The 55989-nt window shown below is 74.6% G+C and carries 48 protein-coding genes and 1 pseudogene (2 of these 49 only partly in view); 16 read left to right on the top strand and 33 right to left on the bottom strand.

What is annotated here, in order from left to right; translation table 11 throughout:
* The 3 genes in view from ACZ4UX_RS07010 to ACZ4UX_RS07000 are tightly spaced (at most 53 nt apart) and all read right to left on the bottom strand, a layout consistent with a single transcriptional unit that may run on beyond the window.
* Nucleotides 1-381, bottom strand: the 5' portion of a protein-coding gene (locus tag ACZ4UX_RS07010; protein WP_465705895.1) for a cytochrome b/b6 domain-containing protein. Its footprint begins 273 nt before the window's first position; the window shows 381 of its 654 coding nt (coding positions 1-381); the start codon lies at nucleotides 379-381; the stop codon falls past the left edge of the window.
* Nucleotides 365-1078, bottom strand: a complete 714-nt coding sequence (locus ACZ4UX_RS07005; protein WP_329485856.1) for a molybdopterin-dependent oxidoreductase — start codon at nucleotides 1076-1078, stop codon at nucleotides 365-367. The genes ACZ4UX_RS07010 and ACZ4UX_RS07005 overlap by 17 nt, the downstream gene beginning before the upstream one ends.
* 53 nt (nucleotides 1079-1131) lie before the next feature.
* A complete protein-coding gene (locus ACZ4UX_RS07000) occupies nucleotides 1132-2520 on the bottom strand; it encodes a hypothetical protein (protein WP_465705894.1) in 1389 nt (462 codons plus the stop codon).
* 112 nt (nucleotides 2521-2632) lie between these two features.
* On the opposite strand from ACZ4UX_RS07000, the gene ACZ4UX_RS06995 reads away from it, so the two are divergent.
* Nucleotides 2633-3811, top strand: a complete 1179-nt coding sequence (locus ACZ4UX_RS06995) for a molybdopterin-dependent oxidoreductase (protein ID WP_465705893.1) — start codon at nucleotides 2633-2635, stop codon at nucleotides 3809-3811.
* Nucleotides 3808-4239, top strand: coding sequence for a hypothetical protein (locus ACZ4UX_RS06990; protein WP_465705892.1), 432 nt, complete (start codon nucleotides 3808-3810; stop codon nucleotides 4237-4239). The genes ACZ4UX_RS06995 and ACZ4UX_RS06990 overlap by 4 nt, the downstream gene beginning before the upstream one ends.
* Here ACZ4UX_RS06990 and ACZ4UX_RS06985 read toward each other — a convergent pair.
* Nucleotides 4205-5062: an S-methyl-5'-thioadenosine phosphorylase gene (locus ACZ4UX_RS06985; protein WP_465705891.1), complete on the bottom strand. Its 858-nt coding sequence runs from the start codon at nucleotides 5060-5062 to the stop codon at nucleotides 4205-4207. The genes ACZ4UX_RS06990 and ACZ4UX_RS06985 overlap by 35 nt on opposite strands.
* A 293-nt stretch (nucleotides 5063-5355) precedes the next feature.
* Between ACZ4UX_RS06985 and ACZ4UX_RS06980 the strand changes: the two genes are divergently transcribed.
* Complete coding sequence (locus ACZ4UX_RS06980) at nucleotides 5356-5961, top strand: SGNH/GDSL hydrolase family protein (protein WP_465705890.1); 606 nt, start codon at nucleotides 5356-5358, stop codon at nucleotides 5959-5961.
* Nucleotides 5962-5986: 25 nt separating this feature from the next.
* Here ACZ4UX_RS06980 and ACZ4UX_RS06975 read toward each other — a convergent pair whose 3' ends face one another.
* The 3 genes from ACZ4UX_RS06975 to ACZ4UX_RS06965 form a co-directional block, all read right to left on the bottom strand.
* On the bottom strand, nucleotides 5987-6415 hold the full coding sequence (locus ACZ4UX_RS06975; protein ID WP_465705889.1) for a DoxX family protein: 429 nt from the start codon (nucleotides 6413-6415) through the stop codon (nucleotides 5987-5989).
* 197 nt (nucleotides 6416-6612) lie between these two features.
* Complete coding sequence (locus ACZ4UX_RS06970; RefSeq protein ID WP_380382812.1) at nucleotides 6613-7374, bottom strand: bestrophin-like domain; 762 nt, start codon at nucleotides 7372-7374, stop codon at nucleotides 6613-6615.
* A gap of 16 nt (nucleotides 7375-7390) precedes the next feature.
* On the bottom strand, nucleotides 7391-8800 hold the full coding sequence (locus ACZ4UX_RS06965; protein WP_465705888.1) for a hypothetical protein: 1410 nt from the start codon (nucleotides 8798-8800) through the stop codon (nucleotides 7391-7393).
* Between the two features lie 371 nt (nucleotides 8801-9171).
* On the opposite strand from ACZ4UX_RS06965, the gene ACZ4UX_RS06960 reads away from it, so the two are divergent.
* Together ACZ4UX_RS06960 and ACZ4UX_RS06955 are read left to right on the top strand one after the other, a co-directional pair.
* Nucleotides 9172-9810, top strand: a complete 639-nt coding sequence (locus tag ACZ4UX_RS06960) for a ClpP family protease (protein WP_352294006.1) — start codon at nucleotides 9172-9174, stop codon at nucleotides 9808-9810.
* A gap of 1 nt (nucleotide 9811) precedes the next feature.
* Nucleotides 9812-10414, top strand: a complete 603-nt coding sequence (locus ACZ4UX_RS06955; RefSeq protein WP_352294008.1) for a ClpP family protease — start codon at nucleotides 9812-9814, stop codon at nucleotides 10412-10414.
* Nucleotides 10415-10512: 98 nt separating this feature from the next.
* Here ACZ4UX_RS06955 and ACZ4UX_RS06950 read toward each other — a convergent pair whose 3' ends face one another.
* From ACZ4UX_RS06950 to ACZ4UX_RS06940, 3 genes are all read right to left on the bottom strand, one after another.
* Entirely contained in the window at nucleotides 10513-11016 is a 504-nt protein-coding gene (locus ACZ4UX_RS06950; RefSeq protein WP_465705887.1) for a helix-turn-helix domain-containing protein, read from the bottom strand.
* A 251-nt stretch (nucleotides 11017-11267) separates the two neighbouring features.
* The gene (locus ACZ4UX_RS06945; protein WP_352294012.1) at nucleotides 11268-12248 is read right to left on the bottom strand and encodes a zinc-binding dehydrogenase; all 981 of its coding nucleotides are present in this window, start codon (nucleotides 12246-12248) and stop codon (nucleotides 11268-11270) included.
* Between the two features lie 86 nt (nucleotides 12249-12334).
* Entirely contained in the window at nucleotides 12335-12919 is a 585-nt protein-coding gene (locus tag ACZ4UX_RS06940; protein ID WP_352294014.1) for a TetR/AcrR family transcriptional regulator, read from the bottom strand.
* A gap of 312 nt (nucleotides 12920-13231) precedes the next feature.
* On the opposite strand from ACZ4UX_RS06940, the gene ACZ4UX_RS06935 reads away from it, so the two are divergent.
* The gene (locus ACZ4UX_RS06935) at nucleotides 13232-14380 is read left to right on the top strand and encodes a lactonase family protein (RefSeq protein WP_465705886.1); all 1149 of its coding nucleotides are present in this window, start codon (nucleotides 13232-13234) and stop codon (nucleotides 14378-14380) included.
* Nucleotides 14381-14469: 89 nt separating this feature from the next.
* On the opposite strand, the gene ACZ4UX_RS06930 is transcribed toward ACZ4UX_RS06935, so the two are convergent.
* The 3 genes from ACZ4UX_RS06930 to ACZ4UX_RS06920 form a co-directional block, all read right to left on the bottom strand.
* The gene (locus tag ACZ4UX_RS06930; protein WP_465705980.1) at nucleotides 14470-16239 is read right to left on the bottom strand and encodes a S8 family peptidase; all 1770 of its coding nucleotides are present in this window, start codon (nucleotides 16237-16239) and stop codon (nucleotides 14470-14472) included.
* A gap of 305 nt (nucleotides 16240-16544) precedes the next feature.
* Entirely contained in the window at nucleotides 16545-17297 is a 753-nt protein-coding gene (locus tag ACZ4UX_RS06925) for a thioesterase II family protein (protein ID WP_465705885.1), read from the bottom strand.
* 123 nt (nucleotides 17298-17420) lie between these two features.
* Nucleotides 17421-18044: an AAA family ATPase gene (locus ACZ4UX_RS06920; protein ID WP_465705884.1), complete on the bottom strand. Its 624-nt coding sequence runs from the start codon at nucleotides 18042-18044 to the stop codon at nucleotides 17421-17423.
* A 254-nt stretch (nucleotides 18045-18298) separates the two neighbouring features.
* Here ACZ4UX_RS06920 and ACZ4UX_RS06915 point away from each other — a divergent pair, with 254 nt between their 5' ends.
* From ACZ4UX_RS06915 to ACZ4UX_RS06900, 4 genes are all read left to right on the top strand, one after another.
* On the top strand, nucleotides 18299-19909 hold the full coding sequence (locus ACZ4UX_RS06915; protein ID WP_465705883.1) for an AMP-binding protein: 1611 nt from the start codon (nucleotides 18299-18301) through the stop codon (nucleotides 19907-19909).
* Nucleotides 19910-20163: 254 nt separating this feature from the next.
* Nucleotides 20164-20349 carry a hypothetical protein gene (locus ACZ4UX_RS06910; RefSeq protein WP_352294024.1) on the top strand — a complete coding sequence of 62 codons (186 nt, stop codon included), beginning with the start codon at nucleotides 20164-20166 and terminating at the stop codon, nucleotides 20347-20349.
* Between the two features lie 251 nt (nucleotides 20350-20600).
* On the top strand, nucleotides 20601-21410 hold the full coding sequence (locus ACZ4UX_RS06905) for an aldolase (protein ID WP_380387103.1): 810 nt from the start codon (nucleotides 20601-20603) through the stop codon (nucleotides 21408-21410).
* A 1-nt stretch (nucleotide 21411) separates the two neighbouring features.
* Entirely contained in the window at nucleotides 21412-22299 is an 888-nt protein-coding gene (locus tag ACZ4UX_RS06900) for a dihydrodipicolinate synthase family protein (RefSeq protein WP_465705882.1), read from the top strand.
* Between the two features lie 7 nt (nucleotides 22300-22306).
* On the opposite strand, the gene ACZ4UX_RS06895 is transcribed toward ACZ4UX_RS06900, so the two are convergent.
* The 4 genes from ACZ4UX_RS06895 to ACZ4UX_RS06880 all read right to left on the bottom strand — a co-directional run bounded on the left by ACZ4UX_RS06895 (nucleotide 22307) and on the right by ACZ4UX_RS06880 (nucleotide 30285).
* The gene (locus ACZ4UX_RS06895; protein ID WP_465705881.1) at nucleotides 22307-22882 is read right to left on the bottom strand and encodes a helix-turn-helix domain-containing protein; all 576 of its coding nucleotides are present in this window, start codon (nucleotides 22880-22882) and stop codon (nucleotides 22307-22309) included.
* 122 nt (nucleotides 22883-23004) lie between these two features.
* Nucleotides 23005-23994 carry an ABC transporter ATP-binding protein gene (locus ACZ4UX_RS06890; RefSeq protein WP_396486262.1) on the bottom strand — a complete coding sequence of 330 codons (990 nt, stop codon included), beginning with the start codon at nucleotides 23992-23994 and terminating at the stop codon, nucleotides 23005-23007.
* Between the two features lie 160 nt (nucleotides 23995-24154).
* Nucleotides 24155-27028, bottom strand: a complete 2874-nt coding sequence (locus ACZ4UX_RS06885; protein WP_465705880.1) for a hypothetical protein — start codon at nucleotides 27026-27028, stop codon at nucleotides 24155-24157.
* Nucleotides 27025-30285, bottom strand: coding sequence for an FtsX-like permease family protein (locus ACZ4UX_RS06880; protein WP_465705879.1), 3261 nt, complete (start codon nucleotides 30283-30285; stop codon nucleotides 27025-27027). Before ACZ4UX_RS06880 ends, ACZ4UX_RS06885 begins: the two co-directional genes overlap by 4 nt.
* A gap of 356 nt (nucleotides 30286-30641) precedes the next feature.
* On the opposite strand from ACZ4UX_RS06880, the gene ACZ4UX_RS06875 reads away from it, so the two are divergent.
* Nucleotides 30642-31352 (top strand): ABC transporter ATP-binding protein, encoded by a 711-nt coding sequence (locus ACZ4UX_RS06875; RefSeq protein WP_465705878.1) that lies wholly within the window; start codon nucleotides 30642-30644, stop codon nucleotides 31350-31352.
* A gap of 114 nt (nucleotides 31353-31466) precedes the next feature.
* Here the strand turns inward: ACZ4UX_RS06875 and ACZ4UX_RS06870 are convergent, their stop codons facing one another.
* From ACZ4UX_RS06870 to ACZ4UX_RS06860, 3 genes are all read right to left on the bottom strand, one after another.
* The gene (locus ACZ4UX_RS06870; protein ID WP_329485884.1) at nucleotides 31467-31742 is read right to left on the bottom strand and encodes a hypothetical protein; all 276 of its coding nucleotides are present in this window, start codon (nucleotides 31740-31742) and stop codon (nucleotides 31467-31469) included.
* 329 nt (nucleotides 31743-32071) lie between these two features.
* Nucleotides 32072-33343: an ABC transporter substrate-binding protein gene (locus ACZ4UX_RS06865; RefSeq protein WP_465705877.1), complete on the bottom strand. Its 1272-nt coding sequence runs from the start codon at nucleotides 33341-33343 to the stop codon at nucleotides 32072-32074.
* Nucleotides 33344-33703: 360 nt separating this feature from the next.
* Nucleotides 33704-34246 (bottom strand): EF-hand domain-containing protein, encoded by a 543-nt coding sequence (locus ACZ4UX_RS06860; protein ID WP_465705876.1) that lies wholly within the window; start codon nucleotides 34244-34246, stop codon nucleotides 33704-33706.
* Nucleotides 34247-34506: 260 nt separating this feature from the next.
* Between ACZ4UX_RS06860 and ACZ4UX_RS06855 the strand changes: the two genes are divergently transcribed.
* Nucleotides 34507-35856 carry a serine/threonine-protein kinase gene (locus ACZ4UX_RS06855; protein WP_465705875.1) on the top strand — a complete coding sequence of 450 codons (1350 nt, stop codon included), beginning with the start codon at nucleotides 34507-34509 and terminating at the stop codon, nucleotides 35854-35856.
* Between the two features lie 106 nt (nucleotides 35857-35962).
* Here ACZ4UX_RS06855 and ACZ4UX_RS06850 read toward each other — a convergent pair whose 3' ends face one another.
* From ACZ4UX_RS06850 to ACZ4UX_RS06840, 3 genes and pseudogenes are all read right to left on the bottom strand, one after another.
* Nucleotides 35963-36355 (bottom strand): terpene synthase family protein, encoded by a 393-nt coding sequence (locus ACZ4UX_RS06850; RefSeq protein ID WP_465705979.1) that lies wholly within the window; start codon nucleotides 36353-36355, stop codon nucleotides 35963-35965.
* The gene (gene rho, locus ACZ4UX_RS06845) at nucleotides 36352-37629 is read right to left on the bottom strand and encodes a transcription termination factor Rho (protein ID WP_465705978.1); all 1278 of its coding nucleotides are present in this window, start codon (nucleotides 37627-37629) and stop codon (nucleotides 36352-36354) included. The genes ACZ4UX_RS06850 and rho overlap by 4 nt, the downstream gene beginning before the upstream one ends.
* 3 nt (nucleotides 37630-37632) lie before the next feature.
* Nucleotides 37633-38142, bottom strand: a pseudogene (locus tag ACZ4UX_RS06840) (hypothetical protein); the annotation flags it as partial.
* A 223-nt stretch (nucleotides 38143-38365) separates the two neighbouring features.
* Between ACZ4UX_RS06840 and ACZ4UX_RS06835 the strand changes: the two are divergent.
* The 3 genes from ACZ4UX_RS06835 to ACZ4UX_RS06825 all read left to right on the top strand — a co-directional run bounded on the left by ACZ4UX_RS06835 (nucleotide 38366) and on the right by ACZ4UX_RS06825 (nucleotide 45486).
* Nucleotides 38366-39625 (top strand): phospholipase D-like domain-containing protein, encoded by a 1260-nt coding sequence (locus ACZ4UX_RS06835; RefSeq protein ID WP_465705874.1) that lies wholly within the window; start codon nucleotides 38366-38368, stop codon nucleotides 39623-39625.
* Between the two features lie 318 nt (nucleotides 39626-39943).
* On the top strand, nucleotides 39944-40444 hold the full coding sequence (locus ACZ4UX_RS06830; protein WP_465705873.1) for a hypothetical protein: 501 nt from the start codon (nucleotides 39944-39946) through the stop codon (nucleotides 40442-40444).
* 62 nt (nucleotides 40445-40506) lie between these two features.
* Nucleotides 40507-45486: a tetratricopeptide repeat protein gene (locus tag ACZ4UX_RS06825; RefSeq protein WP_465705872.1), complete on the top strand. Its 4980-nt coding sequence runs from the start codon at nucleotides 40507-40509 to the stop codon at nucleotides 45484-45486.
* 158 nt (nucleotides 45487-45644) lie between these two features.
* Here ACZ4UX_RS06825 and ACZ4UX_RS06820 read toward each other — a convergent pair whose 3' ends face one another.
* The 3 genes from ACZ4UX_RS06820 to ACZ4UX_RS06810 form a co-directional block, all read right to left on the bottom strand.
* Nucleotides 45645-46622 (bottom strand): ATP-grasp domain-containing protein, encoded by a 978-nt coding sequence (locus tag ACZ4UX_RS06820; RefSeq protein WP_465705871.1) that lies wholly within the window; start codon nucleotides 46620-46622, stop codon nucleotides 45645-45647.
* A 268-nt stretch (nucleotides 46623-46890) separates the two neighbouring features.
* Nucleotides 46891-48768, bottom strand: coding sequence for an asparagine synthase (glutamine-hydrolyzing) (gene asnB, locus ACZ4UX_RS06815; protein WP_465705870.1), 1878 nt, complete (start codon nucleotides 48766-48768; stop codon nucleotides 46891-46893).
* 36 nt (nucleotides 48769-48804) lie between these two features.
* A complete protein-coding gene (locus tag ACZ4UX_RS06810) occupies nucleotides 48805-50064 on the bottom strand; it encodes an MFS transporter (protein WP_465705869.1) in 1260 nt (419 codons plus the stop codon).
* A 91-nt stretch (nucleotides 50065-50155) separates the two neighbouring features.
* Between ACZ4UX_RS06810 and ACZ4UX_RS06805 the strand changes: the two genes are divergently transcribed.
* On the top strand, nucleotides 50156-50695 hold the full coding sequence (locus tag ACZ4UX_RS06805; protein WP_465705868.1) for a TetR/AcrR family transcriptional regulator: 540 nt from the start codon (nucleotides 50156-50158) through the stop codon (nucleotides 50693-50695).
* Between the two features lie 144 nt (nucleotides 50696-50839).
* On the opposite strand, the gene ACZ4UX_RS06800 is transcribed toward ACZ4UX_RS06805, so the two are convergent.
* The 7 genes from ACZ4UX_RS06800 to ACZ4UX_RS06770 all read right to left on the bottom strand — a co-directional run.
* Entirely contained in the window at nucleotides 50840-51262 is a 423-nt protein-coding gene (locus ACZ4UX_RS06800; protein ID WP_465705867.1) for a holo-ACP synthase, read from the bottom strand.
* Nucleotides 51263-51347: 85 nt separating this feature from the next.
* Entirely contained in the window at nucleotides 51348-52508 is a 1161-nt protein-coding gene (locus ACZ4UX_RS06795; RefSeq protein ID WP_329485897.1) for an acyl-CoA dehydrogenase family protein, read from the bottom strand.
* Nucleotides 52501-53142 (bottom strand): hypothetical protein, encoded by a 642-nt coding sequence (locus tag ACZ4UX_RS06790; RefSeq protein WP_465705866.1) that lies wholly within the window; start codon nucleotides 53140-53142, stop codon nucleotides 52501-52503. The genes ACZ4UX_RS06795 and ACZ4UX_RS06790 overlap by 8 nt, the downstream gene beginning before the upstream one ends.
* Nucleotides 53142-53987, bottom strand: coding sequence for a hypothetical protein (locus ACZ4UX_RS06785; RefSeq protein WP_352294068.1), 846 nt, complete (start codon nucleotides 53985-53987; stop codon nucleotides 53142-53144). The genes ACZ4UX_RS06790 and ACZ4UX_RS06785 overlap by 1 nt, the downstream gene beginning before the upstream one ends.
* A gap of 11 nt (nucleotides 53988-53998) precedes the next feature.
* Nucleotides 53999-54253, bottom strand: a complete 255-nt coding sequence (locus ACZ4UX_RS06780; protein WP_329485900.1) for an acyl carrier protein — start codon at nucleotides 54251-54253, stop codon at nucleotides 53999-54001.
* An 89-nt stretch (nucleotides 54254-54342) separates the two neighbouring features.
* The gene (locus tag ACZ4UX_RS06775; protein WP_465705865.1) at nucleotides 54343-55617 is read right to left on the bottom strand and encodes a type III PLP-dependent enzyme; all 1275 of its coding nucleotides are present in this window, start codon (nucleotides 55615-55617) and stop codon (nucleotides 54343-54345) included.
* On the bottom strand, nucleotides 55614-55989 hold the 3' end of the coding sequence (locus tag ACZ4UX_RS06770) for a preATP grasp domain-containing protein (RefSeq protein WP_465705864.1). The gene runs 992 nt beyond the window's last position; 376 of the gene's 1368 nt are visible here — the last part of the coding sequence; its start codon lies off the right edge, out of view — the gene reads right to left on this strand; the stop codon is at nucleotides 55614-55616. The genes ACZ4UX_RS06775 and ACZ4UX_RS06770 overlap by 4 nt, the downstream gene beginning before the upstream one ends.

The raw sequence follows: 55989 nt of genomic DNA, 5'->3' as shown, positions 1-55989 counted from the left end.
GAGGATCACCAGCATCGCGCCCAGCGTCCACTGGGCGTAGAGCTTCTGCCCGGCGTTGAACTTCCCCGCCGGGCGGTACGAGGCGCGGGCCCGGGTCGCCCGGAGCCAGACCCAGTCCGCCGGGTGGAAACGGCTCAGCCTCGACACGTCCGCCCGCACCGCCCGGAAGGCGAGCCCGAGCAGCAGCGGTACCGGCAGGGCCAGTCCGCACCAGACGTGCACGGTGACCACCAGGCGTCGGCGGCCGACCAGTTCGGCCAACGGCGTCAGGTAGAGGCAGGCCGCGGTGGCCAGGCAGACCAGCATCAGGGCCGCGGTGGTGCGGTGCACCCAGCGCTCGGCGCGGGCGAAGCGGAGCAGGAGGTCAGGCGGTCGGGGCATCGTCACGTCCGTTCGAGCGGCCGACCCAGGCGTCGACGTCGTAGCCGTTGCGCTCCCAGTACCCGGGCTCCACGGTGTCGGTCACGGTGATGCCCGACAGCCACTTCGCCGACTTGTAGAAGTACATCGGCGCCACGTACAGGCGCACCGGTCCGCCGTGGGAGTGGGAGATCGGGGCGTCCTGGAGCTTGAGCGCGACCACCACGTCGTCCCGCCGGGCCTGCTCCAGGGTGAGGCTCTCGGTGTACTCGCCGTCGAAGCAGCTGAACCGGACCGCCCGGGCGCCAGCCGAGACGCCGGCGGCGTCCAGCAGGTGTGCCAGCGGCACGCCCTCGAACGGGGTGTTCGGCACCCGCCAGCCGGTCACGCACTGCACGTCGCGCACGATCCGGCGCTGCGGCATCGCCTGGAGGTCGGCCAGCCGGTAACTGCCGGGGCGCTCCACCAGGCCGTCCACCGTGAGGCTGTAGGTGTCGGGGCCCCGGGAGGGCACCGAGGCCACCACGGAGTAGTACCGGAAGCCGCCGCCGCCCGGCAGCAGGCCGGTGAGCCCGGTCGGGTCCTGGCCCGCCAGGGCGTCCTGGGCGCGTTGGAGAAAGGGTCCGGCCGCCACGCCGGCGGCGCCGAGGCCGACCAGGCCGAGCACCACCCGCCGGCCCACCGGGGTGCCCCGGGATCGCTTCGCTCTACTGTCCACGGCTCGATTGGAACAGCCGGCCCGTACCCGCGACCAGCCCCGACGCCGAGCCGTCAGGCTTTCGTCATCTCCCGCGCGCCCGCCGAGGCCCGTTCCCCGGCCCCGCCCCGCCGGGCGCGCAGGAGCCCGCGCACCGCCGGCACCCCGAGCACGCAGGCCAGCGCGGCCCCGTACGCGGCCTGCTGCGCCGGCCCGCCGCCGACCAGGTAGAGCACCTGCCCGGCGGCCGGGACGGCCAGCCACTCCCAGCCGCCGTCGAGCGCGACCAGGGCCACCACCAGCAGGCCGTACCAGGGGTAGGCCGGCGCGACGAGCAGCAGGGCCGTCCCGGTCACCAGCAGCGCGCCCCGCCACGGGCGGCGGGGGTCGCCGTGCCGCAGCACCCGCCACACCACCGCCGCCAGCACCAGGGCCGCCGCCCACGGCGCCCAGCGGTCGGGCACCGCCAGCCGCAGCAGCCCGAACCGGTCCAGGTGCCCCTGCTCGTAGCCCTCCTCCCGCAGGTAGCCCGGCAGGTACCCGAGCACCGCCGGGCCCGAGACGGCGACATGGGGCAGGTACGCCAGCCCGAACGCCCCGAGCGCCGCACCGAGGACGGCGACGTCCCGGCGGGTCGGCCGGCGGGCGAGCGCCCCCGACAGCGCCCCCGACAGCGCCCCGGGCAGGGCGAGGGCCGGCAGCAGCTTGGTGGCGACCGCGGCGCCGAGCAGCACGCCCCCGGTGCCGGGCCGGCGGCCGGCCACGCAGCCCAGTCCGACGGTCATCAGCAGCGCGCCGAGGGTGTCGACGTGCGCGTCGTTGACCGCCCACAAGGTGATGCCGGGGCACCACCCCCAGAGCGCCGCCCGCCGGCTGCCCCGCCCGACCACCAGCAGCGCGCCCGTGGTCGCGACCGCCAGCAGCGCGCCGCCCACCTGCACCCCGCGCACCCCGCCCCCGAAGGGGTGCACGGCGAGGAACCAGGCCTGCGCGACCGGCGGGTAGATGGTGCGCACGGCGGGCCGGTTGATCCGGGTGCAGTCGCCCGCCGCCGTCCGCCGCTCGTCCCACCCCGTGCAGCCGTCCGTCACCGGGAACAGACCCGGGTCGCGCAGCCGGGCCAGCGCCGGGTCGTCCGGGGCGTGCGCGTAGGGGGAGATGCCGGCCGCCTGCACCCGGCCGTCCCAGACGTACCGGTAGGCGTCGTCGCTGGTCCGGGGCGGTGCGAGCAGTCCGACGGCGGCGACCGCCACGCTCCCGGCCAGCACCAGCGGCGCCACCCGGCGGGCCGGCACCCGCCGCAGGAGCAGCAGCGCCAGCACGAACAGGCCCGCGTCGAGGGCGTACCAGCCGTGGAGCGAGCCGCGGTCGGCGAGCGTGCCGCCGCCGGTCACGGTCGTCGCCAGGGCCGCCACCAGGGCGGCGAGGGCGAGCGTGCAGGGCAGAAGGGTCCGAGTGGCCACCCGCTCACCCTGCCACCGCGGCGGCGGCGCGAACGGCCGCGGCGGCCCCCGTTCGACTTCCGTAAGCACGTCGTACCCGCCGCGCGGGGCCCGGTGGCGCTTCGATGAGGGGGTGGATTCCAAGCACCCCGGCGCCCGGCGCCGCCCCCGCCTCGCCCTCCCGCCGCCGCCCGCGTCCCTGCGCCGCGGCCCGTTCCGGGACGGCGTCTTCCGCTCGGCCCTGCACGAGCCGCGCACCGCCGTCGTCCTCGGCCGGTGGCTGGGCACCGCGCTGGTGGTCTGCTTCCTGACCGGTCTCCTCAGCCATCTGCTCCAGGACCCGACGGGCCGGCTCGCCGGCCTGCTGCCCGCGCGCCCGGTGAACGGCTACCGCGTCACCCAGGGGCTGCACGTCGTCAGCGGGATCGCCGCCGTCCCGCTGCTCGGGGCCAAGCTCTGGACGGTGTACCCGCGGCTGTTCGAGTGGCCGCCGGCCCGGAGCGTGGCGCACGCGCTGGAGCGGCTGGGCATCGCCGTCCTGGTGGCCGCCCTGCTGCTGGAACTGTTCACCGGCCTGCTGAACACCCTCCAGTGGTACCCGTGGCCGTTCCCGTTCCGGCAGACCCACTTCTGGGTCGGCTGGCTGGCCACCGGCGGCCTGCTGGTCCACCTCGCGGCCAAGGCACCGCTGATCGCCCGGAACTGGCGCCGGCCCCGGCTCACCGTCCCCGGGCGGCGCGCCTTCCTGACCTCGGTCGCCGCGGCGGTCGGCGCGGTGACGCTCACCACGGCCGGGCAGAGCGTGCCCTGGCTGCGCCCGCTGAACCTGCTGGCGCCGCGCCGGCCCGACCTGGGCCCGCAGGGGCTCCCGGTGAACCGCACCGCCGCGCAGGCCGGGACGGTGGAGGTGCCCGCCGGCTGGCGGTTGCGGGTGGACGGCCCCCGGCCGTACGAGATCGGTCTCGACGAACTGGCCCGGCTCCCCCAGCACGAGGCGGTCCTGCCGATCGCCTGTGTGGAGGGCTGGAGCGCGAGCGCCCGCTGGAGCGGCGTCCGGGTCGCCGAGCTGATGGCCCGGGCCGGTGCGCCGGCCGGCTCCGCCGTGCGGGTCACCTCGCTGGAGGAGGAGGGCCCCTACCGGGTGATGGAGATGCCCGCGCAGTACGTCGACGACCCGCTCACCCTGCTCGCCCTCCGGGTCGACGGCGAGACGCTGGACGCCGACCACGGCTTCCCGGCGCGCATCATCGCGCCGAACCGCCCCGGCGTGCTGCAGACCAAGTGGGTCGCCCGGCTGGAGGTGTCCCGATGACCGGCTGGCTCCGCGGCACCGCCCTCGCCGCCGGTCTCGCACTGATCGGCTACGGCCTCTACGGCCTCCTGAACGACGTCTACCTCACCGACCCGGCGCAGGTCCTGGTCTGGGGGATCGGGGCGCTGGTCCTGCACGACGGGGTGTGGCTCCCGCTGCTCTGCCTGGTCGGCGCCCACCTGGCCCGCGGACCGGTGCTGCGCGGCTGGCTGGTCGTGGCCGCCGCCGTGACCGCCGTCGGACTCCCGGCCGTGCTGCGCGCCGACGACGACCACGGCAACTCCTCGCTGCTGCCGTTGCCCTACCTGCGCAACTGGCTCGCCGTCCTGGCCGCCACCGCCGCACTCGCCCTGCTGATCGGGCTCGTCCGGCGGTGGCGCCGGCCCCGGCCGGTCAGTCGCCCGGCACGCCGGGAAGACCGGTCGTGAGGCCGTCCAGGGCGTGACCGCACGGGCAGGCGCGCTCGGTGGGCAGCAGGCCGATCGTCTTGAACAGCACCGTGCGCAGCCGCTCGACGTTGCGCGCGAAGACGGCGAGCACCTCCGCGTGGGTGACCCCCTCGCCGCTCTCCACCCCCGCGTCGAGGTCGGTGACCAGGGCCACCGAGGTGTAGCAGAGGCCGAGTTCGCGCGCCAGGACGGCCTCCGGGTGGCCGGTCATCCCGACCACCGACCAGCCGTTGGCGGTGAACCACCGGGACTCGGCGCGGGTCGAGAAGCGGGGGCCCTCGATCACCACCAGGGTGCCGCCGTCCACGGGCTCCCAGGCGGCGCCGGCCGCCGCCGAGAGCGTGGCCCGGCGCCCCTGCGGGCAGTACGGGTCCGCCATCGACACGTGCACCACCTCGGGCACCGAGCCGTCCGGCAGCGGCAGTCCGTCGTAGTAGGTCTGCGCCCGGCCGCTGGTCCGGTCCACGAACTGGTCCGGCACCAGCAGCGTCCCCGGTCCGTACTCGGGCCGCAGCCCGCCCACCGCGCAGGGCCCGAGCACCTGGCGGACGCCGAGCGAGCGCAGCGCCCAGAGGTTGGCCCGGTAGTTGATCCGGTGCGGCGGGAGGCGGTGGCCGCGGCCGTGCCGGGGCAGGAAGGCGACCCGGCGGCCGGCCACCTCGCCGACGAACAGCGCGTCGCTCGGCTCGCCGTACGGGGTCCGGATCCGCACCTCGACCATGTCGTCCAGCAGCTCGTAGAGCCCGGAGCCGCCGATCACCCCCACATCCGCGCGGGGCAGGATGATCTGATCGTCCGTCACTGAATACACCTCTCTCACCTGACTGTGCCGCCACTGTAGGAGCCGACGCCGGGAGATCCCGCGCGTACGGCCTTACGATCCGCGAACGGCTGCCGGGCGGACCGCGTGAGTGGCGTCGCCGCCCGGAAAGGGCGCGCCTCCTCGGGCCCGCGACGGGCGGCTACCGCTCCCTCCCGTCCTGCGCCCTCCTGCCCTGGCACCGCGCCCCCAGGAAACGTCAGCCCATATGATCAACTTCTCGGGGCGCCGGTCGAGGGCCGCCGCCCCCGCATCGAGCACAGGGGGATGATCACATGGTCGAACTGTCCACCAGACCGATGACCTGGGTGATGGTCGGCGACAGCATCACCCAGGCCGTCCTGCACACGCACGGCGCCCGCGGCTGGGTGGAGCACGTGCACGAACGCATCGGCTGGCAGCTCGACCGGCTGACCGACATCGTGGTCAACACCGGGGTGTCCGGCTGGCGCGCCACCGACGTCCTCGGCGCGTACGACCACCTCATCGGCCGGTTCGCCCCCGACGTGCTGTCCATCTCGCTGGGCACCAACGACGCCCGCGCCGGGCTCGCCGGACTCGCCGAGTTCCACGCGTCGATGCGCGCGATCATCGCCAGGACCGGCGGTGCCCAGATCGTGCTGCACACGCCCCTCGTGGTCAGCCGGGCCGGCCGCGCCGCCCGCGCCGAACTGCCCGCCTACTGCCAGGCGGTGCGCGAGATCGCCGCGGACACCGGGGCCCTGCTGGTCGACCACGAGGCCTACTGGCTCGCCCACTTCCCCGACAGCGACCCGATCGCCTGGCTCGACGACCCCGCGCACCCCAACGCCGTCGGCCACCGGCACATGGCCGACCTCACGCTCCGCACCCTGGGCCTGGGCGAACTCACCGAGCTGTGACGGCCCCGGGTGACCGGGCGGCCGGTCACGGCCGGCGGGCGAGCAGCCCGACCGTCCCGGCGCGCCGGTTCCAGGCGATGACGGCCAGCGGCACCATGAAGACGAACGGCGTCCCGGCGTTCTCGCCGTGCATCGCGGTGAGCTGGGTGACGAACGCGAACGCCAGGAAGACGATCAGCGCCATGGCGGCCGGCCCGGCCAGGCGGCGGACCAGCAGGCCGACCGCGCCGGCAAGTTCCACCAGCCCGGTCAGGTACATGAACCAGTGGCCCGCCCCGATCGCGTCGAAGACCTCCGTCGCGGCGGGCAGTGCGAGCAGCTTCGGCAGCGCGCTGGCCAGGGCGAAGAAGAGGGCGAGCAGCACCCGCAACGCCAGGACCACACCGGCCCAGGCCCTGCCGGACCTCGCGCTGGTCGTCACGTCAGGGGCGGTGAGGGTGGTGATGTCGGACATGTCAGGTCTCCTCGGGTAGCGGGCGATGCTTTCCCAGGTTTGACCGCCGCCACCGCCCGAACTCATCGGTCCCGGAAGAACTGTTTCGTCCGCCGCCCCGGCAGCCCGCCCACCGTCCTTCAGGCCCTGACGACCGGGACGACCTCCGGCTCCGTGCGGCACGCGCCCGGGCCGGGGCGGCGTCGCCGGAGTGCGGGTCAGACGAACGGGAAGTACCGCGTGAAGGCCTGCGGAGTGACGGCGAGGAAGCCGTCGAAGGGCGCGTCGAGCTGCTGGATCAGCAGGATGGTGAAGGCGATCAGCCCGGTCAGACCCATCACCATCACCACGTGGGTGGCGCTGCGCTTGATGCCGAACAGGAACATGAACGCCACCGTGAGTGTGCCGCCGATGACCAGCCCGACCCAGAGCACCGTGGAGAGGCTGCTCATCGCCGACGCCTCCCGGCCCCGGCGGGCGTCGTCGAGGGTGGTGAGGACGGCGAGCATCTCCTGCGAGGCGTTCTGCTGCGTGGGCGTGTCGTCCTGCGACGAGGTCTGACTCACCGTCCGCAGCTGGTTCAGCAGCCCCCAGCCGTCCGGGCCGAGCGGCTCGCGCGCCGCCATCCGCGGCCACTCGGCGTGCACGACCTGGACGGCGTAGGCGGTGGCCGTGGTGCGCAGCGCGTCGCGGCGGTCCGGCGGCAGGAGGTCGGCGAGCAGGTAGGTCTGGTGGAGGGCGCCGGCCTCGTCCTGGGAGTGGTTGAGGGCGCCGCTGTGGATCTCCCAGACCGAGACCATCGAGAGGCCGAGCACCAGCGCGTACAGGACGCCGACCATCATCGCGATGTACTCGGCGACGTCCTCGCGCGGCTCGGCGTCCTCGGGGACGGGGAAGAAGCGCCCCTTCAGCAGGACGATGGCGGCGGCCACCAGGGCGACGCCCAGGACGACGGCGAGTGTCTGCAGCAGGTTCGACACGGTGGTTCCCGGGGGTTCAGCGGCGGAAGCGGGAGAGCGCCGCGACCGCGGCGGCGGCGGGCAGCAGGACGACCAGCAGGACGGAGGCGACCGGCAGGGCGTCCGACGAGCGCCCGCCCGGGCGCGGGGTGCGACCGGACCCGGCGGCGTGGTGCGGGCCGACCGGGGTGGTGGCGGCGGTGGGGGTGGGGGTGGGGGTGGCGACCTCCACCGAGGGGTTGCCGGTGACCGCGGGCGACGGGGACGGCTCCGGGGAGGGGGCGGGGACGGTCGGAGCGGAGGGCGCGGGGGTCGCCGCGAGCGCCGCAGGCACCGGGACATCGGCGGGCACCGCGGGCAGGGCAGGCACGGCGGGCGGCTCGGGGGGTGGCGCGGGAGCCCGGGCCGGGGCGGGGGCAGGGGCGGGAGCGGGAGCAGGGGCGGGAGCGGGAGCCGCCGGGGCGGCCGGGGCGGCCGGGGCCGGCACCGCGGCTCCGGGCCCGGGCGGCGGCACGGCGGGGGCATCCGCCGGGGCCGGCTCGCCCGGTGGGCTCGCGCCGGGCGGCGGTACGGCCGTCGCCCCCGGCACCGTGGTCCCGCCCGGTGCGGTCCCGCCCGGTGTGGTCCCGGGCGGGACCACGGGCCCGGGGGCGGTGCCCGGCGGGTACTCCGGCGGTCCGGCGGCCAGCGTGACGTCCGTCCCGGCGCGCGCGACCAGCAGCGGCGGCGGCACCGGCTCGCCGAACGGGCCGACCGTGGTGATGCCGTCCGAGCCCGTCACCTCGGCCGCGCTGCGGTACGTGCCGGGCGGCCGCCGGAGCACCGCCGCGCACCGCACCGTCCGGCCGGGCCCGAGCGCCACCGGCGCCGCCGGGCCGTCGCCGCAGTCGATCCCGTCCGGCACCAGCACGTCACGCAGCCGCAGGTCGTACAGCGGCCGGTCACCCAGGTCGGCCACCGTGTAGCCGAGGTCGGCGGTGCCGGATCCGGGCGCGCCGGGGGCGGCGTCGACCATCAGGCCGAGCGCGCTGACCACGCCGGTGTAGCCGGACGGGGCGGTGGCCGCCACCTCCCTGTCGGAGTGTCCGGACCGGCCGCGCGCGGTGGCGGTGGTGTCGTGGACACCGGCCTCGGCGGTGAGCCGGAGCGTGCAGACGACGGTGGCGCCGACCGCCAGCGGTTCGGCTTCGGGGCAGGGCACCGGCCGGCCGGCGTCGGTCACCCGGATCCCCCGCAGGCCGGTCTCCCCGGCGTTGGTGAGCCGGTACTCCTTGACCACGGCCGTGCCGCCCCGGACGGCGGGGCCGGGCGGTCCGGTGACGGTCACGGTGTTCACCCGGACGGCGAGCGTCAGCCCGGCGCAGTCCCCGTCCCCGGCAGGTGTCGCCGCCAGGTTCGGCAGTGCCAGCAGGAGGAGGAGCAGGAGCCGACCGCCGTGGCCACCCATCCGTGTCCCCTCGGTACCCGACGATCCGCCAACCCGTTCATCCTTGGGTCCGACCATCCTCGGAACCGGTCCGGAACACGCGGCCACCGTCCGACACGCCGCCCGATTCACCCACCCGGCGCTGCGGGGCACCCGGGAGACCGCTCCGCCCTCGGCCGGCGCGGCCGCCGTCCGCCGCACGCCTGCACCGCCGCCCGCACGCCGCCGTGGACCGGAGGCGAGCGGGAGGGAGCGGTACCCGGCCGGCGACCGCGGGCCGTCCCGTCGGCTCTGCCCTCGGCGAATCTGCGGCGGGCAGAGAATCGACCTGCGGGGATCCTCCGGGGGCAAGAGTGGGGTCGACGGCATCCCGCATCGACAAGGAGATCCCGATGACTCCCCTCACCACCGCCCCGCCCCGCGCGGACGAGGGCTCCCGGCCGCCCACCCGCTTCGACGACCACCTGGCGGCCCAGCTGCTCGCCCAACGAATCGTCCTCCTCGGCACGGAGGTCGACGACGTGTCGGCCAACCGGGTCTGCGCCCAGTTGCTGCTGCTGTCGGCGGAGGACCCGCGCACCGACATCTGCCTCTACATCAACAGCCCCGGCGGCTCGGTCACCGCGGGCCTCGCCATCTACGACACCATGCGGCTCATCCCGAACGACGTCTCCACCCTGGCGATGGGGTTCGCCGCCAGCATGGGCCAGTTCCTGCTCACCGTCGGGACGCCCGGCAAGCGGTTCGCGCTGCCGAACGCGCGGATCATGATGCACCAGCCCTCGGCGGGCATCGGCGGCACCGCCGCGGACATCGAGATCCAGGCGGAGAACCTCCAGTTCACCAAGAAGGCCATCGAGCGGATCATCGCCGAGCACACCGGGCAGAGCGAGGAGACGATCACCCGGGACGGCGACCGGGACCGCTGGTTCACGGCCGAACAGGCCCGGGAGTACGGGATGGTGGACCGGGTGCTGGAGTCGCTCGCCGACGTCCGCCCGGCCTCCTCGCGGCCGCGGATGGGGCTCTGACATGGGGTCGTACACGGTTCCCTACGTCATCGAGCGCACCGCACAGGGCGAGCGGTCCTACGACGTCTTCAGCCGGCTGCTGAACGAGCGGATCATCTTCCTCGGCACCGAGATCGACGACGGCTTCGCCAACGTCGTCATCGCCCAACTCCTGCACCTGGAGTCGGAGAACCCGGAGCGCGAGATCTCGCTCTACCTCAACTCGCCGGGCGGGTCGTTCACTTCACTGATGGCGATCTACGACACGATGACCTTCGTGCAGGCGCCGATCTCCACGTTCTGCGTCGGGCAGGCCGCGTCGACGGCGGCGGTGCTGCTGGCCGGCGGAGACCCCGGACGGCGGTTCGTGCTCCAGCACGCACGGGTCCTGCTCGGCCAGCCGGCCAGCGGCGGCCGGCAGGGGACCGTCTCCGACCTCAGCCTCGCGGCCAAGGAGATGGTCCGCATCCGCTCCCAGGTCGAGGAGGTCCTCGCCCGGCACACGCGTCACGACGTGGCGACGCTGCGGGCGGACATGGACCGGGACAAGGTGCTCAGCGCCGAGGAAGCCGTCTCCTACGGGCTCGCCGACGAGGTGCTGAGCCGACGGAACGCGCTCGTCTGATCCCGCCCGGCCGTGGGCGCGGCCGGTCGGACGGCGAGCGCACGGCGGCCGGCCCGGCGGCACCCGCCGCCGGGCCGGTCCGCGGGACGCGCGGTCGGTCAGGCCGCGAGGCAGAGACCGTCGTGGCGCGCCGGAGGCGACACCCGCCCCCGGCCCGCCGAGCCGTGACCCACCGAGCCGTGACCCACCGAGCCGTGCGCCAGGGAGCCGTGCGCCACCCGGCCGCGCCCGCCCCGGGCCAGCTCGCCCCGGGCCAGCTCGTCCTGGGCGAGCGAGAGCAGGTCGGCGAGGCCGAGGCCCAGGGAGCGGGCGGCGGCCGCGAGCACCTCGGAGGAGGCCTCCTTCCGTCCGCGTTCCAGCTCCGACAGGTACGGCACCGAGATCCGGGCCGCCTCCGCGACGTCCTTCAACGTCCGCTCCTGGGCCAGCCGCTCGCGCCGCAGCGCGTCGCCGACGAGGTCGCGCCACAGGGGTTCCCGGGGTGCGGGGGTCGGGGGGACACCCGCCGGCCGCTGCGGGGGGCGGGCGGCCGCACCGGGGCCGGGTGAGACCGGCGGGCGCAGCGGGATGACGCGGGCTTCGTTCGGCGTAGGAGTGCTCACACCTTCAGCCTAGGGATCCCGGGCGCCGTGGGAAGGGCACGGCGTTCTGCCCTGGGTGAAGCCGCGGGGGACCGCGACCGGGCCGCGGCTCCCGCCCGTTGTCCGGGGCGTGTTCGATCGGCCGTCGACCGCTGAGGCGCCGCGCCGGCGTGGCGGGCCGCCCCGGGGCGCCGGACCCGCCGGCGGGTCGGCTCCTCGGGGGTGCCTCCGGTCCGCGGTGGCGGCCGGCCCGGCTCCGGGCCGGGGCCGCGTCAGTCGACGACGACGACCATCTTCCCCAGGGCCTGCCCCGCCTCCATCACCCGATGGGCCTCGACGATCTCGCCGAAGCTGAAGACCCGGGTCGGGCGGGCCTTCAGGACGCCCGCCTCGACCTCGGCGCAGATCGCCTCCAGGGGCACGTCGGCGAGCGGGAACGCCGGTGTGCCCAGGACGAAGGCGCTGCCGAAGAAGCTGAGCCCGACCGCACCGGGCAGGTCGGCCATCGGGTCGAAGTCCGCCACCGGTGCGAAGCCGCCGAGGAAGCCGACCTGGCAGACCCGGCCCCGTGGGCGGACCGCGGCCAGCGAATCGCGCAGCACGCTGTTGCCGACGATGTCGAGCAGGGCGTCGACGACGAGGCCCCGGCGGCCGACCTCCGCGGCCAGGTGTCCGTCGTCGATGAGCACGTCGACGGCCCCGAGGTCCTTGAGCAGGGGCCCGTGATCCGGGTTGCGCGTGGTGGCCAGCACGTCGGCGCCGTGCCGGACGGCGAGGTTGACGGCGGCCTGCCCGAGCGAGGAGGTCGCGCCCCGGACCAGCAGCGTCTCCCCCGGCCGGAGGGCGAGGTTGCCGTGCAGGGCGCTGTGGGCCGTGGCGTACACCTCGGGCACGGCGGCCAGATCGGCCCAGGAGAGCCCGGACTCCACGGCCACCACATGGGTGGCCGGGACGGTCACCAGTTCGGCGTAGCTGCCGTTGCGGGTCCGCCCCATCCCGCCGAGGATCGCCACCACCCGGGTGCCGACGGGGAGTTCGCCCGAGGGGTCGGCCTCGACGAGGCCGGCGCACTCGATCCCGGGGACGGCCGCCACCGGACCCCAGGCCCCGCTGCGCATGTACGCCTCGGCGTGGTTGAGACCGAACGCCTTGACCCGGACGAGGACCTCGCCGTCGGCGGGTACCGGGTCGGGCAGTTCGGTGACGGCGAGCACCTCGGGGCCGCCGTGGGCGGAGATGACGATGGCCTTCATGTCCGAACCTCATTCTTGAGTAGTCATTCAACTATGGGGCCGAAAAGAGGGCCACCGCGTACGGTGGCCCGGGAACGCCGCGCCCGTCAGGAGAGCGCGACGAAGGCGTTGTCGACGACGGCCCGCAGGACCGCCGCGTCGGGATTGGCCTTGCCGACGACCATCAGCCCCTGGCAGGTCGCCACCAGCAGCTTGGCGCTGCCGGCCGCGTCGAGCGAGCTCCTGACCTCGCCCCGGCGGACGGCGTTCTCTAGGGCGTGGGTCATGCAGCGCTCCAGGCGCGCCAGGTGGCCGCGCACGACGGCCGCCGCCTCGTCGTCCTCCGCGGCCTTCTCGATCGCGGTGTTGACCAGGAGGCAGCCCTGCCGCCCCTCGGGGCTGAGCAGGTCGCGGACCAGCCCGTCGAAGTAGCCGCGCACCTGCGCCACCGAGGCGCCCGGCGCCTCCAGCTCCCCGAGCTTCTGCGGGACGACCAGCTTCGAATAGCGCTCCAGCGACTTCACGAAGAGCGCGTGCTTGCCCCCGGGGAACGCGCTGTAGATGCTGCCGGGCTTGACCCCGGTCGCTTTCACCAGATCCTCGATGGAGGTCGCCCGGTAGCCGCGCTCCCAGAACCGCCGCATCGCCTGGTCGAGGACGGCGTCGGGGTCGAACTCACGTGGCCTGGGCATGGGGAAAACATACCTGAGCGTTCATTCAAGAACAAGCCCCACCCACCCTCCGCACACGGCGGTCCCGCGGCGCGGCGAGGCCGAACCCGGCAATTCCGTGGTTTCCGACAAACCGTCACCTATCTTGTCAGCGCAGGGCAGTGCCCGGGGCAGCAGCGGGCGAACCGTCGTCGGTCCGCCTCGCGAGGACGCCCGGCGCAGCCCTCGTCCACGTCGTCTCGGCTCGCGGCCACGATGCCCGGTTCTGGCTCGACCGCAGACGCGGGGCCTCCCGCGAGACGTCGATCCCGATCCGCAAGGAGGCAGTACACCGTGCAGAGAACCACGCGTCTCGCCCTGGCCGTCGCGACCGCGCTCGCGACGGCCGTCGTCGGTGCCCCGTCCGTCGCCGCCTCGACCCCCGAGGCCGACCCGCACACCCGCGGCGGCCACCACGCCGTCTTCGTCCAGACCGACGACCCGGCGGGCAACCGGATCATCGCCTACCGGCGCGCGGACGACGGCCGGCTGACCCCGGCGGGCAGCTACGACACCCAGGGCCTCGGCGGCGTGCTGGACGGGTCGGTCGCCGACCACCTCGCCTCACAGGGGTCCCTCACCTACGACCCGGAGCACGCCCTGCTGTACGCCGTGAACGCCGGGAGCGACACCGTCTCGGTCTTCTCCGTGGACGGCGACCGCCTCGCGCTGCGGCAGGTGGTCGGCTCCGGCGGCCGCTTCCCGGTGAGCGTCGCCGTGCACGACGACGCGGTGTTCGTGCTCAACGCCCTGGACGGCGGCTCGGTCCAGGGCTACACCGTCCACGACGGCCGCCTGCACGAGCGGGCCGACTGGAACCGCTGCCTGGGGCTCGACCCGAACGCCGCGCCCCAGTTCACCAACACCCCCGGCCAGGTGGGCTTCACCGGCGAGGGCGACCAGCTGGTGGTCACCACCAAGGCCAACGGCAGCAACCTGCTGGTGTTCGGCCTCGACCGTTCCGGCACCCCCGCCGACTCCCCCGTGGTGACGCACCTGCCCGGCGCCGTGCCCTTCGCCTTCGTCCCCAACGGCCGGCACGGCCTCTACCTGGCCGAGGCGGGCACCAACGCCGTGGCCACCTTCGCCGTCCACCCGGACGGCACCGCCTCGCAGCAGGCCTTCGCGGCCACCGGCCAGTCGGCGACCTGCTGGATCGTCGCCGTCCGCGACCTGCTGTACGCCTCGAACGCGGGCAGCTCGACCCTCAGCGGCTTCCGGACGGCCGACCACGGGCGGCAGTTGACCGCGCTGGGCAACACGCCCACCCACCCCGGCACCGTCGACGCGGCGGCGTCCTCGGACGGGCGCTACCTCTACGCCCAGACCGGGGTCGACGGCGTCGTGGACGAGTTCGCGGTCAACCCCGACGGCTCGCTCACCGCGCTGGGCTCGCAGACCGTGCCCCAGGGGGTCGGCGGCGAGGGCATCGTCGCCTTCTGACGGGGGCGCCCGCGGCTCCCGGAACGCCTGTGCTCCGCCGCCCGATGGGCGGCGGAGCACAGGGCTGTCTGGCCGGACCGGACGCGGGATCAGAAGGTGAGGTTCCAGGCGTCGATCGTGCCGGTGTCGCCGGAGGCGCCGTCCTTGACCCGGAGTTTCCAGGTGCCGTTCGCCGCGCTCGCGGAGGCGTTCACGGTGTACGTCTTGGCGACGTCGTCGGCGCTGTCGCCGTTCGCGAAGTCCTCCAGCAGGTAGACCGTGCCGTTCGGGGCGACCAGGGAGATCACCAGGTCACCGCGGTAGGTGTGCTTGATGTCCACGCCGACCTTGAGGGTCGCGGGGGCGTTGCCGGTCACGCCGGTGACGGCGATCGGGCTGTCCACCGTGGCGTTGTCGGCGATCGCCGCGTCGGTCAGGTTCTCGAAGTACTTGCCGGTCGGCGGCGTGGTGGTGCCGCCGACCGCCTTCAGCGCGTCGACCTGGCCCTCGCCGAAAAAGGCGTTGTTCGCGGTGGTGCCGGTGCAGCGGCCGTCCGAACCGGGGCAGGCCACGTCGTTGGCCTGGGTGGCGAGGCGGGCCCGGATGCCGGCCGGGGTGAGCGTCGGGTCGGCACTGGCGATCAGCGCGGCCACGCCGGTGACGTGCGGGGAGGCCATCGAGGTGCCGCTCTTGGTCCCGTACTTGCCGCCGGGCAGGGTCGAGTAGACGCCGTTGGCGCCGTCGCCGCCGGGGGCCGCGACGTCGATGACGCCCTTGCCGAAGTTTGAGTAGGAGGCCTTGGCGCTGCCGCTGCCCATGGCGGCGACGGTGACCACGCCGGGGAGCTCGGTCGGGATGTCCAGGCAGGCGTTGCCGATGGTCCGGGTGACCGGCGTCGAGTCGTTCGGGCTCTCGCTGTCGGTCGTCTTGTTGGCCAGGTCGTAGTCGGAGTTGCCGGCCGCGGCGACCTGGAGCGAGCCCTTGCCCTCGGCGTACTCCTGGGCGCGCTTGACGCCCTCGATGATGGCCGCCTGGTCGACGTTGTCCGGGCAGTTGAACTGCCACGGGTCGGTGTAGTAGCTGTTGTTGGTCACCTTGAAGCCGTGGTCACCGGCCCAGACGAAGCCGCAGACGGTGTTCTCCGCGTAGAAGAGGGTGCTGGTCGGTTCGGCTATCCGGACGGAGGCTATCTTCACGCCCGGGGCGACGCCGACGACGCCCTTGCCGTTCTTGGCCGCCGCTATGGTGCCCGCGACGTGGGTGCCGTGGGTGTCGACGTCCCGCCAGGCGCCGGTGCGGGTGTCCGCCTTGCCGTAGGCGCAGGAGGCCGAGTCGGCGGCGTCGAAGTTCGGCGCGAGGTCCTGGTGCTGGTCGTCCACCCCGGTGTCGAGGACGCCGACCTTGACGGTGGAGGAGCCGGTGCTGACGGCCCACGCCTGGTCGGCCTTGATCTGGGTCATGTCCCAGCGGTTCGACTCGGTGAGGGTGGTGGCCGCCTGGGCCGGGTTCGCGGGCAGCGCGGGGTTGTACGCGTCGGCCGGCACGTCGGAGGTGCGGGTCGCGCCGACCTGCTGGACACCGGCGGCGCCGCGCACCGCGGCCGCGAAACCGGCCGAGGTGGAGTGGGCGACGATCACGCCGATCGCGTCGTAGCTCGCGAAGACCGTGCCGCCGTTGGCGGTGACGGCGCTCCTGGCGGCGGCGGCGTCGGCGGGTGCGCTGATCACCAGGTAGGCGCGCGTCCCGGCGGCCCAGCCGGCGGCGACCTGCGGGGCGGTGGCGGCGGCGGGCGCCGCGGCGGCGGTCGGCACACCGGCGGCGGCGGGCGCCCCGGCGGCCGTGGGGGCGGCGGCCGCGAGGGGGGCGGCGGTGGCCGTCATGCCGGGGACGGCCAGCGCCAGGGCCGAGAGGACGGCGAGGGCGGCGGCCGGGCGACCGAGCCGCCGGGATATCAGGGGTGACACGTGTGTCCTCCGATCGGCCCGTGCGTGAGGGGTTCGCACGGAGTTTGAACGCAACATGCCAGATCAGTGAGCACTTGGGGAAGGCTTTACGCGTGACGGCTTGTCACAAGCGTGTCAACTTTTGATGCCACCCCGGGGCACCCGCCCGTTCCCGCGGCGCCCGGCGCCCCCGCCGCCGGGCTCGTTCGTGCACGAGCCCGACTCCCCGCCCCCGCGGCCGTTCACCCCCGGAGCCGCGCGGTCACCACCTCCAGCACCGCGTCCCGCTGTTCGGCCAAGTAGAAGTGGCCGCCCGGGAACACCTCCAGCTCGAAGGCGCCGGTGGTGTGGCGGGCCCAGCCGGCGGCCTCGTCCAGCGAGACCCGCGGATCCGCGTCCCCGGTCAGCGCGGTCACCGGCTGCGACACCACGGCGTCCGGCGCGCACCGGTACGTCTCGATCGCGGTGTAGTCGCTGCGCAGCGCCGGCAGGATGACGGCCCGCAGCTCCGGGTCGGCGAGGACCCGTTCGTCGGTGCCGCCGAGCTCGGACACCTCGGCGAGCAACTCGTCGTCCGGGAGCCGGTACACCGCCGACTCCCGGGGCCGGGAGGGCGCGCGACTGCCGGAGACGAACAGCCGGGCCGGGCCGGGCCCGCCGTCCGCCTCGAAGCGGCGCGCCACCTCGAAGCAGACGGCCGCGCCCATGCTGTGCCCGAAGAAGGTCAGCGGCAGGTCGGTCCAGGGCAGCAGTGCCTCGTACACCCGGTCGGCGAGGCCGGTGACGGAGTCGATCCCGGGCTCGCCGAAGCGGTCCTGCCGGCCGGGGTACTGGACGGCGAGCACGTCGGCGTACGGCGCGAGGGCGGTCGCGTAGTCGAGGAAGTAGCTCGCCGACCCGCCCGCGTGCGGGAAGCAGACGACCCGGGCGGGCGCCGTGTCGTGGGAGTGGAACCGGCGGAACCACGGGCTCTCGGTGGCGGTACTGCGGGCCATGCGGGACGACCTCCCTGAAGACGGGTCAGCTGCTGCGCTACCTCCCCAGTGTCCCCTGCCGCCCCACCGCGCACCACGGGCCACCCGGCACCGCGACCGGCCCGCCGCCGCGGCGGAGCCGCGCTACCGGGCCGGCTCGGCCGGGCCGAAGCGGACGGCCGCGGCGCGTTCCCGGGAGACCCGGTCCAGCAGCAGCACCGAGGCGGCCTCCGGGGTGGGCGTGCCGGCCGCGCCCGCGGCGTGCCGGGTGAACGCCGCCAGCAGCCGGTCGAGGCCCCGGCGGTGGCGGGCGAAGGCCCGGCGCGGGGCCCAGCGCCCGCGCTCCCGCTGACCGGCGAGCGCGGTGACGGCGCCGACGTCCAGCAGGACGAGGTGCAGTTCACGGCCCTGGCGGGCGGCGGCGCCGGACAGCCAGCGGCGCATCCAGGCCCGGCTGCCGCAGTCGTGCACCAGCAGCGGACCGCCCCGGCGGACGGAGGCGCGCAGCAGGCGGAAGTGCTCGATCCGGGCCCACGGCCGGTAGACCGCGTACGGCAGGGCGGCCGGCATCACCGCCGCGCAGGCCTCGTGCACGGCCCGGGGGTCGACGGTGGCGGCCGCCCGGCTCCGGGCCGACCAGCGGCGCAGCAGGGTGCTCTTGCCGCTGCCGGGGAGTCCGGAGACCACCACGACCGCACCCGGCGGATAGCGGACGGTGAAGGACTCACCGGCCGCGCCCCTGAGGTCGACCAGGCCCCGCGGTTCCATCGCTGTCTGCGCCCCCTGCCGTTCTGCGGTCCGCCCGCCCGGCGTGGTCGGCCTGTCCATGGTGCTCACTCATCCCCGTCGGTGCCCGGCCTGGAACGATAACAACACCGACCGCCCTCCGGACCGCACGGTCCCCGGCCCGGCCCCCGGGGCCGCTCCCCCCGGCCCGCTCCCCCGGGCCCGGCCGCCGGACGGCGGGGTGATGTGATGGACTGTCAGATCGAACGCGGGTATCGGGAGTCGGGAGACGGCGCGTGACGAGGACGCGGACGGCGGGGCCGGCGGGGCCGGCGGCGGGCACCGGGACGGCCACGCACACCGGGCTGGTCCTCGACGGGCTGGCCCGCGATCCGGCCCGGGTCGCGCTGCGGTACGGGGAGTCGTCGCTGACGGCGCAGGAGTGCCTGGACGACGTGCACCGGTTCGCCCATGCGCTGGCCGCCGCCGGTCTCGGGCGCGGCGACGGCGTCACCGTGCTGGCCGGGAACCGGCCGGAGGCGGTGCTGGTGCGCCTGGCGGCGAACCTGATCGGCTGCCGGGTCGCGATGCTGCCCACCGACCGGTCGGTGGCGGACCAGGTCGCGATGGCCGAGGAGGCGCGGACCGCCGCCTTCGTCTTCGCCCCGGAGCGGTTCACCGCGGCCGCGCGCCGGCTCGCCGGGGCGCTCCCCGCCGCGCTGCCGCTGGCCCTCGGCCCCACCCCGGTCGGGGCGGACCTCACCGCCCTGGCCGCGCCGCTCCCGCCCGTCCCGCCGGCACCCCGCTGGCGGCCGGACGACGTGATGGCGATCCGGTTCACCGGCGGCTCGACCGGTCGGCCGAAGGGGGTGCTGCGCCGCTTCGCCCGGCCGCCCCGGCCGGAGCTGGTGGCGGCGTCCACCTTCCTGCTCTGCACGGCCCTGTGCCACGGCGGCGGCACCACGGCCGACCTGGCCCTCGCGGCGGGCGGCACGGTGGTGCTCCAGGACGGTTTCGAGGCCGAGGCGGTCCTGGCGGCCGTCGAGCGGTACCGGGTGTCACGGGTGTACCTGCCGCCGCACCTGCTCTACCGGGTGCTCGACCACCCCGCACTCGCCCGGACCGACACCGGCAGCCTGCGCCGGGTGACGTACACCGGGTCCCCGGCCGCCCCGGAACGGCTGGCGGAGGCGACCCGCCGGATCGGCCGGGTGCTGCACCAGACGTACAGCCTGACGGAGTGCGGGCCGGTCACCCGGCTCACCCCGGACGAGCACCTGGATCCGAGGCTGCTGACCACCGCCGGGCGGCCGCTCCCGGACACCGAGGTCCGGATCGTGGACGAGGCGGGCGCGCCGCTGCCGGTCGGCCGGACCGGGGAGATCTGCGTGCGGACGCCGACGGTGATGTCCGGCTACTGGCGTGATCCGGCGCTGACGGCCCGGGTGCTGCGCGGCGGCTGGCTGCACACCGGGGACCTGGGCAGCCTGGACGCGGCCGGGTACCTGACGGTGGCCGGGCGGCGGGGGCCGATGGCGATCGTGGACGCGCACAACGTCTTCCCGCGCGATGTCGAGCGGCCGCTGCTGGCGCATCCGGCGGTGCGGGAGGCGGTGATGTTCGCGACCACCGGTCCGGACCGGCTGGAGCGGGTGCACGCCGCGGTCACCACCCGGCCCGGGGCCGGGGTGACGGCGCGGCAGCTGCACCGGTGGGTGCGCGAGCGCGGCGGTCCGCTCGGTGATCCGTCGACGATCCTGGTGCTGCCGGAGCTTCCGCTGAGCGCGACCGGGAAGCCGGACTTCGACGCCCTGCGGACCCTGCTGGCGCAGGCGGGACCGGAGGAGGGACGGGAGGCCCCGGGGGCGGACGGCGGGGCCACGGGCGGCGGGGTCACGGACGGCTGACGGGATCGCGGGGGCGGGGTCACGGGGGCGGGGCACGGACCGCGGGGTCACGGGCGGCCGACGGGGGCGCGCAAAGGCTCCGGGGGCGCGTATCGAGGAGCACCGCGCGCCGCCGACGCTTCGAGTGCCCGCGCGTGCTCCCGGTGCTGCGGCGGATGTCCCACGGAACCGCCCGTGGACACTCGATCCTACGGCGCGTCCTGCCGATATCCCCGGCACAACTCCCGTCGCACCGCCCACCGGAGGCATCTGCCGTGACCTGGCTCCGCGTCCTCACCGCACTCGGCATCCTCACCGTGGCGGCCAGCGCCGTACTCGTCTTCGCGCTCTGCACCGCCGCCGCCCGGGGCGACCGCGGCAGGCGCGGCGAGCCGGAGCGGGACCTCCGCTCCGAGGCCGAGCGCAGCGGGCTGATCCGACGCATCGGCGACGACGGCTGAGCCTGCCCCGGAAGCCCCAACACCTCTGATCAGCAGGGCTGTTGCCGGGAAGCGGGGGTAGTGGGTGGCGGGCAGCGGGTAGCAGCTTCGGGCCCACCCGTAGCGGGCACGCTATCGACGCCAGGACACAAGGTGTCCTAGGGTGAACGACGTGTCCTCACCCGTCGCTCCCGGCGGGCGGCACCGCGGCCACGCCTGCCCAACGGCCCCGCCGCGCCCGGGCGTTCCCCTACGAAGGAGAAGCACAGCCGATGGCAGAGACCCTCACCGCCACCAAGGCGGAGCTGGTGGACCTCGCCCACCGCAGAATGCAGAGCGCCATCCCCGACAACGGCTGGACCACCCGGCAGAAGCTCGCGCTCACCTGCCGGATCCTGTTCGACGCCGGACACGACTCCGGCCTGGCCGGCCAGATCACCGCCCGCGCCGAGGAGCCCGGCACCTACTACACCCAGCGGCTCGGCCTGGGCTTCGACGAGATCACCGAGTCCAACCTGCTGCTGGTGGACGAGGACCTCAACGTCCTGGCGGGCGAGGGGATGGCCAACCCCGCCAACCGCTTCCACAGCTGGGTCTACCGGGCCCGCCCGGACGTCGAGTGCATCATCCACACCCACCCGCTGCACATCTCCGCGCTGTCGATGCTGGAGAAGCCGCTGATCGTCTCGCACATGGACCTCTGCCCGCTCTACGACGACTGCGCGTTCCTGGAGAAGTGGCCCGGCATCCCGGTCGGCAACGAGGAGGGCGAGATCATCACGGCCGCGCTCGGCGACAAGCGCGCCCTGCTCCTCGCCCACCACGGACAGCTGGTGGCCACCGGCACCGTCGAGGAGTCCTGCGTCCTCGCGGTGCTGTTCGAGCGGGCCGCCCGGCTCCAGCTGCTGGCCTCGGCCGCCGGGCGGATCCAGGAGATCCCCGAGCTGCTGGCCCGCGAGGCGCACGACTGGATCTCCACCCCCAAGCGCGGCCAGGCGTCCTTCGCCTACTACGCCCGCCGCGCCCTGCGGGCCGGCCACGGCGACGCGCTCGACTCCCTCGCCCCGGAAGGCGGTCGCTGACATGGCCGGTCCGACCCTGGAAGGGATCATCGCCTACCCGGTGACCCCGTTCTCCCCCACCGACGGCGGTCTCGACACCGCCCGCCTGGGCGCCCTGATCGACCGGCTGGTCGAGGCCGGCTGCCACGCCGTCGCACCGCTCGGCTCGACCGGGGAGAGCGCCTACCTCGACGACCAGGAGTGGTTCACCGCCGCCGAGGCCTCGGTGGCGGCGGTGGCCGGGCGGGTGCCCACCGTGGTGGGCATCGCGGACCTCACCACCCGCAAGGCCGTCCGCCGGGCCCGGTTCGCCGAACAGGTCGGCGCCGACGCCGTGATGGTCCTGCCGCTGTCGTACTGGAAGCTGGACGAACGCGAGATCGTCCGCCACTTCACCGAGGTCGCGGGCGCCGTCTCCGTCCCCGTGATGATCTACAACAACCCGGCCACCAGCGGCGTCGACCTCTCCCCCGAGCTGATGGTCTCGCTGGTCGAACGGGTCGAGAACATCACCATGGTGAAGGAGAGCAGCGGCGACGTGCAGCGGATGCACCGGCTCAGCCAGCTCACCGGCGGGGAGCTGCCGTTCTTCAACGGCAGCAACCCGCTGGCCCTGGAGGCGTTCGCCGCCGGCGCCGCCGGCTGGTGCACCGCCGCGCCCTGCCTGATACCCGAGGCGGTGCTCGAACTCCACCGGGCGGTGCGGGTCGGCGACCTGGACGCCGCCCGGCAGTCCTTCTACCGCCAGCTGCCGCTCCTGCAGTTCATCCTGCGGGGCGGCCTGCCCACCACCGTGAAGGCCGGCCTGGCCCTGCGCGGGCTGGACGTCGGCGAGCCGCGCCAACCGCTGCTGCCGCTGGACGACGAACGCACCCGCCACCTGGCCGAGTTGCTCGCGGCACTGGACTGACGAAGCGTCAGGGCAGGCTGGGCACCCGGTCCGACGGGCCGGCCGGATCGTCGTGGATCACCACGAGGATCGCGGCCGGCTCCGGTCCGGTGCTCCGGCAGCGGTGCGGCAGCGCCGAGTTGAAGTAGACGCTGTCCCCCGGGGCGAGCCGGACCGTCCGCTCGGGGAACTCCAGCTCGACCGTCCCGGCGTGGACGAAGAAGAACTCCTCACCCGCGTGCGACTTGAAGGGCGAGTCGCCCAGCTCCAGCGGCGGGTACATCATGAACGGCACCATCCGCTTGCCGCTGAGACCGGTCGCGATGCCCTCGTAGTGCGGGGCGCCGGGGCCCGTGCCGTCGGCCATCGGCGTCCGCTCGCCGGCCCGGACCACCGTGATCAGCTCGGGTTCCACGTCCTCCGCGAACAGGCGGCCGACGTCGACCTTCAGCGCGTGCGCCAGCTTGAGCGCGGTCGAGATGGAGGGGTCGCTGAGCCCCCGCTCCACCTTGGAGAGGTAGCTCTTGGTCACCCCGACCTGGGCCGCCAGCGCCTCCAGGCTCAGCCGGTTCTGCTTCCTCAGCACTCTCACGCGGCTGCTCATGCGGTACCTCTCGCCCCGGAACGTCCGGTCCAGTATCCCATCGCGCCCGGCCCCGCCGCCCCGGGGCCGGGCGGCGGGTGCGGCGACTGCGGCCGGGCGGCGGGTGCGGCCGGGCGGACGCGTCAGTGGCCCGCGATGTCGTCCGGGCGGACGGCGATGTGGTCGGCGCCCAGGTCCACCGCGACCCGGTGCTCCATCCCCAGCGCCTCCAGGAACTTGACCGGCAGCTGCACCCGGCCGGTCCGGTCCAGCATCACGTACTCGGTCTCGTTCACCGACTCCTCGCCGTACTCGTCGGTCACCGTCCGCCGCAGCACCTCACTGCTGGTACGGCCGTCCCGGATCGCGACCGTACGGCGCACCTCACCGGCGACCATCGGGTCGTGGGTGACGATGACGACGGTGGCACCCAGCTCGCGGTTGACGGTGCGGAAGGTCTCGAAGATCCCCGCCGCGGTCTCGGAGTCGAGCTCACCGGTCGGCTCGTCGGCGAGCAGGACGGGCGGGTTGTTGGCCATGCCGACGGCGATCGCCACCCGCTGCTGCTGGCCGCCGGAGAGCTCACCCGGGCGCCGGTGCGCGAGGTCGCCCAGGTCCATCGCCTCCAGGAGCTCGGCGACCCGGGCCGCCTGCTGCCGGGAGCGGGCCGCGCCGCCGCCGCGGCCCCGCAGCTGCATCGGGAGCGCGATGTTCTCGGCCGCGGTGAGGAACGGCAGCAGGTTGCGGGCGGTCTGCTGCCAGATGAACCCCACCACCTCGCGCCGGTACCGCAGCCGCTCCCGCGCCGACATCTCCAGCAGGTCGCAGCCCGCCACGGTGGCCGTCCCCGCGGTCGGCACGTCCAGCCCCGCCAGGATCGTCAGCAGCGTCGACTTCCCGCTGCCCGACGCGCCCACCAGGGCCACCAGGTCGCCCTGACGGATCGTCAGCTCAAGGCCCTGGAGCGCCTGCACCTCCACACCCTCGGCGCTGAAGATCCGCACCAGGCGCTCGCAGACGATCGCCGCGTCCCCCGCGACCACCCGCGGCGCCGAGGCCGCCAGCGCCCGCTCCCGCAACTCGTCGAGCGTCGGGCCCTCGACGACCGCCCCGCCCTCGGACACACTGCTCACCACTGATCTCCTGTCGCCGCTGCGCCTGGGTGCGCTCCTGGTCGCGATTGCCACGCGTTGGTTCCCCTGCCGAACGCCCGGCCGCGGGCCCCGCCACCGCCGGACGCCGCGCTGCCGAACGCCCCGCCGCCGGCCGGTGGCCGCGCGGGCCGGGTGCCGGTCATCGCTGGTCCCCCGCCCGCAGTTCGGTGCTGATCTGGCGCCGGCCGGAGATCAGCGCCTCGGCCAGCACACCCGCGGTGACCAGCGCCGCCAGGCCGAGGACCTGGAACAGCACCGGCAGCAGCGCCGGCCGCAGCCCGGTCGGAACCGGGGCGCCGACCAACGCGGACAGGTCGATCGCCGGACCGAGCAGGGCGACCGCGATCCACGCCACCACCCCGCCGCCGACGGCCGCGACCAGGGTCTGCGGCAGCGTCTCGGCCACGATCAACGCCAGCCCCTGCCGGGGCCGCAGCCCCATGGTGCGCAGCCGTGCCAGCACGGCCGCCCGCTCCGGAGCCGCCCGGAGCAGCGTCAGCAGGACGGCGAGCAGCGCGAACCCGGCAGCGCCGATCACCGCCGCCCAGAACAGCCGGGCCGCCGAGTGCTGCAACGGGTCGTTCGCCAGCTCGGCGGAGCGGGCGGCACTGGTGCGGACCAGGTACCCGGTCGGCACCGCGTCGGCGTCGGACCCGGCCGGTGCCTGCGCCGCCGTGGCGGCCCCGGACGGCGAAGGCGCGGCGGTCGGCCCGGGCGTCGACGCCGAGTCCGAGGCCGACAACGCGGCACCCTCCGGGGAGCCGTCGCGCAGCTGCACCGGTGCCAGCTCGCGCATCAGCCCCTTCAGCCGCCGCTCGTCGATGTCGCCGGTGGCGAACCAGAGGTTGGCACGCTTGAGTTCGGGAAAGCGCGCGGTCGAGGGGCCGGCCGGGAGCACCACGAAGCGTCGGGTGGAGCTCTCCAGTGCCGGAGTGCTGTCGAGGGTACCGGCCGACCTGGCGAGCAGCTCCCACCCGTTGGGCATCCGCAGCCGGTAGCCCCCGTCACCGATCCTCCGCGCGAGTTCGGTGCTGAACAGGGCCGGTACGGGGGTGTCGATCCCGCCGTCGTCACCCGCGAGGACGGCCGGGTCGAAGGCGCCGCGACCGACGGACCGGGACAGCTCGGCGTACGTCCGCGGGTCCACGACCAGGGAGCTGACCCGGATCGGCCCGGCGTCGCTGCCCAGCAGGAACACGTCGTTGTCCCACCACACGGCGGTGGCCGTCCGCACCCCGGGCAGCGCGCCGGCCGCCGTGAGGAAGCCCGGCGGGAGCACGGCGCCGGTCGGTGCCCCGACGACCGCGTCGCCACCGACCGCGCTCCGGACGGCCTGCGCCCGGCCACGGTCGACGGCGTCCAGCACGGTGGCGCCGAAGCCGGCCGTCGTGACCGCCAGCATCAGCGCGAACACCGGCAGCACCGACGGACGCGGCCGGCCGCCCGATCCCCGCGCGGCCCGCGCCAGGCCCAGGAAGCCGACCACCCCCGAACCCCGGCCCGCCGCCCGCGCCAACAGGCCCACCAGCACGGGCTGCACCCGGGCCAGCACCAGCCCACCCGTCAGCGCCAACAGCAACGGCGCCGCCACCAGCAACGGGTCCAGCCCGTCGCCGGGCGGCACCACACCCCGGCGCCGGACCTCCAGCACCGCCGCGACCGTCACCGCCCCGACCACCAGCTCACCCACCAGCCGGCGCCAGCCACCCGGCGCACGCCGCGCCGACCACAGCAGGGCCGCCCGGACCGGCAGACCCAGCAACGCCAGCAGCAGCACCACCAGCGCCGCGACCATCGATCCCCACCACCGGGGGGTCGGCAGCCCCCACCACACCAGTCCGGTCGCCACCACCGCGGCCGGCACCACGGTCACCGCGCCCTCGCCGAGCAACCGCCGTACCACCCCGCCCCGCGAACCGCCGCGGGCCTGCAGCAACGCCAGCTCACCGTGCCGCCGGTCCCCGGCCAGCCCCGCCGCCAGGCAGAGCACCACCACGGCCACCCCGGCCAGCCCGGCCGGACCGACCGCCGCCAACGGCGCCGCCGCGTCCCGGCGCGCCACCGCCTGCCCGAACAGCTCGGGCAGCTCCGAGCCGACCCGCAGGTCCTCGCGGCCGGTCAGCGTGGTGAGGCGCAGCGCCGTGGAGCCGGCGAGGTAGGAGGAGATCTCCTCCTTGGTCCGGTCCAGCTGGTCGGCGCGCAGGGCGGCGGTGTCGACCGGCAGCCGCCAGAAGTCCGTCGCGCCGCCGCCCCACGGGGCGATCCGGTCCGTCGCGTCGGGGGAGACCACACCGCCGGTGCGCCATTTGACCTTGGCGGTGGCCTCCCGACAGGCCCGCTCGGGGCACGGCAGGCCCACCCAGTACGGGTCGTCGGGGTCGTTGGCCACGTAGACGCCGACCACCTCGGCCCGGACCGGCTCGCCGGTGAGCGAGGATCCGGCGTCGACGAGGTCGCCGAGGTGCATGCCGATGGTGTCGGCGGCGGCCCTGCTGATCGCGATCGGCACCGGGCCGTTGCCACCGCCGACGCCGGGCCACTGGCCGGCCACCAGGGTGACCCGGTCGGTGAGGCCGTGCAGCGAGACCAGGTCGAGCCGGGGCGGCACCTCGTCGGGGCGCGCGTACCCGGTGTTGAACATCGGGCGCGACGTGTTGCTGCGCGTTCCGTAGACCGGGCCGCTCGCCGCGAACCGGAAGGTCTCGTTCGGGTAGGAGGCGAGCTTCGCCGCCACCTTGTCCAGGTCGGCGGCGTCGTACTGGTGGCGCCCGGTGGCCAGCAGGCTGGTCCAGGACGGGCCTCGGTCGTGCAGGAACTCGCGCAGCGCGTCGTCGGTGCCCCGGTCGACGGCGCGCGGGAAGGCGGCGGCCAGCAGGACGGTGACGAAGGCCAGCGCGGCCATCAGCGCGGCGGCCAGCGGCGCCGTCCGCAGCCTGGTCCGCACCCAGGGCGCGGGGCGGTGCTCCGGCCTCGGCGCGGGGCGGGGGGTACCGGTGTCGGCCGGGGTGGTCACATCTCCTCCACGTACCGCAGCCGGGCGGCCACGTCTCGACGGCGGCGGCGCCCACTCAGGGAGGCCGACAGCAGGGCAACGGCCGTGATCGCGGCGGCGAGCAGCAGGGCCGGGCCCAACGGCAGGTCGACCAGCACCTCGGGCACCGGCCGGTGGGCGGACGGGGTGAGCACCACCAGCGGCACCACCAGGTGGACGGTCAGGGCGCCCAGGGCCAGCCCGACCAGGCTGCCCAGCGCGACCAGCACGCCCTGCTCGGCGGCGACCGTCCGGCTCAGCCGGCGCCGCGGGGTGCCGAGCGCGAGCAGCACGGTGAACTCCCCCGCGCGTTCGCGGGCCGAGGCCGCCGCCGCCGCGGCGAAGCCGATCGCCGCCAGCACGGCGCTGACCAGGGCGATCGCGGCGAGCGCGTTCTGCGGCGCGGCACCGATCGGGTCCGCGAGCAGCTCAGCCGCCACCTCGTCGCGGACCACCAGCTGCTGGCCCCCCGGCTCGGCGCGCAGCTTCGCGGCGGCCGCGGCCGGCACCCCGTCCCCCGGCCCGGTGGCGGGCAGCCACCACTCGGAGACGGCCGGCAGCTGCCGGCCGCCCGCGCCGATCTGCCGCGCGACGGTGGCCAGGTCGACGACGACCGCCCGGTCGCCGACCACCGGCAGCGACTCGACCACGCCCGTCACCTCGACCTGCAGCGTGACGCTCGCGAACGGCACCTGGACGAGGTCGCCGACCGCCGCTCCCACCGCGGTCAGATAGGCGCGGGTGGCGACCCCGGAGATCCCCTTCGGAGCCGGGGCGCCGGCGGGGGCGACGATCGCCTCCGCGCTGTTCCTGCCGCCGTGCCCCTTCTCGTAGTGGAGCTTGAGCAGCTGCCGCTCGCCCTCACCCTCCCCCACCGGAAGGACCGCGGAGGAGGACAGCTCGTCGTCCGAGGCGGCGACGGTGGTCCAGGCGAGGCCGGCCGGGGCTGCGACGGGGGTGGCCGGTCCGGTGGCGCTGTCGGCGAGGCCGATCCGCCCGACGGTCAGCGTGCCGCTGAGCGGGACGACGCGGTCCGAGCCGAACACCACGACCAGCCCGGCCATCGTGAGCGGCGCGGCGGCGGAGCCGACCGGCGCGCCGGTCAGCGCCGAGAGGTCGGCGGTGGCCACCGCGCCGCCCTGCTCGGGGACCCCGGCCAGCGGGGCCCGGAAGGTGGCACCGAACCGGTCGCGCAGCATCAGCCAGACCTCGGGGCGCGCCTCGGCCGGCGCGGCCGGCACATTGGTGAGCTCGACGTCGATGCGCCGGGGGCTGCCCGGCAGCGGGAGCCCGGCCTGCGCCCCGGTCGGGGCCGGCCCGGCCAGCGGCGCGAACACCTCCCGCGCGCTCTGCCCGCCCAGCAGGTCCGCCCGCACCGGCACCCGGTCCGCGAACCCGGCGGCGTCCAGCGCCAGCAGCTGACCCGCCGCACCGCCCGGCAGCGAACTCTCCTGCCGGACCACCGGAACCAGCCGCTCACCGCCCGGCAGCGCCCCGTACCGGCCGCCCTGCCCCATCGACGCCGTCGCCGACCCGAAGATCCGCAGACCGCCCGCCGACACGAAGTCCGCCTGGTCCCGCTGCGATCCCGACCAGCTGGCATGCTGACCCAGCGCCAGCACACCCGTCGACACCGCCAGCACCAGCAGCAGCACCGGCCCCGCGGCGCGCCCGGGCCTGCGTGCCAGCTGCCACCCCGCCAGGGCCGGCGCCAGGCCCCGGCCCCGCGCCGCCAGCCTGCCGCCCAGCCGGGCGGCGAACGGCAGCAGCCGCAGCACCAGCAGGGTGCCGGCGCACAGCAGCAGCGTCGGAGCGGCCACCAGCACCGGGTCCAGCCCCAGCTTGCCGTCGGAGTCCGCCGACAGCCCGCCGCTGTAGCGCGCCAGCTGGAAGTAGGCCAGCACCGCCAGCGCCACCACCGCGAGGTCGGCACCCGAGCGCACCGCGCCCGCCACCAGCGCCTGCCGGCGCCCCGCCCGGCGCAGCACCGCGCCACCCGCGCCGCGGAACACCGCCGGAGCCGCCGTCAGCACCACACAGGCCAGCGCACTCACACCCGCGACCGGCCACAAGGTCCAGCTCAGACCGGTGTCCAGCGGCACCCGGGACAACGCGCCGAACCGGGTCAGCGCCCGCAGCAGCACCGGAACCAGCAACGGCGCCAGCACTGCCGCCGGCAGCGCCAGCAGCACCGACTCCGCCGCCGAGAACGCGCCCAGCCGCACGCCCGAGGCACCGCGCGCCGCGAGCAGGGCGTTCTCCCCCACCTGCCGGGCCGCCATCAGGTGCACCACCAGCAGCAGCACCGCGGCGGCGAGCACCACCAGTTGCAGCGCGCCGATCAGCAGGGTGGAGCGGGCGACCAGCGCGCTGGAGTCCAGTTCCTGGAGGAACAGCGGCAGTTCGGTCGAGACCTGGAGACCGGCCGAGGTGCCGAGCTCCGCGGCGAGGCCGGCGGCACGGTCCCGGACGGCGGCGGCCTCGGCGGCGCGGACGGCGGAGAAGTCGGCGCCGAGCAGCCAGCTCCGGCCGTTCTGCGGAACGCCGGCGGCGGTGAAGGCGCTGTCGTCGACCAGCAGCGGCCCGTAGGTGGTGAAGCCGCCGACCAGGATCTCGCGGCCGCCCACCGGGTCCAACCGCCAGTACGGGTCGGCGAGATCGGTGGCGCGGTAGACGCCCGTGAGCCGGACGGTGAGCGGCGCGCCGCTCAGGCGGTCGTCCAGCCGGACCTCGGCGGGCAGCGCCCCGGCGGTCAGGCCCAGCCTCGCGAGCGCCGCCTGTGGCACGGCCGCCTGGACCGGACCGGCCCCGGCCGCCGCCGGCCACGCGCCCGCCACCAGGGTGACCCGGTCGTGGTCGAGCGTGGCGAGCAGGGTGAGATCGGTCTGCTTCGCGGCGGCCTGGCCGGCGGCCGTGGCGGTGGCGGGAAGGCCGTAGGAGCGGCTGCGGGTCAGGCTCTCGTGGTGCACGGGCAGTCCGCCGAAGAGCCGGCCGGCGTAGCCGGCGACCGCCGCGTCGTCCGCGGCCCGCTTGTCCTGGCCGTGCTCGGCCTTGACCAGAACGGTGGTCCGGGCGGCCTGGCCGGGTGCCTGGAGCGCCTGCCGCAGCCCCGCCTCCCCCACGGTGCGGTTGAAGGCCACCAGCGCGGTGAGCACCGCCGTGGTGATCAGCACCGTGAGCAGGACGGCGCCGGCCAACGGCAGCCGCCCGCGCAGACGGCGCACGACGAAGCCGAGCATCCTGTTGCCTCCCCCGGAACATCCCGGTCGCGCCCGGCGCCGCCGTCCGGGCACTCTCCTGCCACGGGATGGACGCCTGTTACGCACCGCTACGGTGATCACCGGCGCTTGATCACCGGATAGCGGACGATGCTGTCAGATTCGCTCTTCAAACGGAAGGGACTTGCGCGAATCATGTAACTAGTGAGCAAATTCTCCGCGTTGGCAGTACATCGGACCCCCACCCGGCGGGACAGGAACAACGGGCCGACCGTGGCGCGCGGTTCGGCGTTCGATCAAAATGCCATGCACACCTCAGCTTGAACGCCCGTCATCAGTACTTCACTTCAGTCGAGGAACACCCAGGGGGACGCCCAATGACGCAGCAACCGGCCGCCACCGTCACCACCGACATGGTCACCGTCACCGACCTCACCCACAGCTTCGGCACCGGCGACCGCACCGTCCACGCCCTGCGCGGCGTCTCCTTCACCGCCCGACGCGGCGAACTCACCGCCCTCAAGGGCCGTTCCGGCTCCGGGAAGACCACCCTCCTGAACCTGGTCGGCGGCCTCGACACCCCCACCGGCGGCACCATCACCCTCGACGGCACCGATCTCGCCGGCCTCGAGGAGAACCAGCGGCTCGCCCTGCGCCGCGACCGCATCGGCTTCGTGTTCCAGTCCTTCGGCCTCCTCCCCGTCCTCACCGCGAGCGAGAACGTCGGGATCCCGATGCGCCTGCGCAACGTCCCGACCCCCCAGCGCGAGGAGCGCGCCCGCACCCTCCTCGCCCTCGTCGGCCTGAGCGACCACGCCAACCAGCGCCCCGCCGAACTCTCCGGCGGACAGCAGCAACGCGTCGCCATCGCCCGGGCCCTGGCCAACCAGCCCGACCTCATCATCGCCGACGAACCCACCGGCCAACTCGACTCCGAGACCGGCCGCGCCATCATGGAACTGCTGCGCGCCGTCGTCCGCAGCGAAGGCGTCACCGCCCTCGTCGCCACCCACGACCCCACCCTCATGGAACTCGCCGACCACGTGATCGAACTCCACGACGGCCGGATCACCGAGCCCACCCCCTGACCCGGCGGGTCGGCCCTTTCGGGGCAGCGGACCGTGCCCGGAGAGGCACGGCCCGCTGCCCGGCCGGCCCCGGTCCACCCGCTCAGAGCACCCTGAGCTCAGAGCACCCTGAACTCAGAGCACCCTGAGCGCGGACTCGCAGGCGCGGCACCGACGGGTCCGCTGGGACGGCGGGTACCAGGGCTGCCCCGGCCCGGACGGCCGGTAGTTCTCGCGCTCCAGGTCGCCCGTGCCGATCCCGCAGAACGTGACCGGCCCCGGGTCCTCCGGCACCTCCGGGTCGGCCGGGGCCGCGTGCACCCAGCGGATCCGGGCGCCCACGTCGACCTCTCCCGCGTCCAGCACCTCCGTGGACGGCTCCAGCTCGACCAGTACGATCACTCCGCTCATACCTCGACCCTGCCCCCGCCCCGCAGCGGCCGCATCCCGACCGCCGGGGCGGCGCCCGGAATCCCCGCCGGAGCGAATACCCGAATCCGGAGCCGGACCCGCCGGGATCCGCCCCGCACCGGAATTCCCGCGGGCCCGGACAAGGCGGAGCGCATTCCGAAGTACGGCGGCTCGCAATTCCCGGCCCGCACCCCCGAGCGGCCGAAATCCCCCCGCCACCAGGGCCTCACCGCGGAACACCCGGTCCGTCGCCGGGAATCACCCCTGCCCCGCGAAAACGCTTCCCCGGACGGCAGCGCGGGGCGCCGGGGCGGCGGACCGGGCATTCCTCAGGCGCGCTGCCGGTCGATCTCGGCCTGGGCCTGCCTGGCCGCGTCGGCGAGGATCTGCGCCGCGTCTCCCCCGCCGACGACCTTGACGGCGGCCGCCGCGAACAGCGTGTTCACCGTGCTGTTCCACAGGGCGGGGCTGTACCTGCCGCACTTGGCGGCCAGGTCGACGGCCTCCTGCGCCGTCCCCCCGCGCAGTCCCTCCGACCTCGCGGCCACGGACAGGCGCGGCGGCACGTGGAAGCCGTAGCTCTCCGACCAGTCCTTCTGCAGTTCGGTCCGCTCCACCCAGAGCCAGCGGACGAACGTCTTCGCCGCGGCCACGTTCCGGCTCCTGGCGTTGACGCAGCTGGTCCAGCCGCCGACGCGGACCACCGGGCCGCCGCCGGGCCTGAACGCGGGCCACGGCAGCACGCCGAAGTCGTCGCCGAGCGCCGTCCTGATGGCCGGCATCGCCCAGAGACCGCACCACTGCATCGGCACGACGCCCTGGGTGAACGCGGACGGGTCCCACCAGTCGGTGGTGAAGCCGAGCAGCAGGGACTGGTCGTCGCGCAGCCGCTTCAGGGCGCTCATCGCCTCGACGGCCTGCGGTGAGTCGAAGTCCGCCCTGCCGTCGGTGACCAGCGCACCGCCGTTGGAGAACACCGCGAGGGCCGGCGTGTCGCCGATGCCGTCGTTGCCGACGAACAGGCCCTTGGTGCTCCTGGTGGTGAGCGCCCTGGCCGCGGCCGCCAGCGCGTCGAAGCTGCGGGGCGGGGCGATCCCGGCCTTGGCGAACACGCTCTTGCGGTAGTAGAGCATCATCAGGTCGTCGATCATCTTGACGCCGTACAGCTTGTTGGCGACGGTCACGTAGTCGAGGTCCCCGTGGCTGAAGTCCGACCTGGCAGCGCCGTACACGTCGTCGAGCGCCGCGAGCTGCCCGTGCCGGGCCATGCCCTCGTTGAAGTCGCCGCTCTCGAACACGTCCGGGGCCTCGTCGGTGAGCAGCGTCGCGTTGAGCTTGCCCTCGTAGTCGCCGGGGATCCAGGTGACCTTCACCGCGATGTCCGGGTGGGCCTTGGTGAACGCCGTGGCGTAGCGCGTGAGCGCCTCCTGGGTGCCGGCCTCCCCGTAGGCGTGGGACCAGACGTTCAACGTGGTCTTGACGCCGCTCGCGCCGGACCCGCCGGTCGGGCCGGTGCTGCAGCCGACGACCATACCGGCCACCGCCAGCAGGGATCCGCCCAGGAAGCCTCTTCGGCCGGGCTCGGCTCGCTGTGCACGCATGTCGCATCCTCAAAGCTGGGTGGCGGGGCAGGGCCCGTCGTCCGACGTTCGGTACCGGCGCCGTCGCCGCCTCGGTGCTCGGCGGGGCACCGTCATGACAACGTTGTCTCCAGTGACGGACGAGCCGGTCGCCCACGCCACATGCCCGGGCGGCGACACGTCACGCCGATCCGGAAACACGGATGCAATGTAGCGTCGAATAAATAACGTCGTCCAGTATTGATTTTGGAACCGCACCCCTCACCGCCGGGGAACCGCCGTGACGGACACCGTCCACGCCGGCCGCGACCGCCCGCGCACCGGCCGGGAGAGCGGGTTCAGCCGTTCAGCCGGGTGACGCCCGCTCGCTCGGCGGCGGCATCACCGCTCCGGGATGCGGCCGCACATCACGTTGCCGGGCTCCGCCGGGTCGGCGCTGATCCAGAACTGCGCCCACAGGAGCGCGAATTCGGCCCGGCTGAGGTACCCGTCACCGTCCAGGTCGAGCAGCTCGAAGACGTCGTCGGTCGCCACGCTCCGGCCGTGCCAGATGTCGACCAGACTGCGGTGCTCGGCGCGCGAGATGCGGCCGTCCCCGTTCTCGTCCACGGCGTCGAAGACGGTGTCGGCCGTCGCCGTGACGACCTCGCGCAGGGCGGGGAGCCGGTCGACGAGCGCCAGGAACTCGTCCATGTCGACCGTACCGTCGTGGTCGGTGTCGGCGACCGTGCGCAGGTGGTCCCACCAGCCCGTCATGAGCGCCTCGACCCTGACCCTCAGCCCCGCGTCCCGCTGGACGGCCGGCAGCCGGCTCCACCGCTCCGCCAGGGCCCCGAAGTCGCTCTGCCGCAAGCAGCCGTCCCCGTCCGTGTCGAACGCGGCGAAGACGTTGCGGAGCTTGCGCTGCTGGAACTCGCTGGCCATCGACGGGCCTCCCCTGTGCCGAACCGCTGCCGTACCGAAACCACTGCTGTACCGGACCGCTGCGCCACCACGCGTGGCGACAGGATGGTGACGATAAGCGGCCGAAGCGGGCACCCGCCGGACTTCGGCGAAGAACGGGAGAATCCCGGCAGATCCACCGCCACCTGTGCTAGAAGCCGCCCCGCCCGGGGAGTTGAGCGACCCTTCGGCCGGGGTACGTGCCGGGGACGGCGCTCGGCCGGGCGGGGAAGGAGCAGACTGTGTCGGAGCAGCGGCGGTCCGTCCTGCGGTACACCTGGCGCGGGAGCGAACGGGTGGCGACCGAGGTCGTCGCCTACGGCGTCGAGGGCGAGCCGCTGCCCGGCCGCCCGGGTGTGCCCCCGTGGGAGGCCGTCGGGGGGCGCACCACCGACCGGGTGCGCCTGACGGTGACGGACGACGAGGTGCGCCGCTGGCAGGACGCGCTCGCCGCCTACGTCCGCGCGGTCGATTCGGCCTCCGCCCGGCTCAGGGAGGTCTGGGCGAAGGCTTCCCGCCGGGGCGCGCTCAGGAGGGTCCCGGGAGCCCGTCGGCGCGGGGCGGTGCGCCTGGGCCGCGCCGAGGAGGTGTACCTCGCCCACCTGGCGGCGGCCACCCTGGCCTACCGTCCGGTGCGTCAGGAGGTCGAGGCACGCGTCGCGGTGGCGCGGGAGGAGGAACGAGCGGTCCGCGCTCGCGAGCGGGACCGCGCGGAGGCCGCACGGCTGGCCCACATCGCCGCTCTGCGGCAGTGGAAGCAGCGGTGGACCGACCTCGCCCGGGCGGCGGACCTCCGGACGTGGACCTGGCGCTACGAGGGGCAGGCCCTCCTCGTCCTTCCCCAGGACGCCGGCCGGCCCGGGCAACCGGCGCTGACCGCGCGCGAGGTGGCGAAGCTCCTCGTCGTACTGGCCGGACGGGGGTGCACCCGGGTGGAGTGGGAGCGGGAGGCCCGCCGCTCGGTGGAGGAGATCGTCGGCCCCGGGCAGTTCCCCGCATGGTGGCGGGACGTGCTGAGCGCGACGGTGAACACCCGGGCCCGGGAGGCGGCGGAGCAGGAGATCACGTCCACGGCCGAACGGCTGGGCGCCGCCCTCGACACGGCCGGCCGACCCGGCATGCGGGTCTTCACCGTGGGCAGCCAGCAGTCCGTGTCCGGCTGGCACCTCGCCCTCGACCGGCCGCCGCACCTCGCCCGGCCGGGCGTCGAGCTGCCGGTCGTCCCCTCGGAGCCCGCCAATCGCGGCTGGAGACTCCGGAACTACGACGGCGGGGTCCTCCCCTACGACACGCTGACCCTGACGCTCGACCGGTCGCGGCGCGATCCGGTCGGCTTCGCCGAGGTGACGAAGGAGACCGTCTACAGCAGCTTCACGCGCTCGGTGTGGTACCGCCGGACCCCGGCTCAGTTCGCCCGGTCGTTCCTCGACGACGAGGCCAGGCACTACAGCCCCTGGCACGAGAACGACCTGAGCTTCCGCCTCGCCGACCACGCGGACGCCCGCGAGTTCGTGCCCTACGTCATGGCGCTCGCAGGCATGGTGACGTCCGCCCTCCTCGCCGTCGCCCAGCACCACGGTGTGGCGCTCTGACCGGCTTCAGGCCGGTGGACTCCACGAAGGCCACGGCGCCGGCGCCGACCGCCGGAACCGGCGTGGCCGGCCGTCGGTCGGTCGGGGCCCGCCAGGCGGCGCGGAGTCACGCGCCGACGGCATACCGGCGGGTCTGCGGGTGCCTGGCGTGATCACCTGCCAGCCAGTCCTTCAAGCCGTCCGCGCAGGCCGACAGCGCCCGGTGGGCGTCCGGGGTGTTGCCGTCGCGTTCGACCTCGCTCTCCTTGCGGTGGGAGTAGAGGTCGCTGCGCAGGTCCAGGTTGTCCGCGAAGGCGTCGATGAGTGCCTGCACGGTGGGATGGCCGGGCAGTTCCGCCGGGAGGTCCCGCCCGTGGGTGTAGCGGGGCAGGATCGTGAAGAGCGAGGTCCCGGCGGTTCGGCGGCGCGTCCGGAGGCACTCTTCCGGGCCGGGGACGCGGCCGTGGAGGGTGCTCGACCGCGGTAGGCCGTCAGCGGTCCGCGGGTGTCTTCGGTTCAGACCGTGCGGGCCGGGGAGCCGATCGCCACCTGGCGCAGGAGTTCGTCGTTGCCGCCGGTCCGCTTCAGCCGGTCCAGGAGCAGTTCGGCGGCCTGCTGGACGTCGAGAGCGCTCAGCGCCCGGCGCAGCGTCCACGCCGCGGGCGTGCGGGCGGGGCCGAGGAGGAGCTCCTCGCGGCGGGTGCCGGAGGCCTTGACGTCGACTGCCGGGAAGACGCGCTTGTCGGCGAGACGGCGGTCGAGTCGGAGTTCCATGTTCCCGGTGCTCTTGAACTCCTCGAAGATCAGGTCGTCCATCCGGGAGCCGGTCTCGACCAGGGCGGTGGCCAGGATGGTGAGCGAGCCGCCGTTCTCGGTGTTGCGGGCCGCGCCGAAGAGCTTCTTCGGGAGCTGGAGGGCCGCGGCGTCGATGCCGCCGGTGAGGGTGCGGCCGTTGGCGGGGGCGGCGGAGTTGTGGGCGCGGGCGAGACGGGTGAGGGAGTCGAGCAGCACGACGACGTCGTGGCCGAGTTCGACCAGCCGCTTGGCGCGCTCGACGGCGAGTTCGGCGAGCGCGATGTGCTCCCGGGCGGGCCGGTCGAAGGTCGAGGCGATGACCTCGCCCCGGACCGAGCGCCGCATGTCGGTGACCTCCTCCGGACGCTCGTCGACCAGGACGACCATCAGGTGCGCCTCGGGGTGGTTCCGGGCGATCGCCGCCGCGATCGACTGCACGACCATCGTCTTGCCGGCCTTCGGAGGTGCCACGATCAGACCGCGCTGGCCCTTGCCGATCGGGGCCACCAGGTCGACGGCCCGGCCGATCAGCTCCCGCGGACCGGTCTCCAGGCGCAGCTGCTCCTGCGGGTACAGCGGCGTCAGTTCGTGGAACGCGGGCCGGTGCCGGGCCCCGTCGACGGTGCGGCCGTTGACGGTGTCGATGCGGGTCGACGCCGGGCGGACGGTGCCGTCCCCGCGCGGGGCGGGCGTGCGCGGGGCGGTCGCGCCGGTCAGGACGTCGCCGGTCCGCAGGCCGAGTGCGCGGACCTGGTTGGCGGGCAGGTGCACATCGGTGGGCCCGGGGAGGTAGCCGGAGGTGCGCAGGACGGCTTTCCCCTCGCGGATGTCCAGCACGCCGGCGACCGGTAGGAGGTCGCTGTCCTCGGTGGTGGCCGGCTCAGCGGGCCGGCTGCCCCGGCGTTCCGTCACCGCGGGCCGGGAACCGGCCGCCGGCGCCGGTGGCCGGCCGGGAGAGCGCTTGGCGATGATCGCCTCGACGAGTTCGTCCTTGCGCAGCCGGGCGGCGCCCGGAACGCCCAGGGCGGAGGCGAGTTGGTGGAGGTCGGTCTTCAGCAGGCCGTCCAGCGGCGCGAGGGTCGACGGTTCGGTGGTGGTCGTCACGAGAAGGTACTCCTGGGCTGTCGGATGATGGCGAAGGGTGAGGGGCGCCGGGCGGCCCCGGTGGGGCGGCAGGAACCGGCGACGAGAGCTGTACGGCCCGGCGGGACGCCCGGAGCGGGCTGCGCCGGCGCTCGGGCGGGACACGCGGCCCCGGCGCGGCCACGAAGGGGCCGGGCACACGAAGGGGCTGGGCAGGGGAAGTCGGCTGCCTGCCGGGCGGGCGCCAGTCGGGTGCCGGCGATGCGTCGGGCAGGAGACCGCCGGAAGAAGCGGTTGGTGTGGCGGGATCCGGGCCGCTACGGCGGGGACTCCGGTGTGCAGTGGCGCCTGGTTCCCGCACCCTGAGGGTGGGCTTCCAGCATCGCCATAGGCAGGGTAGCACCTCGGGGCGTCGGCGTGACGCGGCATTCCCTGCCGCCCGGCCACGGTGCCGGCACCGGGGTACCCGCTGCCGCCCGCCCCTGCCCGGGGTACCCGCTGCCCCCGCCCCTGCGCGGACGGGTCCGGTGAGCGGGGCGCCCCGGAGTGCCCCCACCCCTGGCCCATCTGTTGACCGACCCATGATCATTCTTAATGATCATGGGAAGTACAGTGACCCCCTGTATCGATGTGTCGACAGAGGGAGATGCAGATGAAGGTCCGTACGACGGCGGGGCTGGCGGCGCTGGTCGTGGGCGCGTCGCTGCTCGGGGTGCCGATGGCAGCGGCCGAGGACACGCCGGTGGCGCTCACCACCACGTTCAACAACCCGGCGGGGCCGGCCGCCTCCCAGGACGCCATCCGCAACCAGCTGATCTCCCTGATCAAGCGCACGCCGGCCGGAGCCGAGATCAACGGCTCGATGTACCTGTTCACCGACGGCGGTGTCAGCGCCGCGCTGATCGCGGCCAAGCAGCGCGGCGTGAAGGTCAGGCTCGTCGTGGACGGGGACGCCATGCCGGCCTACGAGCCCGGCAGCAACCCGCCCAAGGCCACCGGGTCCGAGTACGCGACGCTCGCCGCGCCGACCGGCCTGGGCACCGACCAGAACGCCGACTCCTGGGTGCTGGCCTGTCCGGACACCCGCGGTTGCATCGGCAACCGGGCGCTGAACGACGACGACGACGGCGCGATCAACCACAACAAGTTCTTCCTGTTCTCCAAGGTCGGCAGCACCGAGAACGTGGTGTTCCAGACCTCTGCGAACCTCACCACCAGCCAGCGCAAGAACCTCTTCAACAACGCCGTCACCATCCCCGACGCCGGCTCCGGCCTCTACGCCGCCTACCGGACGTACTGGCAGGACCTCGTGACGTACGGCTCCTCCGGCAACGGCCTGGCGACGAACTACCTGAGCCAGCAGGCCGGCCCGTACAAGACGTACTTCTTCCCCCGCCAGGAGAGCGCGGGGACGGCCTACAACGACGACGCGTCCACCGACACCGTCGTCTCCCTGCTCGGCAACACGGACTGCGCGGGCGGCGCCACCCGGATCCGGATCGCCATGTACGCCTTCACCCGGGTCCAGGTCGCCGACAAGCTGGTCGAGCTGAAGAAGGCCGGCTGCCAGGTGGAGCTGCTGCACAACGGGGAGAGCGGCAACCTCGGCACCACCGTGAAGAACGCGCTGGCCGGCAAGCTCGACCTGGCCGCCCGCTGCTGGGGCACCGCGCCGAACGGCGACGGCACCACCCGGTCGATCGGCATCCACTCCAAGTACCTGCTGATCGAGGGCACCTACCTGGGCGCCGCCAACCGCAAGCTGGTGTTCACCGGGAGCCACAACTACACCTACCCGAACCTGCGGTCCCACGACGAGACCCTGCTGAAGATCGACGACCCGGCCGTCCACGACGCCTTCAAGGCGAACTTCGAGGCGATCAGGACGAGCGGAGCCTGCACCGCCTGGTGACCTGCCGCCGCACCGGCCGGCCGCGGGCAGCCGGGAGCGGCCGAGCCGGCCGGTGCGGCCGGGTCTGCTGAGCGGTCGGCAGGCCCCGGCCGCACCCGCGAAGGCGGCCCCCGATATGTCCGACGGTGGGTCGGCCGCGAACCTCGGTGCTCGGCGAAGAGCTCCACCGAGGTGGGCAGCCCACGCACGGACGGCTTCGACCAGGGTGATGCCAGGACCCCTGTGACCGCGCTCACCCCGCTCGTTCCGCCCCCACCGCCCGCCGCTGACAATCCGTCACTTGTACGCTGTCGGCACCGGAAATCAACGGAGGGGGCAATGATGACCAATCTGCCGACCACGGTCGACGGACTCGGAGGTCTTGCCGAGGAGGGCGCCATCGTTCTCGCCGGTGCCCTGGCCACGGGTGCGTTCGGGGTGGCCCGCGCGAGGATCGCCGCGATGTTCGGACGGCTGGGCCCGAACCACGAGGCGGGCGTGGAGACACAGTTGGACGCCGACCAGGAGCTCGTCCGCGACGCGGCCCCGGAGGAGCAGGACGAGGTCCGCCAGGACGTCGCGCCCGTCTGGCGGCGCAGGCTCGCCCGTCTGCTCAGGGACTGCCCCGAGGTCGAGCCCGAGCTGCGCGACCTGCTCGCCGCGCTCCGCGAGGCGCTGCCCGAGGAGCGCCGGGGCTGGGTGCAGACGATCGTGGCCCGCGACAACGCCACGGTCTACGGCGCGCAGGGCGGGAACGTCATCCACTACCAGGGCGCCCACGCCCGCGAGGTGCCACCCCCGGACGGCGCCGCCGCGGACGGCGGGCAGGCCGAGGCGTGAGCGACGCCCGTACGGGACGCGCCGACGGGACCCCGCCCGACCGACAACAGGCCACACCGCCCGTGCCGGCTCCACAGGCCCCACCCGCCCAGCGGGTCCAGGGGGCCCGGCACGTCCAACACGTCCGTGCCGAGGGCGGCTTCGCCTACGGTGCCGTCGGCGCCGACATCCACGTGTTCGGTGACGGTACGCCGGTCTACCTGCTGCTGCGCCACCGGCGCCCGGCCGGTCCCGACCCGGCCTGGCTCAGGTCGCAGCCCAGCCGACTGCTGGACGCGCGTGCCGAGGTCGTCGACTTCACCGGCCGCGACGCCGAGATGGCGGAGCTGCTGGCCTGGCGTGACGCCGAACCGAGGTTCGCGGTGCGGTGGCTGCACGGGGAAGGCGGCCAGGGCAAGACCCGGCTGGCCGGGCGGCTGGCCGAGGAGTCCGAGCGGGCGGGCTGGGTGGTCGCGGAGGCCGTCCACGGAACGGACACCCATCCGCCGGCCCACGGCAGCCAGGATCTGCGTCTCGACGGGAGCGCCGGGGTGCTGGTGCTGGTCGACTACGCCGACCGGTGGCCGCTGTCCGACCTGAGCTGGCTGTTCCACAACATGATGCTCCGGCAGCCGGTCCCCGCGCGGGTGCTGCTCATCGGCCGGTCGGCGGGCCAGTGGCCCGCGCTACGGGGCAAGCTGGACCGGCTGCGGGAGAGCATCCACACCTCCGACCAGCTGCTGCGGCCGCTCGCCGACGACGGACAGCTCCGGGGCGCGATGTTCGACGCGGCCAGGGACTGCTTCGTCCGCCACTACCCCGAACTCGGCGCCCCGGCCCCGATCCGGCCGCCCCGGGACCTGCGTCACGCCGACTTCGGGCTGACGCTGGCCCTGCACATGGCCGCCCTCGTCGCGGTGGACGCGGCGGCCTGCGGCCGCACGCCACCGACGGACATGATCGGCCTCACCACGTACCTGCTGGACCGCGAGCGCGAGAACTGGAGCCAGCTCCAGGAGAACAGCGGGCGGGGCCTGGACTACGGCACGCCCGACGAGGTGATGGCGCGGACGGTGTTCACGGCGATCCTCTCCGGGCCGGTCGCCCGCCCGAGAGCCGTGACCGTCCTGGAGCGGGTCATGCCCGGGCTGCCCGTCGACCGGGCCCTGGCCGACCACGCCGTCTGCTACCCGCCCTCCGACCGCGGCACCGCGCTGGAGCCGCTGTTACCCGACCGGCTGGCCGAGGACTTCCTCGCCCTGCTCCTGCCGGGCCACCCCGTCACCGGCTTTCCCACGGACGCCTGGGCCACCGCTGTCCCCGCGCGGCTGCTCACCGACGACCGCACGGCCTTCTGCGCGCCCCGCGCCGTCGCCTTCCTGGCCGCCGCGGCCGACCGGTGGCCGCATGTGGGCGGTACCGTGCTCTACCCCGTGCTGCGGGACCGGCCCGACCTCGCGCTCCGAGCGGGCAGCGCCGCCCTGACCGGCCTCTCCGCCATCGGCGCCGACAGCGCCGACGGCCGCCCGATCGACCCAGAGCTGCTCACGGTGCTGGAGCACGTGGAGCCGCTGCTGCCCGAGGGCGAGCACATCGACCTGGACGCCGGCGCCCTGGCCGTGGTCGAGCGGCTGACCGCGCACCGCCTGGACGGCAGCACGGACCCGGCCGAACGGGCCGGGCTGTACGGGACGCTGGGCAGGCGCCGGACCAACGCCGGCAAGTGGGGGCCCGCCCTGGCGGCGGCGGAGGAGGCCGCCAGGCTCAACCGGTGGCAGGCCGGGGACGACCCCCGGCACCGGGCCCGGCTGGCAGGCTCGCTGACCGAACTCGGCAACGCCCTCGCCCGGCACGGGCGCTGGAGCGAGGCGCTCGCCCAGTCCCAGGGCGCCACCGCCCTCCTGCGCGAGCTGGCCGAGCACGACCCGGGCCACCGCCCCGCCCTGGCCCGGTCGTTGACGGACCTCGGAGGACGGTTCGCCGACTGCGGCCGGGCGCGCGAAGCCCTCGACGTCGCCGAGGAGGCGACGGCCCTGCGCCGGCAGCTCGCGGCCGAGGACCCCGACCGACAGTCGGCCCAGCTGGCCCGGGCCCTCAGCGGCCTGGGCGCCCTGCGCCTGCGACAGGGCCACCGGGACGAGGCCGTGGCGGCGGCGGAGGAGGCGGTCGCCGTGCTGCGCGGGCTGGCCGCGGTCCGGCCGGGCGACCACCTCGGCGATCTGGCACGGGCGCTGGGCAGCCTGGCGCGGGTGCGGCTGGAAGCCGGACGCCGCGAGCAGGCCGTCGAGGCGGCGCAGGAGGCGGTCGGCCTGTTCCGGCGCCTGGCCGAGGCCAATCCGGCCGTACACCGGCCGCATCTGGTGACCTCCCTGGTCCACCTGAGCGCGACGCTCCCCCGCCGGACCGAACACGGCGACCGGACCTCCGGACCTGCCCTGACCGCGGCCGAGGAGGCCGTGGCCCTGGCGAGGGCACTCGCCGAGGTCGATCCCGCGATCCACCGGCGCGGCCTGGGCCGGGCCCTGGAGGCGCACGGCGACCGGCTGGCCGAACTCGGCCGGCGTGACGAGGCCGTCACGGTGCTGCGCGAAGCCGCCGACCTCTATCAGGCTCTGGGCTCCGGCGGCAGCACGGCACCCTGGGAACTCACCGGCCTGCTGCGGCGGTTGGCGGCCCTGTACGGCGAGTCCGGGGCGCCCGGCGACAAGGCGCACATGCTCCTCAACCTGAGCGCCCTGCCCTTCGGCGCGCCCGAGGAGCGCGTCGAGGCGGCCCGGCAGGCCGTCGAGCTGTACGCCGGGACGGACGAACGCGCGGTCGAGGCCGCCGCGCTGCTCAACCTGGGCACGGCGCTGGCCCGGGCCAGGCAGTACGAGGAGGCCGTGTCCGTCGGCCGGCGCGCCCTCGGGATCTCCCGCGAGCTGGGCTTCCGGGAGTTCGAGGCCGTGTCGCTCAGCAACCTGGCGGACCACCTGCGGCGCGCCGGGCGGTACGGGGAGGCGGTCGAGGCCGCCGACGCCGCCTGCGCCCTCGACGAGGAGCTCGGCCGGGAGCACGGCCACCCCTTCTACACCCGCGGTGAGGCGCTCCTCCAACTGGGCCGGAACGAGGAGGCGGTGGTCGCCCTGGAGCGGGCCGCCGACCTCTACGAGCGCACGGGCAGGCGGGAGTACGAGGACAGCGGCGATCCCCTGGAAGAGGTCGACGCCCGGCACAGCCTCGGGAAGGCGCTGTCGCGGAGCGGGCGACTCGCCGAGGCGACCACCGCGCTGCGACGTGCGGTGGCGCTCTACGAGGCCGCCGGAGAGCCCCGCCGGGCCAGGCAGGCCTCGCTCACCCTCTGCGCCAACCTGGTCGGTTCGGGGCAACTGGACCAGGCCCTCCCCCTCGCCGAGCGACTGCTCGCCCACTGCCGGGCGGCGGGCGACCGGGAGCAGGAGGCCGTGGCGCTCTCCCAGTACGGCGCCGTCCTCCTGGAAGCGGGCCGGGTCGACGAAGCCCTCCCGCTGTGCCGCGAGGCGGCGGCGGCACTGAACGGCCCGACCAGGCCGGACGACCCCCGCCACCCGGCGGCGGCCTGGCACAACCTGGGCCGGGCCCTGGAGCGCTCCGGGCGGCCGTCGGAGGCCGTCGCACCGTGGCGCGAGGCCGCGCGGATGTGGGCGGAACTCGGCGACCGCCGGTACGAGCGGGACGCCTGCTACGGGCTCGGCGTCGCCTGCTTCGCCCTCCACGACAACGCGGAGGCCGTCGACGCCTTCGAGCGGGCCGTGCGGCTGAGCCGGCGGACGGCCGACCGGTCGAGCGAGGCCGGGGCCCTGCTCGGCCTCACCGGCGCGCTGGTGGACGCGGAGGAGTTCGCCGAAGCGGTCGACGCCGGGCGCCTTGCCGTCGAACTGCTGAGGGAGTTGGGCCAACACGGCAGCGAAGGACTGGCGCTCGGTCAGCTGCACGACGCACTCACCCGGCTCGGCCGACCGGACGAGGCCGCCGCCGCCCTGGAGCAGGCGGCCGCCGCCCACCGCGCCGATCGCGACGCACGTGGCGAGGCCGCGGCACTCGTGCGGCTGAGCAACAGCCGGATCCGGGCGGGGCGTCCCGACGAGGCGATCAGCGGTGCCCGGCGCGCCGTCGATCTCTACGCGGCGGCCGGCGACCGGCTGGGCGAGGGGTCGGCGCTCTACAGTCTCGGCACCGCGCTGTCGGACGGCCGGCGCTTCGAGGAGGCCGCGGCGGTCAACGGCCGCTGCGCCGACCTGATGCGGGACCTCGGGGAGCTCTGGCGCGAGGGGTCGGCCCTGCTCAATCAGTGCTCCGCGCTCCAGGAGACGCAGCGGTTCGACGCCGTGGCCGACGTGGCGGACCGGGCTGCGGTCGTCCATCGGACGATCGGCGACCGGCCCGGGGAGGTCAAGGCGCTGATCCTGCTGGCCATGGCGTCGCGGGAGACCGGCCGGGCCGAGGAGCGCCTCGCCGCCGCCGGCCGGGCCACGACGGTGCCGCTGGAGCTCGGCGACCCGCTCCGGGCGATGGCCTGGTTCGAGTTCGGCGCGGCGCTCCACCAGGCCGGGCAGCAGGAGCGGGCGGCCGGTGCCTTCACCGAGGCCGCCGCGTCGTACCGGGCCTCGGGCAACCCGCGCTCGGCCGCGACAGCGTGGCTGAACGCGGGCGAGATGCATCTCCGGATCGAGCAGTGGCCCCGGGCGGTCGAACCCTGCCGACAGGCCGCCACCCTCTTCGCGGCTCCCCCCGCCGACCACGGGAACGAGCTCACCGCCCAGGTCTCGCTCGGCAAAGCCCTGCTGGGAGCCGGTCACTACGTCGAGTCGACCCCGGTGTGGCGGCGGGCGGTCGATCTCGCCCGGGCCCTGGGAGCGCGCGAGACGGAGGGCACCGCCCTGTTCATGCTCGGCGCGGTCCTGGTCGACCTCGGAGAACTGCAGGAGGGCATCACCGTCAGCCGCGAGGCCGCGGCGCTCCTCCAGGCCTGCGGTCTGCGCTCCCAGGCCGAAGGGGCGATCCGCAACATGCGGGTGGGCCTCGGAAAGCTGCGCGGCGGGTGACCGGATCAGCCGGCCGCGGCGTGCGGGCCCGGCGGTGTCGGGGAGCCGCGGTGTCGGGGAGCCGCGGTGTCGGGGAGCCGCGGTGTCGGGAGCCCGCGGTGCTGGGGAGCCGCACGCCGCCGGAGAAACGGCAGGGGAACCGGGCAACGCGGCGGGGCTCACGCCGGTCGGCGGTCGCCTCGTCGGCCGGCACCGTTGGACGTCAGGTCCGGGTCTGCCGACAGGTGGGCGCGGATGTAGGGGATGGCGACAGTCTCCACGGGCCGGTCGGGGTTGAAGGCAGGATGGACGTTCACTTCGAAGACGACACCGCCGCTCTGCGCGGCGAGGTCGACGCCGGCGAAGGGCAGTCCGACGGACGCGGTGGCGGCCACCGCGAGTTCGGCGAGCCTCGGGGGAAGCCGGTCGGGGCCCAACACGGTGGTGCCGGCCCCCTGGGAGACGTTGCACGGCCGGTCCGGGTCACTCTGGTGGCGTTCGAAGGCGTGGACGACCTTTCCGTTCAGCACGATCACACGGTGCTGGTTGCGGCGGCCGTCGGCCGTGAAGTTCCCCGCATCGCGGGAGATGAGCCAGCCCTGCCCGGTGCTCCGGTAGAAGGCGGCGGCGGCCTTCAGCTGCTCGGTGCCGGTGACGTGGAAGACGTCCGCTCCGCCCATGCCGAGTACGGGCCGCGCCCACACGTCCCGGCCCAGGCGGCGGAACGCGCTCAGCATGTCGTGCCAGGAGCCGTTCATTCGCAGCGTCTCCATCTGCGCGACGGAGTCCCGGCTGAACCGTTCGACCATCAGGGACTTGTCCGTCGCGACCCGCCACGCCTCGGGATCCGCCGCGAGCGTCCGCGCTCCGAAGCGGCGCAGCAGGTCCTGGAATCCTTCGAGGTGGCGTCTGCGGTGGGGAGGTATCTCGAAGACCACGACCACCGGTTCGACGGCCACCGGGGCGCGGCCCGGCCGGCGGACCGTGAGGAGGCCGCCGGCCCGCTCAAGGCTGGCCGTCACGGGCCCGTCGTCGTACAGGAGCCGCGCGTCCAGCCGCACCGGACCCTGGCCCGTCACCCGGGCGATGGCGTCGGCGAGGATCTCGCGGCTGCCCTCCTTGGACCCGTGGTCGGTCACCAACAACAACGGCATCATCGTCTCAGTCAACACCATCGCGGCGCCAATTCCGAGTGAGGGAACACGAATTGAGCGGCGATCAGTTCCTGGTGGCATCCCTGTCCGGGACTTCTGCCCGAGGTGTTCGTCGTTGCGGGCCGCCGGGGACCGCGACCCGCCCAGAGGCCGGGGAGAGCGGGTACCCGGTGTCCCGGGTACCCGCTCCCACAGGCCGCTCGACGGTCGCCGATGGTCCCGGCGGCGCCCTGGTCGGGTACCGGTGCCGGACGGTCGGGCGGTCAGGCGGTCAGGCGGTCAGGAGGCCGTCGTCGAGCCGGACGTCGTGGAGCCTGAGCCAGGCGTCCAGCCGGACCGGGGGCTCGGTGTACACCGAGCGCTGCATCATGGAGTAGGCGTTCTCGACCGGCGCGGCGAGGTGGGACCGGACGGCGTCGAGGTTCAGCAGCGGCCGCGCCGGGGCGTCCCGGTCGTCGGCGATCCGGGCGAGTTCGCGGTTGATGGCCCGGTCGTAGCCGAGGTCCTGGGTCGAGGGGTAGGGGGCCTTTCGGCGCTGTGCGATCGACCGCGGCAGCAGGTCCTTGGTGGCGTGGCGCAGCAGGCTCTTCTCCCGCCCGTCGAAGGTCTTGAACGCCCACGGCGTGTTGTAGACGTACTCGACGAGCCGGTGGTCGCAGAACGGCACCCGGACCTCCAGGCCGGTCGCCATGCTCATCCGGTCCTTGCGGTCGAGCATCATCTGGAGGAAGCGGGTGATGTTGAGGTGGCTGGCGAGGCGCATCCGGCGTTCGAGGTCGCTGTCCCCGGGCAGGTGGGTGACCTGGCCGACGGCGGTGCGGTACTCGTCGGCGACGTACTCGGCCAGGTTGAGGGACTTGACCAGGCCGGGGTCGAGGAAGCTGGTCGCCTGCTCGCTCACCGGGACCCGGTTGATGGCGTGCCACGGGAAGGTGTCGGCCTGCGAGGCCACCGGGTCGTGGAACCAGAGGTACCCGCCGAAGACCTCGTCGGCCGACTCGCCGGAGAGGGCGACGGTCGAGCTCTCCCGGACCGCCTTGAACAGCAGGTAGAGCGAGGGGTCGTGGTCGCCGATGCCGTAGGGCAGGTCCCAGGCCCGCAGCACGGTGTCGCGGACGCCGGGGTCGACGAGCTGGGCGGTGTCGAGGAGGATCTCGCGGTGCTCGGTGCCGACGTGGCGGACGAGTTCGGCGGCGAACGGGGCGTCCGGCGCGTCCCGGAACTGCTCGGGCTTGAACTCCCCGGCCAGTCCGACGAAGTCGACGGAGAAGGTCCGGACCCGGCTGCCGTCCTTGGCGTCGAGCGAGCGCTGGGCCAGCGCGGTGAGGGCGCTGGAGTCGAGGCCGCCGGAGAGCAGCGCGCAGAGCGGTACGTCGGAGACCATCTGCCGGCTCACCGCGTCCTCGATGAGCTCGCGGACGGTGGCGACGGTGGTGTCGAGGTCGTCGGTGTGCGGGCGGGTCTCCAGCGACCAGTAGCGCTCCTCGCGCAGCCCGTCGCGGCCGACCCGCAGGATGTGGCCCGGCCGCACCTCGTAGAGGTTCTTCAACGGGGTCCGGCCGGGCACCCGGGCGAGGGCGAGGGCATCGCGCAGCCCGTCCAGGTCGAGCGTCGCGGTGCTCCGCGGGTTGGCGAGGATGGCCTTGGGCTCGGACCCGAAGAGCACGCCGCCGTCGATCGGGTAGTAGAAGAGCGGCTTGACGCCGAGGCGGTCGCGGACCAGGAGCAGCTCCTGCGTCCGGGTGTCCCAGATCGCCAGGCCGAACATGCCGTTGAAGCGGTGGACGAACTCGCTCCCCCACTGGAGGTACGAGCGCAGCACCACCTCGGTGTCGCTCCTGGTGAGGAAGCGGTGGCCGAGCAGGACCAGTTCCTCGCGGATCTCCTGGAAGTTGTAGACCTCGCCGCTGTAGCTCAGGACCACGAGCGGCCGGCCGTCCGGACCGGTCTCCGGGGTGGTCATCGGCTGGGCGCCGCCCTCGATGTCGATCACCGCGAGCCTGCGGTGGCCGAGCATCGCGTGCGGGGCGGTCCAGACGCCTTCGGCGTCGGGCCCCCGGCAGGCCATGGTGTCCGTCATGGCCTGCGCGGTCGCTCCCTCCCTGGTCAGGTCGCGACCGAAGTCCACCCAGCCGACTATTCCACACATCTCGGACATCCCTTTCGTCGAGTGATCGAGCGCGTTTCAGTGGTACGAATCGACCTTCGACGGCTCCGCCGCCGGGGTGCGCGAGGACAACCGGTGCGCCAGCTCGGACAGGCCGAGGGCGGCCACGGCCAGCCCCGCTCCGATGAAGCTGATCCGGTCCGCGCCGATCGAGCTCATGCCGACCGCCCCGATGACGCCGGAGAAGGCGATGGCGAGGTAGAGGAAGGCCGCGTTGAGCGAGATCAGCAGGGGCGCGGACTCGGGTTCGAGGGTGATCAGACGGGTCTGCTGGGGGGCCGTGATGGCCCAGGCCGCGACACCGTACGCCACGATGACGACCAGCGCGGCCGGGTAGGAGCCGGTGGTCAGCGGGAGGACGACGAGGCTGAGGGCCAGCAGCACGATGGCGCCGCCCACCACCGGCCGGGCACCGATCCGGTCGACCAGCGCGCCGGCGTAGAAGTTGCCGACCGTCCCGGTCAGACCGAAGGCGAACATCAGGATCGCCAGCCTGGTGCCGCTGCCGCCGGTCGCGTCGGAGAACACCTCGGCCATGTAGGTGTAGACGATGTAGGCGGCGGTGAAGGCGACCAGCGTGGTCGCGAGCACGGTGACCACCCGGCGGTCGCCGAGCGGGGCGAGCCGCTGGCGCAGCCCGCCGGGGGCCGGCACGGACACCCGGGGCACCAGGGCCAGCACCCCGATCAGGCCCAGCGCCGTCAGCGCCGTGATGAACCACATCGTCGCCCGCCAGCCGAGGACGCTGCCGACCACGGTGCCGATCGGCGCGCCCAGGGCCGTCGCCGCCGTCAGCCCGGTGGTCACCGCGGCGATGGCCCGGCCCCGGCGTTCGGGTTCGACCAGACTGGCGGCCGTGACGCTGGCCGCGGGGATGTAGAGGCCGGCGCCCGCCGCGGCGATCATCTGCGCGACCAGGACGACCGCGAAGGACGGGGCGAGCCCGGTCGCGATCACGCCCGCCATGTAGAGCAGGACGGCGAGCTTGAGCACCCGGTGGCGGGGCCAGCCGGCGGTCAGGGTGCCGAGGACCGGCGACATCACGGCGCAGGTCAGCGCGAACACCGTGACGGTCTGGCCGGCGGTGGCGATCGAGACGTCCAGGGACTCGCTGAACTCGGGCAGCACCCCGGCGAGCACGAACTCGTCGGTACCGAGCGCGAAGGTGCCGAAGCCGAGCATCAGGACGGCTCGCCACGCACTCCTCGCCGATACCGCCTCGGGGTCGTCCTCGGCCATCAGCGCTGTTCCCGTGCCGGAATCAATCAGCCGGGCCATGGGCCCTCCTTCATTCGGTACCGATCGGTTCTGTTTATGAGGACGGTACCGCTCGGTGCCGTTTGGGGTCAAGATCCGCTACCGTGGACCCATGGCGACCCATGCACGCGACCGCCTCCTCCAGACCGCGGAGGAGCTCTTCTACGCCGAGGGGATCCACGCCGTCGGCGTGGAGAGACTGCTGGCCGTCTCCGGGGTCGGCCGGGCCTCCTTCTACCGGCACTTCACCGGCAAGGACGCCCTGGTGGCGGCCGTCCTGACCCGTCGGGACGAGAGCTGGCGCGCCTGGCTCGAAGACGCCGTGGACGCCCGCGGGGGCGGACCGCTCGCGGTCTTCGACGCCCTCGCGGAGGGGGCGGCGGACGTCAACTTCCACGGCTGCGCGTTCATCAACGCGATGGCGGAGGTGTCCGACCCCGCCAGCGAGGTGTACCGGCTGGCGGCAGCGCACAAACAGGCGGTGACCGACTTCCTCGACCGCCTGCTCGAAGCCGCCGGGCACAGTCGGCACTCCGAACTCGCGCCGCAGTTCGCCCTGCTGATGGACGGCGCCATCGTCACCGCGATGCGCGAGCGCAACGCCGCACCGGCCCTGCTGGCCCGCCGGATGGCGGAGCGGCTCCTCAACTGAGCGCCGCCCCCGCCCCGGGAGGACCGGCGCGGCCCCGGCGGCCCCCGCGTCGGTCGGGCGGGCGGCGGCCCGGCCCGGGGCGGGCGGCGTCTGCGGCGGTGGTGGCACGGGCTCTCCCCCTCTCTCGACTGTCCGGTTCGTCGGTCAGGGCCGGTGCCCGGCCCGGGCCACCGGCGGTGCGTCCGCCGCGACCCTGCCCGGTGTCCCGATGGCGGCGGCGACGACCAGTCCCCGCTTGTGCGTGATCGAGACCCCGATGGCCGCGATGCCGCGCTCCCGGGCCCTCAGCGCGGCCTCGCCGCCGAGCCGGACCACCGGCGCCCCGCCGTCGGCGCGCAGGACGCTCACCTGCCGGGGGGTCACTCCCCCGCCGAAGCCCGTGCCGATCACCTTCAGCACGGCCTCCTTGGCGGCGAACCGGCCGGTGAGGAACTCCCGGGCCCGCTCCGCCCCGTAGGAGTCCGCGATCTCCAGCTCCGCCGGCGCGTAGGCGTACACCCGGAACCAGGGCCGGCCGAGCAGCGCCGCCAGCTCGCCCTCCTGGAGGACGTCGATGCCGATCCACACGGTCAGCGCACCCCCCGCCGAGGCGGCCGGACGACACCGGCCCGGACGGCGGGCACGGCGCGGACGACGCCGGCGCGGACCGGGCTCACCGGAGGAACGTGCCCTTGAGCACGCCCTGGAAGACGGCCAGCCGCTGGATGTGCCCGGTGCCCTCCATGAACTCGAAGGCCCGCGCGTCCCGGTACAGCTTGTCGAGCAGCGGATCCGCCAGCAGGGCGCCCGGTCCCAGCAGCTCGGCGGCGGCCAGGGTGCTGCGCTCGGCGAGCTCGGCGGCACGCGTCTTGACCCCGGCGATCCGGTCCGCTCCCGTCCGGCCCGCGTCGATCGCGGCGGCCACCTCGTAGTTCCGGTGCCGCAGCGCGGCGAGGGCGTCCACCAGCTCGTCCAGCCGCAGCCGGTCCGTACCGGTGAGCCCCGGGCGCTCCTCCCGCACGTGGTCCAGCACCGCGCGGACCAGCCCCAGCGCCGTCCCGGCGAGCACCGGACGGAACCGCTGCAAGGTCCGGATGGCGCCGACCAGCCCGCGCCGGCTGGGCTTGAGCGTCTCGTAGCCGAGGATCTGCTCGCGCTCCACCCGGACGTCCTCGAACCGGATCGCGGAGATCCGCGCGCCGCGCAGGCCGACGGTCGGGATCAGCTCGGCCCGCAGGCCGGGCGCCGTGGTGTCCAGCAGCACCGCCTCGATGCCGAGCGGTCCCGGTGCCCGGCGGCAGAACACCACGCCCAGCTGGGCGAAGGCGGCGTTGCCCACGTAGCGCTTGGCGCCGTTCAGCCGGAAGCCGTCCCCGTCCGGGGTGAGTGCCGTCTCCAGTTCGGCGGCGGCGGACCCCTTCTCGGGCTCGGTCAGTCCGAAGAAGGTCCAGGTCGACCCGGGGGCCGCCACGCGCTCGTAGTAGGCCTGCCGCTGCTTGTCGTCACCCAGCGCGGCGACCGCCACGCCGGACATCAGCGGGCCGGGGCAGGCGAGCATGAAGCCCGCGTCTCCATAGCTCAACTCCTCGATGGCAATCGAGTGTTCGAGACAGGAGCTCATGTCGTAGGTGTGTCCGTCGATGCGCAGCGGCCGCTCCAGGTACTCCACCGGGACGGTGGCCTTGCGCATGATGTCCACCACGGGGAGGTGCAGCCAGCGGTCGATCGCCTCCGGGTCGCGGTCGATCTCCAGACCGATCCCGCGCAGCTCTCCGGCGGACTCGCGGATGTGGGACCTGAGCGCGGCTGTCCGGTGCGGGTCCGGCTCACTCATTCCCGTCCTCGTCTCGTTCTCGGCGGTCCGGCAGGAGGTAGGTGTTGCCCAGCAGTTCGGCGAGGTACAGCAGCCGGCCGGGGCCGTCGGCCACGAAGCCGCTCGCGCCGTACAGCTTGATCGCGACGCGGCCCGCGTCCACCAGCCCCCGGTGGATCCGGTGGCGGCGCGCGGCGGTGCGGTCGGGGATCGCCAGCAGGTCGGCCGCCTCGGTGAGGGCCAGCGCGACGTCGGCCACCGCGCTCCGCACCAGCTGACGGTTGAGCAGGGTGGCGCCCTCCGAGGTGCGGTCGTTGAGCCGGACCACGACGGCGTCGAGCAGTCCGCGGAGCAGCTCCCGGTGGAGCCGGAGCAGCCCGTCGGCGAACAGCTCCCGGGCCCGGTCCGGCGACGGCGCGCCGGGGCCGGTCACGGCGAGCGCGTCGAAGCCGCCCGGCACCGGGGCGCCCTCCGGCAGGCGCCCGGCCGAGGCGACGGCCCAGCCGGCGGCCGAGCTGACCAGCGCGCCCGGGCCTGCCAGCTCGTGGCAGGCGTCGAGCGCGGCGGCGAAGTTCCGCAGGGCCGCCGCGGCCCCGGCGCTACCGGTGCCGGCGCCGCCGGGCGCCGTCCAGGGCGGGGTGTCGACCGGCGGCATCAGAGCGCTCCCTCGCCGGAGGCCGCGGTCCCGGCGGAGTCCGAGGCCAGCACGGCCAGGTGGCTCTCGCCGGAGCGCGGGTCGGTGTCGCAGAGGAGCACCGTGGCGTACCGGTGCTGCCAGGAGCGCCAGTTCCGGGCCAGCGCCAGCCAGACGCTGGTGCAGTAGCTGCCGGGCTCCACCCGGTGCCGGGGGCCGTCCTGGTCCAGCCCCCGCCGGTCGAACCAGGGCCCGGTGACCACCAGCGTGCCCGCCGGGTCCTTGGCGGCCAGCTCCCCGAGGCGGTCGAGGGGCGACTCGGTGGCGGGGATCGTCTCGACCCCCGCCACCCGGGGTCCGCCGGTGGTGCCGAGGACCAGCACCACCCCGGAGTCGACCAGGCCGTTGTCGTGGACCAGGGGGAACCGGGTCGGCAGGGTGGTCTGTTCGAGGACGGCGAGCACCGCCGTGCGGCTCCGGCCGGCCCGCTGGAAGGCGGAGACGACCCGCAGCGCGGTGAACGGTGCGGCCAGGCCCTGCTGGCCGATGCCGAGGTTGTTGGCGGACCCGCCGCCGAGCAGCCGGTCGAGGTAGGGCGCGATGGCGACGAACGGCGTCACGTCCGGCAGTGCCTGCGCCACGATCACCAGGTCGGGCGCGCTGTCCCGGACGCCCTCGATCGCCGCGAGCCGGTCGACCAGGTCGCGGTGGGTGACGTTCGGCGCGGCGCGCAGCAGGTCCGGCGCCACCTCCAGGCCGAAGGGCTCGACCAGGTCGCGGTAGTAGGAGAGCGTCGCCGGGTCCTCGTCGTACGGCCGGCGCGGCGGGGAGACCACCGCACCGGCGCCCTGGAGGGTCGTGGACATCGCGGTCTCCCTCATGCCCCGTCGGCCTGGGCCAGGACGTAGTCGGTGAGGGTGCCCACCGACTTGAAGTCGTCCATGTCCAGGGCTTCCGGGTCCACCGAGATCTCGACCGTGTCCTCCAGGACCATCAGCAGTTCCAGGACGGAGGTGGAGTCCAGGTGCAGGTCCTCGAAGAGCCGGGCGTCCTCGGTGATACCGGTGACGGCCCGCTCCAGGACCTCGCTGAGAGCGGCCTCCACCGCGGACACCACGTTCTGACGTTCCATGTTCCGGTTCACTCCTCTGTGCCGGGGCTGTCTGGGCTGGGCTGGGCTGGGCTGGGCTGTCTGGGCTGCCGGGAACGGCTGCCGACCGGTCAGTCGAAGTCGACGAGGTGCTGCTTGGCGAGGATCTCCTCGCGGCGGTCCCGCTCCCGGACCAGGTGCGCGGCACCGTTGTGGACCAGGACCTCGGCGGGGAATCCGTGGCTGAGGAAGAGCCCGGGGGAGGCGGTCGGCCCGTAGGCGCCGGAGCGCTCGACGCCCAGCAGGTCGCCGGCCTCGACCGGCGGCAGGGCGACCTTCTTGCCGATGACGTCGTTGGGCGTGCAGAGCGGCCCGGTGACGGTGTACGTGTCGCTGGGCTCGTCCCGGTACCTGGTCAGCGAGCGGATCGGGAAGTTGCGCTTGACGAAGCTGCCGACGCCGACCGCCGCCATGTGGTGGTTGGTGCCGCCGTCGGCGACCACGAAGCGTTCGCCGAGGGACTCCTTCACGTACAGCGCGCGCACCACGTACGTACCGGCGTGCGCGGTCAGGTAGCGGCCGAGCTCGTTGATCAGCCGGCAACCGGGGTGCGCCCGGACGAATGGCTCGACGACCTCGTTGATGCCGGCGAGGACGGCCCCCAGGTCGAGGTCCTTCTCGTTGTCGAAGTAGGCGACGCCGAAGCCGCCGCCGAAGTCGACGGTCTCCAGCGGGATGCCGAGCGTCTGCGACAGCTCCTCGGCGGTCGCCAGGATCTGCCGGGTGTTGTGCACCAGGTCGTCGGCGTTCAGGAACCGGGTGCCCATGTAGGCGTGGAAGCCGCGGACCCGGACCCGGCGCAGTGCGTCGATCACCGGGCGGGAGCGGCGCAGCAGTTCCGCGTCGATGCCGAACTGGCGCGGTTTGCCGCTCATGGCGAGGCCCGAGCCCTTGGTGTGGAAGTCGGGGTTGACCCGGAGCAGGACCGGCACCTCCGCCCGCCCGGCCTGTTCGGCGATCTCTTCCAGGAGGCGCAGCTCATCCAGCGACTCGCAGACGATGGCGTGCAGGTTCGCCGCGACGCACGCCTCCAGCTCGGCGCGGGTCTTGCCCGGCCCCAGGAAGATCACGTTCTCCGGCGCGATGCCGGCCCGCTGGACGGTCATCAGCTCGACCAGGGAGGAGATCTCGGCGCCGGCGCCGAGCGAGCCGAGGTAGCCGCAGACGGCGACGTTGGGGTTGGCCTTGAGCGAGAGGAAGACGTCCACCGCGGGGTGGAGCCCATCGCGCAGCGACTGGTAGACGGTGCGCAGCACCTCGGCGTCGTAGACGAACAGCGGGGTGCCGAACTGCTCGGCGATCCGCGAGACCGGTACCCCCTGCACCCTCAGTTCGCTGGTGTTCATGGCGTCCTTTCGGTGGTGCCGAGACGGTGGAGCGCCTCGGTGGTCCGGCGGTCGAGGTCGCCGAGGCCGTGCCGGTCGGCGGCGAAGAGCAGGGTGTAGAGCCGGCCGTCGAACGGGAGGGAGGTGCCGGCCTGCGCGTTGACCGTGCCGAAACAGGTGACGACCAGCCCGTTGCCGTCGACGGGCGGCCGGGCGAGGTCCCCGAGGGCGTGGGCCACCTCGTCGAAGGAGACCGGGGCGGAGATCCGCAGTGGGTAGTGCTTCGCCAGCGCGGCCCCGCCCGGGGCGAGGAAGCGCTCGGTGACCTGCCCCTGGTAACTGGACATGTTCAGACGGGCGTTGATCTCCAGGACCGGGTACACCAGATCGTCC

Source organism: Kitasatospora sp. NPDC028961, from assembly GCF_055564815.1.
This window is presented reverse-complemented; position numbering and strand designations above follow the sequence as displayed.

What these genes read in the sequence shown, in the direction of transcription:
- ACZ4UX_RS06990 (WP_465705892.1), top strand. Translation starts at nt 3,808, where the DNA reads ATGACCGGCTGGCTCCGCGGCACCGCCCTCGCCGCCGGTCTCGCACTG.
- ACZ4UX_RS06980 (WP_465705890.1), top strand. Translation starts at nt 5,356, where the DNA reads ATGGTCGAACTGTCCACCAGACCGATGACCTGGGTGATGGTCGGCGAC.
- ACZ4UX_RS06975 (WP_465705889.1), bottom strand. Translation starts at nt 6,415, where the DNA reads ATGTCCGACATCACCACCCTCACCGCCCCTGACGTGACGACCAGCGCG.
- ACZ4UX_RS06965 (WP_465705888.1), bottom strand. Translation starts at nt 8,800, where the DNA reads ATGGGTGGCCACGGCGGTCGGCTCCTGCTCCTCCTCCTGCTGGCACTG.
- ACZ4UX_RS06960 (WP_352294006.1), top strand. Translation starts at nt 9,172, where the DNA reads ATGACTCCCCTCACCACCGCCCCGCCCCGCGCGGACGAGGGCTCCCGG.
- ACZ4UX_RS06955 (WP_352294008.1), top strand. Translation starts at nt 9,812, where the DNA reads ATGGGGTCGTACACGGTTCCCTACGTCATCGAGCGCACCGCACAGGGC.
- ACZ4UX_RS06945 (WP_352294012.1), bottom strand. Translation starts at nt 12,248, where the DNA reads ATGAAGGCCATCGTCATCTCCGCCCACGGCGGCCCCGAGGTGCTCGCC.
- ACZ4UX_RS06940 (WP_352294014.1), bottom strand. Translation starts at nt 12,919, where the DNA reads ATGCCCAGGCCACGTGAGTTCGACCCCGACGCCGTCCTCGACCAGGCG.
- ACZ4UX_RS06930 (WP_465705980.1), bottom strand. Translation starts at nt 16,239, where the DNA reads ATGACGGCCACCGCCGCCCCCCTCGCGGCCGCCGCCCCCACGGCCGCC.
- ACZ4UX_RS06925 (WP_465705885.1), bottom strand. Translation starts at nt 17,297, where the DNA reads ATGGCCCGCAGTACCGCCACCGAGAGCCCGTGGTTCCGCCGGTTCCAC.
- ACZ4UX_RS06920 (WP_465705884.1), bottom strand. Translation starts at nt 18,044, where the DNA reads ATGGAACCGCGGGGCCTGGTCGACCTCAGGGGCGCGGCCGGTGAGTCC.
- ACZ4UX_RS06905 (WP_380387103.1), top strand. Translation starts at nt 20,601, where the DNA reads ATGGCAGAGACCCTCACCGCCACCAAGGCGGAGCTGGTGGACCTCGCC.
- ACZ4UX_RS06900 (WP_465705882.1), top strand. Translation starts at nt 21,412, where the DNA reads ATGGCCGGTCCGACCCTGGAAGGGATCATCGCCTACCCGGTGACCCCG.
- ACZ4UX_RS06895 (WP_465705881.1), bottom strand. Translation starts at nt 22,882, where the DNA reads ATGAGCAGCCGCGTGAGAGTGCTGAGGAAGCAGAACCGGCTGAGCCTG.
- ACZ4UX_RS06880 (WP_465705879.1), bottom strand. Translation starts at nt 30,285, where the DNA reads ATGCTCGGCTTCGTCGTGCGCCGTCTGCGCGGGCGGCTGCCGTTGGCC.
- ACZ4UX_RS06875 (WP_465705878.1), top strand. Translation starts at nt 30,642, where the DNA reads ATGACGCAGCAACCGGCCGCCACCGTCACCACCGACATGGTCACCGTC.
- ACZ4UX_RS06870 (WP_329485884.1), bottom strand. Translation starts at nt 31,742, where the DNA reads ATGAGCGGAGTGATCGTACTGGTCGAGCTGGAGCCGTCCACGGAGGTG.
- ACZ4UX_RS06865 (WP_465705877.1), bottom strand. Translation starts at nt 33,343, where the DNA reads ATGCGTGCACAGCGAGCCGAGCCCGGCCGAAGAGGCTTCCTGGGCGGA.
- ACZ4UX_RS06860 (WP_465705876.1), bottom strand. Translation starts at nt 34,246, where the DNA reads ATGGCCAGCGAGTTCCAGCAGCGCAAGCTCCGCAACGTCTTCGCCGCG.
- ACZ4UX_RS06835 (WP_465705874.1), top strand. Translation starts at nt 38,366, where the DNA reads ATGAAGGTCCGTACGACGGCGGGGCTGGCGGCGCTGGTCGTGGGCGCG.
- ACZ4UX_RS06830 (WP_465705873.1), top strand. Translation starts at nt 39,944, where the DNA reads ATGATGACCAATCTGCCGACCACGGTCGACGGACTCGGAGGTCTTGCC.
- ACZ4UX_RS06820 (WP_465705871.1), bottom strand. Translation starts at nt 46,622, where the DNA reads ATGATGCCGTTGTTGTTGGTGACCGACCACGGGTCCAAGGAGGGCAGC.
- asnB (WP_465705870.1), bottom strand. Translation starts at nt 48,768, where the DNA reads ATGTGTGGAATAGTCGGCTGGGTGGACTTCGGTCGCGACCTGACCAGG.
- ACZ4UX_RS06810 (WP_465705869.1), bottom strand. Translation starts at nt 50,064, where the DNA reads ATGGCCCGGCTGATTGATTCCGGCACGGGAACAGCGCTGATGGCCGAG.
- ACZ4UX_RS06805 (WP_465705868.1), top strand. Translation starts at nt 50,156, where the DNA reads ATGGCGACCCATGCACGCGACCGCCTCCTCCAGACCGCGGAGGAGCTC.
- ACZ4UX_RS06795 (WP_329485897.1), bottom strand. Translation starts at nt 52,508, where the DNA reads ATGAGTGAGCCGGACCCGCACCGGACAGCCGCGCTCAGGTCCCACATC.
- ACZ4UX_RS06790 (WP_465705866.1), bottom strand. Translation starts at nt 53,142, where the DNA reads ATGCCGCCGGTCGACACCCCGCCCTGGACGGCGCCCGGCGGCGCCGGC.
- ACZ4UX_RS06785 (WP_352294068.1), bottom strand. Translation starts at nt 53,987, where the DNA reads ATGTCCACGACCCTCCAGGGCGCCGGTGCGGTGGTCTCCCCGCCGCGC.
- ACZ4UX_RS06780 (WP_329485900.1), bottom strand. Translation starts at nt 54,253, where the DNA reads ATGGAACGTCAGAACGTGGTGTCCGCGGTGGAGGCCGCTCTCAGCGAG.
- ACZ4UX_RS06775 (WP_465705865.1), bottom strand. Translation starts at nt 55,617, where the DNA reads ATGAACACCAGCGAACTGAGGGTGCAGGGGGTACCGGTCTCGCGGATC.